This is a genomic window from Burkholderia mayonis, from assembly GCF_001523745.2.
GTDB classification, from domain to species: Bacteria; Pseudomonadota; Gammaproteobacteria; order Burkholderiales; family Burkholderiaceae; genus Burkholderia; species Burkholderia mayonis.
The window spans coordinates 288358-346028 of the sequence record NZ_CP013387.1; the positions used below are offsets into that span (position 1 = coordinate 288358).

Here is a 57671-nt window from a genome sequence, read left to right on the forward strand (position 1 = left end):
GGCTTCGTCAACCACGCGACGTTCCGCAGCTACACCGATCCGTTCGGCTGCGCCACGTGCTCGGGCAACGACGTTCCGTTCGCGCCTCGCTACGGCTTCACGCTGAACGTCGGCGGCGAAGTGCCGACGCTGGCCGGCACGGTCCGGCCGCGTGTCGCGGTGCGCTGGCTCGGCGCGCAGTACTTCGACGTCGCGAACAAATTGCGCCAGGGCGGCTATGCGCTGGTCGACGCGTCACTCGGCTGGCGTCCGCGCCGCGACGTCGAGCTTACGCTCTATGCGCAGAACCTGACGAACCGCGACTACCGCACGTATGCGTTCCGTGCGCCGACAGGCAATCTCGCGCAGGTCGGACTCGGACGCACGGTCGGCGTGACGGTTGCGTTCGATTATTGACCGTGCGCGACGCGGCCGGCCGTATGGCTCGCCGCGTCGCAAGCGATGAGCGCGGCTGCGTGCCGCGCGTAGTGTGTTTCGTCGGCGCAGGCCGCGTGCGTCGTTGCGTGTTGTCGTGGCGTGCCGTGCGTTGTCGCGCGTTCATCGCGCGCCGTCGCGCATCGCCTGCGTCGGGGTTCGTCATCGTGCGGCACTGCGCCGATCGCCGTGCGTCGTCGCATGCCGTTGCAAATCGTCGCGCGCGCACGTGGGCGCGCCGCTTCGATGCCACTTAGCTCCGCCCGCTGCCGGGCTCACGAGGAATTGCCATGTCCGAACCACCGACCGAAGCCGTCCATTCAGAGCGCCGAAGACGCGCGGATGCCCGCCCAAACCCGTGGAGCATCATGCGCCCGGTGCGGGCGCAAATCCGTTTCGCGATGGTCGTCTCGTCGCTCGCGACGCTGCTGAACGTCGCATTCCTGCTGTCGCTCGCATGGACGGTCCGGCAGCTCGTCGAGCGGCCGCATGTCTGGCCGGCGTGGCCGGTCGCAGGCGCCGTCCTGTGCCTCGTCGGCAGCTATTTTCTGCGGCTGGGCGCGTTCAGCCAATCGCACTACGCGGCATTCCGCCTCGAAAAGTTCCTGCGCAGCGATCTGGCGGATCGCCTGACGCGCGTGTCGCTCGGCACGCTGCAGCAGGTCGGTGCGGGCGCGCTGTCGAAGGTCATCCACGACGACGTGAAGGCGCTTCACATTTTCGTCGCCGACAGCACGCCGCTCTATGCGCGCGCGTTCGTCGGGCCGGCGTGCACGCTCGTCGTGCTGCTGTGGCTCGACTGGCGGCTCGCCGCCGGCGCGGCCGCGGTGATGGCGATCGGATTCGGCGTGCTGACGCTCGCGATGCGCAACGCCGTCGAGATGAGCCGGCTGTACAACGACGCGCGCGAGCGAGTGAGCGCGGCCGTCATCGAGTTCGTGCAGGCGATGCCTGTCGTGCGGACGTTCGACGCCGGCTATTCGACGTTCGGCCGTTTTCAGCACGCGCTCGACGCATATCTCGACGTGTTGACGCGCTGGTATCGGCAGGCGGGTTTCTCCGCGCGTTTCTCGTTCGCGGTGCTCAATCCGCTGCCGACGCTGCTCGTGCTGCTGTGGCTCGGCGCGTGGCTGATTGCGCGCGATGCCTCGGATTTCGGCGCGTGGATCGCCGTGCTGCTCGTCGGCACCGGGATGGCGGAAGCGATGATGCCGATGATGATGCTCAATCACATGGTCGACAAGGCGAAGCTGAGCGTCGCGCGGATTCAGCAGACGATGGCGCTGCCGACGCTGCCGATGCCCGTCGATGGGCGCGCGCCGGCCGATGCGAGCGTGACGTTCGAGAACGTCGGCTTCGGCTATGGCGCGCCCGCGGATGCGAAGCCGGGAACCGTGCCCGCCCGCCGCCATGCCGGCCATGACGATGATGGAGACAGCGACAGCGACAGCGACAACGCGCGCGTGCTGCGCAACGTGAGCTTCCACGTCCCGCAGGGCTCGACGACCGCGCTCGTCGGCCCGTCGGGCGCGGGCAAGACGACCGTCGCGCGGCTGATTCCGCGCTTCTGGGACGTCGATGCGGGGCGCGTGCTCGTCGGCGGCGTCGACGTGCGCGACATGACGGCCGACGTGCTGATGTCGCAGCTCGCGTTCGTGTTCCAGGACACGTTCCTGTTCGCCGACACGATCGCGAACAACATCCGCCTCGGCTCGCCGAACCGCACGATGGACGACGTGATCGCGGCAGCGAAGGCCGCGCAGGCGCACGACTTCATCATGTGCTTGCCGAACGGGTACGACACGCTCGCGGGCGAGCGCGGCGCATTCCTGTCGGGCGGGCAGCGGCAGCGCATCACGATCGCGCGTGCGATCCTGCAGAACCGTCCGATCCTCGTGCTCGACGAGGCGACCGCGTTTTCCGATCCGGAGAACGAGGCCGAGCTGATGCGCGCGCTGTCCGAGCTGATGCGCGGCAAGACGGTGATCATGGTCGCGCATCGCCTGTCGACGATTCGTCATGCCGATCAGATTCTCGTGTTCGATCGGGGCGCGCTCGTCGAAGCGGGCCGCCACGACGCGCTGTTGTCGATGCGAGGCGTTTACGCGCGGCTGTGGGACAGCCATGAACGCGCGCAGCGCTGGGCGCTGCGCGGCGGCGCGCAAGAGAATCGGACCGGCGTCGAACTGGAGCGCACGCGATGAAACACGAATCGACCGAAACCCGGCGTCCCGCATCGTGGCGCCTGACGTATCGACGACTGACGAGCGTCGCGGGCCCGAACGCAGGCGCGCTGCGCGCGAGCATCGTCGGCCTGTGCATCGCCGCGGCCGCGCAGGGACTCGCGCTTGCCTGCCTGTTTCCGCTGTTCGCCGCGATCGTCGACGAGCGGCCGGCCGCGTCGGCGTTCGGCTGGCTGATTGCGATGACGCTGATCGCGGCGTTCGCGACGTGCGCGCGCTGGCGCGCGCAAGGCTTCGAATACAACGGGCGAATGGCGTACACGACGCACGCGCTGCGCATGCGGATCGGCGAGCAACTGCGCCACATGCCGCTCGACCTGCTGCAGGACAAGCGCTCGGGCGAGATGAACGCGCTGCTGCTCGGCAACGTCGACGAGAACCTCAACTACACGCTCGCGATCGTCAACATGATCGCGCTCGCGACCATTACGCCTTGCGTCGTCGCGCTCGCCACGCTGTTCGTCGACTGGCGCATGGGCCTGATTCTGCTGCTCGTGTTCCCCGCGATCGTGCCGCTTTACCGCTGGCGCCGGCCGGCGCTCGGGCGCGGGATGCGCGCGCTCGCGGACGCGCACAGTCGATTGAACGCCGACATCGTCGAATTCACGCAAGGGCTGCCGGTGCTGCGCGCGGCATGCAGCGACGCGGCGAAAGCGTCGACGCTCGCCCACGGCTGCGCGAAACTGCTCGATATGCAGACGGCCGCGCATCGCAGGAGTGCGAAGCCGAATCTCATCGTCGCGAGCGTCGTCGAGCTCGGCCTGCAACTCGTCGTCGCGGCGGCCGTCACGTGGGTGGTGATGGGCACGCTCGAACTGCCGGTCGTCGCGGCTGTGATGGTGATCGTCGTGCGTTTCTCCGAGCCGATGGCGACGTTGATCGGCTATACGGCGGTCGTCGAGATGATCGAGGCCGCGCTGGAACGCATCGAGGCGCTGCTCGCGATCGAGCCGCTGCCGTCGCGGCAGCCGCCGTGCGTGCCGACCCGCTTCGAGCTGCGTTTCGACGACGTGTCGTTCCGTTACGCGCGGGCGACGGGCGACGCGCTCGGCGGCTTCAGCGCAACGCTGCCGGCGAACGGGATGACGGCGCTCGTCGGTCCGTCGGGTTCAGGCAAGTCGACGATCGCGCGCTTGCTGCTGCGTCATGCCGATCCGCAGCGCGGCTCGATCGAGATCGGCGGCGTCGACATCCGGCAGATTCCGGAAACGGCGCTGAATGCGTTGATTTCAGTCGTGTTTCAGGACGTCTATCTGTTCGACGACACGGTGCTCGCGAACATCCGCATGGCGCGGCCGGACGCGACCGACGAGGAAGTCGAAGCCGCGGCGCGCGCCGCGCAGTGCCACGAATTCATCGAACGCCTGCCACAGCGCTGGCAGACGCGGCTCGGCGAGATCGGCGGCAGGCTGTCGGGCGGCGAACGCCAGCGCATCTCGATCGCGCGCGCATTGCTGAAGGACGCGCCGATCGTGATTCTCGACGAGCCGACCGCGGCGCTCGACGTCGAAAGCGAGCTGGCGGTGCAGCGTGCGATCGATGCGCTCGTGCGGGACAAGACCGTCGTCGTGATCGCGCATCGCCTGTCGACGATCGTCGGCGCGGACCGGATTCTCGTGATCGAAGGCGGGCGGCTCGTGCAGCAGGGGCGGCACGACGAGCTGATCGCGGTCGATGGACGCTATCGAGCCATGTGGGAGGCGCAGTATCGGGCGAAGGCGGCGTTCGACGGGTTCGGCGCCGGGCCGGGCGATTGTCGCGCACCGTCGCCGGCGACGACGGATGGCGCGGTGGCGCCAAGCCGCTGACAAAGGCAAGGGCGATTGGAATGCATGCGGCTTCGTTCGGGCGAAATCGCGTGCGATCCGATTGCTGCGATTCGGCGTGACGGCGCGCGCGCCCGTGCTCGCGCTCGCGCCCGGCCGCGAGTGGCCACGTCAATCCGCGGTGTCGCCGCCCTTCGGCACTTTCGCATGCGCCTTCCTGCCCGGCGCGGGCGACCATGCGGGACGCGTCTTGCGCTCCGAATCGACGACGACGAGATAGCGGCCCGCCCAGGGCGTGATTTGCCGATGCGCGCGCAGCACCCACGGCGCTTCGCCGCCGGCGGCGCGCGCTTCGTACTCGGCGTCGAGGATGCCGTGCTGATCGATGAAGACATTCAGCGACGCCGGAATCCGCACGCATCCCTTCGAGTGGCGAATGCCGAGCAGCGGCTCGAGAAATTCCGGGTCCGTCGCATGCATCTGGAAGCGCATCTGCGACACGCCGCCCTTGCCCCAGCCACGCTCCGCGTTCGCCCAGCCGAAATCGTAGATGCGCATGTCGTGCTGCCCGTAGCCGCGGATGCCGTTGTCGTTCATCGTGCCTTCCGCGCGGAAATCCATGTTCGCCGGCGTGTGCTCGAACACGCCGAGCGGTGTCACGAAATGGTCGTACTGGCCGGGCAGCCCGGTCGCGACGGGCGACGCGCCGATCATCTGCCATGCGTTGTTCCGCGTCGTGCGGAAGTAGATGAACGCTGCCTGCACGTTCCGGGCGCGATCGACGAGCACGACGTATTCACGAGCCAGTTCGCCCAGACCGTTCGCATCGAGCATCTGCTGCAGGCGCTCGCCATACGCGCGCTGCTCGGCGAGCGGCACTTTCAGGCGTCGCGTGACTTCCTGCGCGAACGCCGTGCGCAGCGCGAGCGCGCGGCGTGTCACGTCCGCGGATTCGGCTTCGGACAGCGGCGGCACGGGTGGGACGGTGAGCGCTCGGGGCTGTGTGGCCTGCGCGCCCGATCCTTGCGCGGGCGCGGATGCGGCGGGCGTTTCGGATGTGGCCGATGCGTTCGATGCAGCCGATGCAGCCGACGCAGCCGATGCAGCCGATGCAGCCGATGCAGCCGATGCGCCGGACGATTCGGATGTCCTCGATGCGCTCGCACGAGTGTGAGGCGTCGATGAAGCGGAGGATAAAGACGAAGAAGGCGCGGCGGATGCGTCATGGACCGATTGCGCGGCCCCGGCGGGTTGCATGATGGACGCCGCGATGCTCGCGAGCGCGACGCATATGATCGCGCAGAGCGTACGAACACGTTCAAACGAGCGTTGCCGTGTGTCGCCAGGCTGATTCATCAAAGCAGTGCCCCGGGTCGTTCCAGCCAATGAGACATCGGTTCGGCGCGAGTCGGTATCGTGGGTCGCAAGCGTCGAATCATTTATCTACTTGGTTCGCATTTTCGATGCCGAAGTTCCGGCTTTTTCCCGCTCGCATTCACGAATGCGTACTGTCCACGCAATGACGCTCGATATCGTGTCGATGCTTATTTTACGTATCCCGGTGAGCGTTTTTTTTGATCGAGATCTGAATTCGAGCATTCAATGTTCAGACATGAAAGGCGGCGGCGTCTCGTTTTAGGCGCGGCCTGGCCGCGCCGCCGCCGCTCGGCGCAGCATCACATCTCCCGCACGAACCACGCCCGCTTCGCCGACACGAGCATGCCGCGATAGACGATCCACGATACGGCGAACGTCGCCGGCGCGGACAGCGATTGCACGAAGCCCGACGCCATCGTCAGCATCATCCCGGCGAATACGCCGGCGAACCACGCGGTCAGCCCGCCCGGATTGAACGCGGGCACATGCGTGTCGCGGCATTCGATGTCGCCGCCGAGCAGTTCTTCGTAGCGCGTCGACAGGATGTGCGCGAGCGCGACGCCGACCCACGCCACGATGAACACGCCCTGCCACGCGAGCGCCTGCAGCAGCTTCGAGAAGACGTCGGCCATCATCAGCGCGTAGACGACAGCGCCGACGACGAGCGCCCACACGTATTTCGGCGCGCGCAGCCCGGCGGCTTTCTGGAAGAACGCCTGCATGTTGACGGTCGCGAGATAGTAGTTCGCGGTGTTGATTCGCGATTGCGTGACCCAGACGAACAGCAGCCCCCAGACGCCCATCAGCTTGAGCAGCGCGGTGACGACCGATACTTCGGATAGCGTACCGAGCCCCGGAATCGTGCTGACGAGATAGATGCCGGCCGCGCCGTTGACGACGAACGTAACGAGATAGAACGGCATTCCGAAGTTCCAGCGGCCGTGATAGGTCGCGTCTTCCCGGCGGCCGAAGCGCGCGTAGTCGAACGTGAACATCATCAGCACCCATACGCCCATGTAGTAGACGAAGCATTTCCACCAGCCGTCGGCGGGCACGCTGCCCTTGGGGCCGAAATCGAGCCATGCGGCGTTGTAGCCGTAGCGATGCGTCGCGAGCACGACGGCTGCGAGCAGTCCGAACAGATAGAACGGCAGCAGCACGCCATTGAACTTGTCGAGCCAGTGCTGCACGCTGCCGAAGATCAGCGGCACGCTGTAGCAGACGACGATCAACGCGGCCCATTTATAGTCGAGCGACGGCATCAGGCCGTGCGCGGCGACCGCGATCACCGAGCCTTCGAACACCGCGTAGTAGATCGCGGTCGCAAAGAAGATCAGCGTCGCGAGCGCGGCGCCCGCGCTGCCGAACAGCACGCGCGAGAACAGTGCGACGGACAGGCCGGTGCGAATCGCATAGCGGCTCATCGCCGCGTTGATCAATCCGTACGAGACGACCGACAGCACCATCCCGATCAGCGCGTTGCGCGCGCCGTAGTCGAGTGCGAGCGTCGCGCCGACGACGATGTAGAACACCGCGCTGCATACCGCCCACCACGCCATTGTCAGCGGAAACGCCTGCATTCGCGCGCCGTCCGGCATCGCGACCGTCGAAAGATCCAGCTCGCCTTCGGCGGCTGCTTGAGTGGTATTGGCCATGATCCTGCTCCGTTGGCACTTGCATTCGGGAAATGCGCCGCGTCCGCCGCGACGAGCGGCGGCGACACGGCGCACGCGTCACAACGTCAAGGCATCCAAAACAAAGGATGCAGGCCCTCGCACGCGGTGCGATGCGCCGCGCGATTCGTTATCGACATCGACGGGAAGAGCGGGGCGGCGTCAGTCGCCCCGAGCGGCAACCATCAGCCGCCGTGCGGCCATAACGCGTCGCGCAGACGCGCGAGCCGGCGCTGCGCGTCTCGCCGGGCGGCGAGCGCATCGGCCATCGTCACCGCGACGAAGCGCGCGTGATGGTTCGGCTGCATCTGGCCGATCAGATCCATGTCGGCGCTGATGACCGTGCCGATCGTCGCGTAGCCGCCGCCCGACACCGCGTCGCGATGCAGGATGATCGGCTCGATGCCGGCCGGCACCTGAATCGAGCCGATCGGATAGCACGCGTCGACGATGTTCGACGGATCGGCGCCCGCGCCGAACGGCTGCTCGCGCTCGCAAAAGCGCAGCGCGCGGCCTTGCCGGTAGCGATAGCCGATGCGGTCGGCCTCCGGCGCGACGACCCACGTGTCCTCGAAGAACGTGCGCGCCGATTCGTCGGTCAGCCGGTGGTGGTAGAGGCCCGGCAGCACGCGCAATTCGACTTCGCGCGCGAGCGGCGTGCGCAGCGTGTCGGGCAATGTCGCGCCTTCGCGTCCGGCGCGCTTCGCCGCGCCGATCGGCAGCGTGTCGCCTTTCTGAAGACGCCGTCCTTCGTGTCCGCCGATCGCGCCGAGCGTGTACGTCGAGCGGCTGCCGAGCACGACCGGCACGTCGATGCCGCCCGAGACCGCGAGATACGCGCGCGCGCCTTGCTTCACGTAGTCGAACGTCAGCGTGCTGCCCGCGCGGATGCGCAGCGCGACGTTGCACGGCTGCGCGGCGCCGTCGATTCGCGGCGCCATCTCCGCGCCCGTCACAGCGATCAGCGCGTCGCGACGAAACAGCAACTGCGGGCCGAGCAGCGTGCATTCGAGCACTGCGGCGTCTTCGTCGTTGCCGACGAGCAGGTTCGCCGCGCGCAGCGAGAATTGATCGAGCGCGCCGGACGGCGGAATGCCGACGTGGTAGTAGCCCTGTCGGCCGGCGTCCTGCACTGACGTCGCGAGACCCGGCTTCACGACCTCGATCACGTTGAGCGAATCAGTTGGCATCCAGCACCTCGACGAGAGAACGGTTGTACGCGTCCGGATCGCGCAGGAACGCATCGAGCGCGAACTTCACCGGCTTCACGCGCAACGTGAACGTGCCCGCTTCGACCTCGGCGATCGCCGCGTCGTATGCGGCGCGATCGATCGGCTTGAACTTCACGATGTCGCCGGGGCGGAAGAACACCATGAAGTCGCGCAGGTAATCGAGCCGCTGCGCCGGATCGAAAATCGGCGCGGGCGTCACGCCGAACATCTGATAGCCGCCCGCGCCGCGCACCGAATAGATGCAGCCGAAGCAGCCGCCGTGGCCGACGGTGAGTTTCGGCGTATCGGTGCGCGGCCGCAGATATTTCGGCACCTGAAGCTGCCGTCCGCGCTCGACCATCTGGTACATGAACGGCAGGCCCGCGACGAAGCCGACCATCGACACGAACCACGGCGAGCCGGAATGCGCGGCGATGAATGCGTCGACGTCCCGCTTGCCGTTGATTCGCGCCGCGTATTCGAGGTCGGTCGAGTCCGGGTCCTGATGCCGTTCGCGAAAGCGCATCAGCGTCTCGTGCGTCCACGGATCGTCGTAGAGCACGGGCACTTCGACGATCCGCGTATCGAGGTTCAATTCCGCATCGCCGACGTCGGCTTCGATGTCTTTCAATAGCGCGAGCAGCGCGTCCGGCGCGATCACGTCGGGATCGTAACGAACCTGGTAGGACGCATTCGCCGGGCAAATCTCGCTCACGCCCGGCATCTTGCGGCGCTGCAGCTCGCGCGTGATCGCGGTGCCCTTGAAGAATGCGTCGAGCGACATCGATTCGCTGATCTCGACGAAGATGAATTCGTCGCCGCCGAACGTGTATCGGATCGTCATGCTGCCTCTCCCAGCCTCGGCGATGCGCCCGCGTCGGCGTTGAGCCGCGCGCGCCATGCGCTCATCCAGGCTTCCAGGTAATTCGTGTGATAGCGGCCCGCGCGGACGTCGTCGTCTTCGAGCAGCGCACGGTGCAGCGGCGCGGTCGTCTTCACGCCGCCGATGCGCAGTTCGCGCAGCGCACGTGCGAGCCGCGCCAGCGCGGCCGCACGGCTCTCGTCGTGCACGATCAGCTTCGCGAGCAGCGAATCGTAGAACGGCGGCACCGTGTAGCCCGGATAGAGCAGCGTATCGATCCGCACGCCGGGGCCGGCCGGCCATACCAGCTCGTCGATGCGGCCGGGATTCGGCCGGAAATCGTGCACCGGGTCTTCCGCGTTGATCCGGCATTCGAGCGCGGCGCCGCGCAGCACGATGTCGTCCTGCGCGAAGCGCAGCGGCTCACCGTCCGCGATGCGCAGCATCTCGCGCACGAGATCGACGCCCGTGATCGCCTCCGTCACCGGATGTTCGACCTGGATCCGCGTGTTCATTTCGATGAAGTAGAACTCGCTGCGCGATTCGTCGAACAGATATTCGAGCGTGCCCGCGCTGCGATAGCCGACCTGCCGCGCGAGACGCGTCGCCGATGCGCACAGCGCGTCGCGCAGTGCGTGCGTCAGCGAAGGCGACGGCGCCTCTTCGAGGATCTTCTGACGCCGCCGCTGCAACGAGCATTCACGTTCGAACAGATGAATCGCGTTCGTCCCGTCGCCGAGCACCTGCACTTCGATGTGCCGTGCGCGTGCGATGAAACGTTCGAGATAGACGCCGCCGTCGCCGAACGCGGCCTGCGCTTCGCGCTGCGCGAGCGGCAGCTCGGCGTCGAGCCGCGCGTCGTCGTGCGCGACGCGGATGCCGCGCCCGCCGCCGCCCGCGGCCGCCTTGATCATCACCGGGTAGCCGATGCGCTCGGCCACCGCGCGCGCTTCGTCGAGCGATGTCACGACGCCGTCGCTGCCCGGCACCGTCGGCACGTTCGCGCGCTGCGCAGTCTCGCGTGCGCGGGCCTTGTCGCCCATCGTCGCGATCACGTGCGCCGACGGACCGACGAAGATCAAGCCCGCCGCCTCGACCTGCGCGGCGAAGCCCGCGTTCTCCGACAGAAAGCCGTAGCCCGGATGAATCGCGTCGGCGTTGCACTGCCGCGCGGCGGCGAGAATCGCGGCCGGGTTCAGATAGCTCTTCGCCGCATGCGATGGGCCGATGTGCACCGCTTCGTCGGCCATCCGTGCAGCGAGGCTGTCGCGATCCGCGTCGCTGACCGCCGCGATCGCGCGCATGCCGAGTTCCTGCGCGGCGCGGATCACGCGCACCGCGATCTCGCCGCGATTCGCGACGAACACCGTCCTGATCCGCGATGGTCGGTAGAACGAATCGTGCGTCGAATTCATGTCGTTCATCGCGTTCACGCCTCGATTCGCATCAGCACTTGCCCGGCGTCGACGGGCTCGCCGTCGTCGACGAGCACCTCCGTGATGCGGCCCGCAGTCGCGGTTTCGATCTCGGTGAACTGCTTCATCACTTCGACGAGCCCGACGACCGCGCCGAGCCCGACCGTCGAGCCGACTTCGACGTAATGGTCCGCGTCGGGCGACGGACGCCGATAGAACGTCCCAGGCAGGGGACTGACGATATCGTGTAATGCCATCTTGGTACGCTCCTCAAGCCTGATCGATGCGGATTGCGGCCGCGGCGGGCGCGGCGATGCGGATGTCGTGCGCGACGAGCGCGTCGCGGGTCGCCCGGACGAGCTGCAGCGCGCCCGGCGTATCGCTGTGAATGCAGATCGAATCGAAATCGATGTCGATGTCTTCGCCGTCGACGGTCGCGACGCGGCCGTCGACGCACGCGCGCAGCACTTTGTCCGCGACCTGTCGCGGATCGAGCTTGCCGACGCGGCGCGTGAACACGATCGAGCCGCTGCGGTCGTAGTCGCGGTCCGCGTAGAACTCGCGAACGACCGGCTGGCCGAGCTCGCGCGCGATCCGGTGCGTGACCGACGCTTCCATGCAGAAAAGCAGCAGCGTCGGATCGAGTTGCTGCAGCGTCTCGACGAGGAGCCGCGACAGCGCCTCGTCGCGTGCGGCGCGCATGTAGAGCGCGCCGTGCGGCTTCACGTGCTGAACGCTCACGCCGTGAAAGCGTGCGAACTCGCGCAGCGCGCCGAGCTGATACAGGATGTCGTTGACGAGCGCTTGCGGCGCTTCGTTGACGTCGCGGCGGCCGAAGCCCACGAGATCGCGAAAGCCGGGATGCGCGCCGATGCCGACGCCCGCGTTCTTCGCGAGCTGCACGGTGCGCGCCATGATGTTGGGATCGCCCGCATGAAAACCCGTCGCGATGTTCGCCGAGCTGATGAGCGGCATGATCTCGTCGTCGACCCCGTCGCCGATCTTCCACGGACCGAAGCCTTCGCCCATGTCGGAGTTCAGGTCGACGCTGTGTTTTCGCATGCTGAATGCCTCCTTCGTCGCCGGCCCGCGCACCGGAAAGGGCGCGTCGACCGTGTTCGAAGCTAGGTTAGTCGGGCCGCGGTCGCCAAAATAGTTCTATTTTTATATGTCTCGATATCGATTTTTTCGATATCGGCCGATATGCATGGATTCGTCAGATCGTTGTGGGCCGCGTGCCGGCGGCATTTTTGGCGGATGCGCACGCGATGAAGATCGACTGATAAGATACCGCCGGCTGCGTTATCGATTTTTCAGGTGGTCGCCATGGCGTTAACCCTCAGGCAACTGAAGTATTTCGTTGCGACCGCGGAGCTCGGACAGATCTCACAGGCGGCGATCCAGTTGACGATTTCGCAATCGGCCGTCACGAGCGCGATCCGCGAACTCGAAGACAGCCTCGGCACGCAGCTCTTCATGCGCACGGCGACAGGCGTCACGCTGACCCACACGGGCCGGCGCTTCCTGAATCAGGCGTACACGATCCTGTCGTCGGTCGACGAGGCGATGCGCATCCCGAACCTCGAAAGCACGCTGACGGGCACGCTCGCGATCGCCGCGAGCTACACGGTGCTCGGCTACTTCCTGCCGCATCATCTGCTGCGTCTGAACACGCAGTATCCGCGGCTGACGATCCAGCTTCACGAGCTGAATCGCGAATCGATCGAAGAAGGCTTGATCGCCGGGCGCTACGACATGGCGGTGCTGCTGACGTCGAACGTGTCGAATCCCGAGCTCGTGCTCGAGCCCGTCATTCATTCGGCGCGCCGGCTGTGGGTCGGTGCGCATCATCCGCTGCTCAAGCGCGAGAGCGTGACGTTCGCCGACGTCGCGCCGGAACCGTTCGTGATGCTGACGGTCGACGAAGCCGCGTACACCGCGTTGCGCTACTGGAACGAGACGCCGTACCGGCCGAACGTGATCCTGCGAACGTCGTCGGTCGAGGCGGTGCGCAGCATGGTCGCGAACGGCAGCGGCGTCGCGATTCTGTCGGACATGGTCTATCGGCCGTGGTCGCTCGAAGGGCGGCGGATCGAGACGGTGCTGTTGCGCGATCCGGTGCCGCCGATGAGCGTCGGGCTCGCGTGGCGCAGGAACACCGAATTCAGTCCGGCGATGCATGCGGTGCGCGAGTATTTCCGGCACACGTTCATGGAGCCGCGCGCGGGCGGCGGCGTTTGACGCGCACGGACGCCGATCGCGAGTGCGCCGTTTTTCCGGCGACTCGGCATAATGAGGCGTCGCTTTCGACGTCGAGCCGAACCGGAGCCGTCGGCGGCCAGCGCGCACGTGCGCGGGCTGGCCGCGCCCGATCGCTCCGGTCGTTTTCTTCCATTTATCCGGAGCGTCTCTTGTATCCACCGATCGAACCCTATGCACAAGGCTTCCTCGACACCGGCGACGGCCATCGCGTGTACTGGGAGCTTTGCGGCAATCCCGACGGCAAGCCGGCCGTCTTCCTGCACGGCGGCCCGGGCGGCGGCTGCAACGCCGATCACCGCCGCCTTTTCGATCCCGCGCGCTACAACGTGCTGCTGTTCGACCAGCGCGGCTGCGGCCGCTCGACGCCGCACGCGAGCCTCGACAACAACACGACCTGGCATCTCGTCGACGACATCGAGCGGCTGCGCGAGATGGCCGGCGTCGAGCGCTGGCTCGTGTTCGGCGGCTCGTGGGGCAGCACGCTCGCGCTCGCCTATGCGGAAACGCATCCGGCGCGCGTCAGCGAGCTCGTCGTGCGCGGCATCTTCACGGTGCGCCAGTCGGAGCTGCTCTGGTATTACCAGGAAGGCGCGTCGTGGCTGTTCCCGGACCTCTGGGAAGCATTCGTCGCCCCCATTCCGCTTTCCGAGCGCTCGGACCTGATGGCCGCCTATCGCCGCCGCCTGACGGGCGACGACGAAGCCGCGAAGCTCGAAGCCGCGCGCGCGTGGAGCGTCTGGGAAGGCCGGACGATCACGCTGCTGCCGAATCCCGCGCACGAAGCGCATTTCGGCGACGCGCACTACGCGCTCGCGTTCGCCCGCATCGAAAATCACTATTTCGTTCATCAAGGTTTCATCGAAGAAGGGCAGTTGCTGCGCGACGCGCATCGTCTCGCGGACATCCCGGGCGTGATCGTGCAGGGGCGCTACGACGTCGCCACGCCCGCCCGCACCGCATGGGAGCTGGCGAAGGCGTGGCCGAGGGCGTCGTTCGAGATCGTGCCCGACGCGGGCCACGCGTACGACGAGCCGGGCATCCTGCGTGCACTGATCGCGGCGACCGATCGCTTCGCGCGAGAGTGATGATCCTGCATCGAACGCAGGCGCGCGGCGGACGTTGCCGCCGAACGAAGGAGCGGCGCGCTCGATGCGCGCCGCGTCGAAGCTTCCTTCGAAATCTCCCCCAATGTAAGCCGTAGAACAGAGACGCGTCCCGGCCGGTGACGATACTCGAAGTGAGTTCAACGAAGTGCGGCGATTCGCCGGGACCGTCGGCGAAGAGGGGGAGTCGTGAACGAGGGTTTCATGCAGGACCGCATCAATCAGGCCGTCTGGCGCAGCCGCAGCGCGCTTCGCGGATACGGGAGCGCGACCGGCTGGACCGATCCGGGCGAGGCCGCTGCGCTTGCGTGGATCGCCGAGCGCGTGCGCGCCGAGCCGATTCTCGACGTCGGCGTCGGCGGCGGACGCACCGTGCCGATGCTGAAGGCGATCAGCGCCGATTACACGGCCGTCGATTACACGCCCGAGCTCGTCGAGATCTGCCGGCGCAATCATCCGGGCACGCGCGTCTATCAGATGGATGCGCGCGACATGTCGACGTTCGCGGACGAAAGCTTCTCGCTCGTCGTGTTCAGCTACAACGGCATCGACGCCGTCGATCACGACGGCCGGATGTCGATCCTGAAGGAATTCGCGCGCGTGCTGAGGCCGGGCGGCTTCACGCTGTTCTCGACGCATAATCTCGCGGGGCCGAGCTATCGCGAAGGGCCGTCGCGGCTCGTTCGGTTGCCGCGGCGCTCGGCGAATCCGTTTTCGATCGCGCTCGACGCGGCGCGCATCACGTATTCGCTGCCGATCGGCGTGTTCAACTATTTCCGCAATTCGCGTTTCAACCGAGCGTTCGATGGTTATGCGATGCGCGTGTGCGCTGCGCACAAGTTCGGGATACTCATCATGTATACCGATTTCGCGACGCAGCAGCGGCAACTCGCCGACGCCGGCCTTCGGCTGCGCGCGGCGTTCGGCGGTTCGACCGGCAAGCCTTTGCGGTGCGAGCAGGATTTCGGCGATGAAGCGTGGTTTCACTTCGTCGCGAGCAAGCCGTGCATGTAGGGTCGGAGTGATGCGTAGGAGCGGCGCGTCGGCGAACGCCACGCCGGATTCGAGGCATCGGCGTGCGTTTCGTGCGCAAATCCAAACGCAGCGACAGCGCGTGCATGTGGGTTCGCATCGGCGTCGAGTCGCGGTTGTCGACGCACGCATCGTTAGAAGGCCGATGGAGCGGCAGCCAATGACGCTTTACCGAAATGCTTCCCGCTGACGTAGCGGCAATGCGCGGCCGTTTCGCCGCGCACGATCCGGTCAGGTTGCGCCTAACCGGCGCTTTGCCGCTCCGCTCGCTTAGCCTTCAAGCGAATGCGTCCACTGGCCGCGGATCGCGCTCGGCGGGCCGCCGCGTATCGCGCGCGCCGCGCACAGCGTCGCGCTCGGCGGCGCGGTCGCCATGCAGCTTGAACACCGCCACCGCGCCGTGCAGCGCGCGCGCCTGTTCGGCGAGCGCATGCGCGGCCGCGGACGCCTCTTCGACGAGCGCCGCGTTCTGCTGCGTCACGTTGTCCATTTGCGCGACCGCGTGGTTGACCTGCTCGATGCCGACGCTCTGCTCGTTCGACGCCGACGCGATCTCGCTGACGATGTCCGTCACCTGCCGCACCGAACCGACGATCTCGCCGATGATCCGCCCCGCGTCGCCGACGAGCGCGGAGCCCGCGCCGACGCGCTCGGTCGACTGCTCGATCAGCGTCTTGATTTCGCGCGCGGCCGTCGCGCTGCGCTGCGCGAGTGTGCGCACTTCACCCGCGACGACCGCGAAGCCGCACCCTTGCTCGCCCGCGCGCGCGGCCTCGACGGCCGCATTCAGCGCGAGGATGTTGGTCTGGAACGCGATGCCGTCGATGACCGCGATGATTTCGGCGACCTTGCTCGAGCTGTCCGCGATTCCGTGCATCGTGTCGACGACTTGGCGCATCACGTCGCCGCCGCGTATCGCGGTCGTCGACGCCGCGCCCGCGACCGCGCACGCATGCTGCGCATGCTCGGCATTGCGGCGCACGGTCGACGTGAGCTCGTCCATGCTCGCGGCCGTTTCTTCGAGCGACGCCGCCTGCTCCTCGGTGCGCGACGACAGATCGAGATTGCCCGACGCGATCTGCGCGCTCGCCGTCGCGACGCCGTCGGCGTTGTGCCGCACGTCGCGGACGACGTGCGACAGGCTCGCCTGCATGTCCTTCAGCGCGGCGAGCAGTTCGGCGATCTCGTCGTCGCCGCGCGCGTCGATCGGCGTCGACAGATCGCCTGTCGCGATCCGGCGCACGCACGCGAGCGCGTGTGCAAGCGGACGCGCCACCGTGCCGCTGAACCACACGCCGCCGCCGAGCGCGAGCGCGAACACGACGAGCGTCGCGACGATGCCGACCGTCGTCGCGCGCACGGCGTCGCTTGCGGCATCGGCCGATACGCGCGCGCTGTCGGCGGCAATGTTCTGCGCGGCCTTTTCGAGCAGCGCGGCGGGCGCACGATCGACGCCCGCGACTGCCTGATCGCCGGTGGACGGATCGAAGCCCGATGCCTTGAATGCTTCGAATCCCTTACGATAGCCTTGCCCCATTTCCGCGTGCGCCGACGCGAATTGCTCGATCAGCCTGCGGCTCTCGCTGTCGGGCAGCTTCGACTTCAATTCGGCGGCGAGCGCATCGACTGTCTGTTCGCGCTGCCGGAACGCGCTCCAGTACTTGTCGAGTTTCGCCGGATCCTTGCCGCGCAGCAGCGTGTCCTTCCACTCCTGAACTTGCAGCTTGAATGCAACGAGCGTCGCGGACACCATCCGCTCGTTCGCGACGTTTTGCTGGACCGTCGTGCCGTATGTGTCGAGCGAGCGATTGAGCGCGTGGATGCCGTAGAACGCGCCGGCGGACGTCAGGACGAGCGCTGCCGCGAAGGCAAGGGGGATTTTGCGGCGGAGCTTCATCTGACCTCGGGAATGGCTGGGGAATGCGGTGTCGCCTGCTGGCGATGGCTGGTTATCGGCGCGACCGCGCGTTCCTTAAATAAGAAGAATGGCTGCGTATCGATGTAAATCGTAAACGCCGAAAAGGGCTGGAACGTGCGTTCCGTCGCGCGATGCGCGCGCGTCGCCGCTCGCGTTTCGCGCGACGCGAACGGCGAATGGCGAGCGGAAATCAGAATGACTCAAAAGCCGGAGTGAAAGAACGCCGCCATGAAACCGCGATTCGCGAGCGTCACGCGCCGCCGCCGCGCTTCCGGTCGCCCCGAACGCCGCGCGCTTTCCCTTCGTCCGCGGCGAGCTTGCGCCACAGTGTCGTCTTGCTGATGCCGAGCATCGCGCACGCGCGATCGCGATCGCCGCCGCATGCGTCGAGCGCGGCGCGGATTTCGTCCGCCTCCGCGCGCCGGCGACGCTGCACGAGCGTTGGACCTTGCGCGGCGCGATCGTTGCCGCCCGCATCGACGTCGCCGTCACCGCCCGTTGCGAACGCATCGGCCGCGAGCACTTCGGGCGCTATCGCACGCAACGTGTCGACGCTCACGGCCACATGGCCGCGCTCGTCCGCATCGGCGAGCTCCACCGCGATCCGCTCGATCACGTTCTGCAATTCGCGCACGTTGCCGGGCCACCGATAGCGCATCAGCGCCGCGTTCGCCGCTTCGAGCGCACGCGCCGCGTCGCGTGCGTCGCGCAATCGCTCGGCGAGCCGCGGCTCGCGGCGCGCGGCTTGCGCCAACAGCGTCGCGGCGAGCGCGGGAATGTCGGCCGCGCGCTTGCGCAGCGGCGGCAGCCCGATGTTCAGGATGTTCAGCCGGTAATACAGATCCGCGCGGAACGCGCCCGCTTCGACGGCTGCGAGGAGCGGCCGGTGCGTCGCCGCGACGACGCGGATGTCGATCGGAATCGGCTCGGTCGAGCCGACGCGCACGACTTCGCGTTCCTGCAGCACGCGCAGCAGCCGGCTTTGCAGCGACGGCGGCATTTCGCCGATCTCGTCGAGGAACAGCGTGCCGCGGTGCGCGGCTTCGAAGAGCCCCGCCTTGCCGCCGCGCCGCGCGCCGGTGAACGCGCCTTCCTCGTAGCCGAACAGCTCACTTTCGAGCAGCGCTTCCGGAAACGCGCCGCAGTTCACCGCGACGAACGGATACTTGCGGCGCGCGGACAGCGCATGCAGGCTCTGCGCGATCATCTCCTTGCCGGTGCCGCTTTCGCCGAGGATCAGCACGGTCGCGTCCGATTTCGCGTAGCGCCGCGCGAGATCGCGCGCGTGCGCGATCGCGGGCGACGCGCCGACGACGTCGTCGAGCCGGTAGCGCGCGGTGAACTGCTGCGCATGCTGATGCGAGCGCAGCGTGCGGTCGAGCCGCTCGACCGCGCGCGATTCCTGGAACGTCAGCACGCTGCCCGGCGCGCCGGCGCTCGCGGCGAGCGGGCCGCGATGAACGACGTAGCGCACGCCGCGCACGGTCGCGAGCGTGTCGCCGTCGGCCGCGCGCAGCGTGCGCAGCTCGGGCGTCAGGTCGTGCAGCGCGCGGCCGACCGCGGTCGACGGCTCAATGCCGAGCGCGAGCGCGAGCCGCTCGTTGATCGCCTCGACGCGGCCCTCGCCATCGAGCGCGACGACGCCGTCGCGCAGATGCTGCAGCAGGTTGTCGAGGCGCTCGCGGCGCAGCGCTTCGCCGTGCGTCGCGTGCGCGACTTCGAGCGCGGTGTTGACGGCCGCGCGCACCGACGCGTGCGAGTAGAGGAACACCGCGCCCATCCCGACGTTCGCGGCGAGATCGGTGACGAGCCCCGGCCCGACGACGGTCTCGATGCCGCGATCGCGCATCTCGAGCACGCGCGTCTCCGCTTCCTGCGCGGTCTGGTACGACGCGAACGCGACGTCGAGCCCATACGCGGCCGCGAAGCTGCGCACCTCGGGCGGCGTCTCGCCGTAGCTGACGAGCGCGATCCGCGTCGCGTCTCGCCGCGCGCGGGCGAGCGCGTGCATCACGTCGAAGCCGGTCGGATTGACGAGTACGACAGGCACGCGCACGCGCGCCTTCAGGTAGGTGCCGTTCGAGCCGGCGGCGACGATCGCGTCGGGGCGCCCGGCGCCCGCCGTCGCGAGCGCGGTGATCGCCTCCTCGTAGCCGCGCGCGACGATCCGCAGGTCGGCGCGCTCTTCGTATTCGTCGGCGATGTCGCGAAACAACGCGCGCAGCCGGCTGATGCCGACTGCCCAGACGCGCGGCCGCACGCCGGTTTCGGGCAGGGTGCTCATGCTGAGGGCCGAAAGGCTGAACGAGCGTGGCGCTCGGACGGATGGATGACGATCCGCATTATCGCGCTTGAATTTCAAATATGGAATTTCAATTTCGATATTGCAATCATCCGATGTGAGCGCCGAGCATGGAATGCGCGCAGAATCAGCAAGTTAGCGGCCGGCGAACGCCTTGGCCCGGACCTTGCTACTCACGAGCATCTTTCAGGAGGAGTCGATGGGCAACCCACAACTGATCAGCGCCGGCGCGAAATTCCGCGCGGCGGTCGCGGCCGAGCAGCCGCTGCAGGTGGTCGGCGCGATCACCGCGTACGCCGCGAAGATGGCCGAGGCGGTCGGCTTCAAGGCGGTCTATCTGTCGGGCGGCGGCGTCGCCGCGAACTCGCTCGGCATTCCCGATCTCGGCATCAGCACGATGGACGACGTGCTCGTCGACGCGAACCGCATCACCAACGCGACGAACCTGCCGCTTCTCGTCGACATCGATACCGGCTGGGGCGGCGCGTTCAACATCGCGCGCACGATCCGCTCGTTCATCAAGGCGGGCGTCGGCGCGGTGCACCTCGAGGACCAGGTCGGCCAGAAGCGCTGCGGCCACCGTCCGGGCAAGGAATGCGTGCCGACTGGCGAGATGGTCGACCGGATCAAGGCGGCCGTCGACGCGCGCACCGACGAGACCTTCGTGATCATGGCGCGCACCGACGCCGCGGCGGCCGAGGGCATCGATGCGGCGATCGAGCGCGCGATCGCGTACGTCGAGGCGGGCGCGGACATGATCTTCCCCGAAGCGATGAAGACGCTCGATGACTACCGCCGCTTCAAGGAAGCGGTGAAGGTGCCGATCCTCGCGAACCTGACCGAGTTCGGCTCGACGCCGCTCTTCACGATCGACGAGCTGAAGGGCGCGAACGTCGACATCGCGCTGTATTGCTGCGGCGCGTATCGCGCGATGAACAAGGCCGCGCTGAATTTCTACGAGACGGTGCGCCGCGACGGCACGCAGAAGGCCGCCGTGCCGACGATGCAGACGCGCGCGGAGCTTTACGAATATCTCGGCTATTACGCATACGAAGACAAGCTGGACCAGCTTTTCAGCCAAGGCCGGAACTGAAGCACGGATACAAGGATTCAAGGATTCGAACCCAGGAGAGTGTAAGGATGAGCGAGACAAAGGAAGCAACAGCAACGAGCGCCGCGGGCGGTTTCAAGCCGAAGAAGTCGGTCGCGCTGTCGGGCGTCGCGGCGGGCAATACGGCGCTGTGCACGGTCGGCAAGACCGGTAACGATCTGCATTACCGCGGCTACGACATTCTCGATATCGCCGGCTCGAGCGAATTCGAGGAGATCGCGCATCTGCTCGTGCACGAGACGCTGCCGAACGTCACCGAGCTGGCCGCGTACAAGACGAAGCTGCGCGCGATGCGCGGACTGCCCGCGAACGTGAAGGCGGCGCTCGAATGGGTGCCGGCGTCCGCGCATCCGATGGACGTGATGCGCACGGGCGTGTCGGTGCTCGGCACCGTGCTGCCGGAAAAGGACGACCACAACCTGCCGGGCGCGCGCGACATCGCGGACCGGCTGATGGCGTCGCTCGGCTCGATGCTGCTGTACTGGTATCACTATTCGCACAACGGCAAGCGGATCGAGACCGAAACCGACGACGACTCGATCGGCGGCCATTTCCTGCATCTGCTGCACGGCAAGACGCCGTCGAAGTCGTGGGTCGACGCGATGCACACGTCGCTGATCCTGTACGCGGAGCACGAGTTCAACGCGTCGACGTTCGCGGGCCGCGTGATCGCCGGCACGGGCTCCGACATCTACTCGTCGATCACGGGCGCGATCGGCGCGCTGCGCGGGCCGAAGCACGGCGGCGCGAACGAAGTCGCGTACGAGATCCAGAACCGCTACCGGACGCCCGACGAAGCGGAAGCCGACATCCGCCGCCGCGTCGAGAACAAGGAAGTGGTGATCGGCTTCGGCCACCCGGTCTACACGATTTCCGATCCGCGCAACAAGGTGATCAAGGAAGTCGCGCGCAAGCTGTCGAAGGAAGCGGGCGACCCGAAGCTCTTCAACATCGCCGAGCGGCTCGAATCGGTGATGTGGGAGATCAAGAAGATGTTCCCGAACCTCGACTGGTTCAGCGCGGTGTCGTATCACATGATGGGCGTGCCGACCGCGATGTTCACGCCGCTCTTCGTGATCGCGCGGACGTCCGGCTGGAGCGCGCACATCATCGAGCAGCGGATCGACAACAAGATCATCCGCCCGAGCGCGAACTACACCGGCCCGGAAGACCTGAAGTTCGTGCCGATCGAGAAGCGCTGATCGGCGGCATGCGACGGCCGGGCTCGACGCCCGGCCGTTTCGCGACGATCGTTACCCAGTCTGTCCCCACGCAATGAACACTGCCAACCGCAAACCCCTGCCCGGCACGTCGCTCGATTTCTTCGACGCGCGCGCCGCCGTCGACGCGATCAGCCCGGGCGCCTACGATACCCTGCCGTACACGTCGCGCGTGCTCGCCGAGAACCTCGTGCGCCGCTGCGACCCGGCGATCCTCGCCGATTCCCTGAAACAGCTCGTCGAGCGCAAGCGCGAACGCGATTTTCCGTGGTTCCCGGCGCGCGTCGTGTGCCACGACATCCTCGGCCAGACGGCGCTCGTCGATCTCGCCGGCTTGCGCGACGCGATCGCGGAGCGGGGCGGCGATCCGGCGAAGGTGAATCCGGTCGTGCCGGTGCAACTGATCGTCGATCACTCGCTCGCCGTCGAGTGCGGCGGCTTCGATCCGGACGCGTTCAAGAAGAACCGCGCGATCGAGGATCGCCGCAACGAGGACCGCTTTCACTTCATCGAGTGGACGAAGAAGGCGTTCGAGAACGTCGACGTGATCCCGCCCGGCAACGGCATCATGCACCAGATCAATCTGGAGAAGATGTCACCCGTGATCCAGGCGCACGACGGCGTCGCGTATCCGGACACCTGCGTCGGCACCGACAGCCACACGCCGCACGTCGACGCGCTCGGCGTGATCGCGATCGGCGTCGGCGGCCTGGAGGCGGAGAACGTGATGCTCGGCCGCGCGTCGTGGATGCGTCTGCCGGACATCGTCGGCGTCGAGCTGACCGGCAAGCGTCAGCCCGGCATCACCGCGACCGACGTCGTGCTCGCGCTCACGGAATGCCTGCGCCGCGAGAAGGTGGTCGGCGCGTATCTCGAATTCCGCGGCGAGGGTGCGAAGAGCCTCACGCTCGGCGATCGTGCGACGATCTCGAACATGGCGCCCGAATACGGCGCGACGGCCGCGATGTTCTTCATCGACGAGCAGACGATCGGCTACCTGCGCCTGACCGGCCGCAGCGACGAGCAGGTGACGCTCGTCGAGACGTATGCGAAGGCGGCCGGCCTGTGGGCGGACAGCCTGACGCACGCGCAATACGAGCGCACGCTGACGTTCGATCTGTCGTCCGTCGTGCGCAACATGGCCGGCCCGTCGAACCCGCACAAGCGGCTGCCGACCGCCGAGCTCGCCGCGCGCGGCATCGCCGGCCAGTGGGAAGAAACGCCCGGCCGGATGCCGGACGGCGCGGTGATCATCGCCGCGATCACGAGCTGCACGAACACGAGCAACCCGCGCAACGTGATCGCCGCAGCGCTGCTCGCGCGCAACGCGAACGCGCGCGGCCTCGTGCGCAAGCCGTGGGTGAAGAGTTCGCTCGCGCCCGGCTCGAAGGCGGTCGAGCTCTATCTGAAGGAAGCGAACCTGCTGCCCGATCTCGAGAAGCTCGGCTTCGGCATCGTCGCGTTCGCGTGCACGACCTGCAACGGCATGTCCGGCGCGCTCGATCCGGCGATCCAGCAGGAAATCGTCGATCGCGACCTGTACGCGACCGCCGTGCTGTCCGGCAACCGCAACTTCGACGGCCGCATCCACCCGTATGCGAAGCAGGCGTTCCTCGCGTCGCCGCCGCTCGTCGTCGCGTACGCGATCGCGGGCACGATCCGCTTCGACATCGAGAAAGACGCGCTCGGCCACGACCAGGACGGCAAGCCCGTCACGCTGAAGGACATCTGGCCGACCGACGAGGAAATCGATGCGATCGTCGCGTCGAGCGTGAAGCCCGCGCAGTTCCGCGCGGTCTACGAGCCGATGTTCGCGCGCGCGGCCGACGCCGGCGAGCGCGCCGCGCCGCTGTACGACTGGCGGCCGCAGAGCACGTACATCCGCCGTCCGCCGTACTGGGAAGGCGCGCTCGCGGGCGAGCGCACGCTGCAGGGCATGCGTCCGCTCGCCGTGCTCGGCGACAACATCACGACCGATCACCTGTCGCCGTCGAACGCGATCATGGCCAACAGCGCCGCGGGCGAATATCTCGCGAAGATGGGCCTGCCCGAAGAGGACTTCAATTCGTACGCGACGCACCGGGGCGACCATCTGACCGCGCAGCGCGCGACGTTCGCGAACCCGACGCTCGTCAACGAGATGGCGGTCGTCGACGGCGCGGTGAAGAAGGGCTCGCTCGCGCGCGTCGAGCCGGACGGCTTGGTGACGCGGATGTGGGAAGCGATCGAGACCTACATGAACCGCAAGCAGCCGCTGATCGTGATCGCGGGCGCGGACTACGGCCAGGGCTCGTCGCGCGACTGGGCGGCGAAGGGCGTGCGGCTTGCGGGCGTCGAGGCGATCGTCGCCGAAGGGTTCGAGCGGATCCACCGGACGAACCTGATCGGGATGGGCGTGCTGCCGCTCGAGTTCAAGCCGGGCACGAATCGCACGACGCTCGGCATCGACGGCGCCGAGACGTTCGACGTGATCGGCGAGCGCACGCCGCGCGCGGATCTCACGCTCGTGATCCATCGGAAAAACGGCGAGCGCGTCGAGGTGCCGGTCACGTGCCGGCTCGATACGGCAGAGGAAGTGTCGATCTACGACGCGGGCGGCGTGCTGCAGCGCTTTGCGCAGGATTTCCTCGAATCGTCGCAGGCGGCATGACGGCGCGGTGACGCGTCTTTATCGGGCGATGCGGTGACGCATCGCTTCACGGGTCCGTTCGCCGCGCGGGTGATCGGACCCGGGTCACGCGCTTTGCATGGGACCTGAGTGCTTCAGCACTTACTCAGGTCGACATAAGCGCTAAAGCGCCAACTCTGGTCGATACAGGACAACATGAAGATGGCTCACATCCCTCAAATCAAGATTCCCGCGACCTACCTGCGCGGCGGCACCAGCAAGGGCGTGTTCTTCCGGCTGCAGGACTTGCCCGAGGCCGCGCAAGCACCGGGCGCCGCGCGCGACGCGCTGCTCTCGCGCGTGATCGGCAGCCCCGATCCGTACGGCAAGCAGATCGACGGGATGGGCGGCGCGACGTCGAGCACCAGCAAGACGGTGATCGTCGCGAAGAGTGCGCGGCCCGGCCACGACGTCGATTACCTGTTCGGCCAGGTGTCGATCGACAAGCCGTTCGTCGACTGGAGCGGCAATTGCGGCAACCTGTCGGCGGCGGTCGGCCCGTTCGCGATCTCGGGCGGCCTGATCGATCCGGCGCGCGTGCCGGAGAACGGCGTCGCGACCGTGCGGATCTGGCAGGCGAACATCGGCAAGACGATCGTCGCGCACGTGCCGATCGCGAACGGCGCGGTGCAGGAGACGGGCGACTTCGAGCTCGACGGCGTCACGTTCCCGGCGGCCGAAGTGCAGCTCGAATTCATGGATCCGGCCGCCGACGAGGACGGCGCGGGCGGTGCGATGTTCCCGACGGGGAACCTCGTCGACGATCTCGACGTGCCGGGCGTCGGCACGCTGAAGGCGACGATGATCAACGCGGGGATTCCAACGATCTTCGTCGAGGCCGAGGCGATCGGCTATTCCGGCACCGAGCTGCAGGACGCGATCAACGGCGACGCGAAGGCGCTCGCGATGTTCGAGACGATCCGCGCGCACGGCGCGCTGCGGATGGGGCTCATCCAGTCGCTCGACGAGATCGAGACGCGTCAGCACACGCCGAAGGTCGCGTTCGTCGCCAAGCCGGCCGATTATGTCGCGTCGAGCGGCAAGCGCGTCGCGGCCGCCGACGTCGACCTGCTCGTGCGCGCGCTGTCGATGGGCAAGCTGCATCACGCGATGATGGGCACGGCCGCCGTCGCGATCGGCACCGCGGCCGCGATTCCGGGCACGCTCGTGAATCTCGCGGCGGGCGGCGGCGCGCGCGACGCGGTGCGCTTCGGTCATCCGTCGGGCACGCTGCGCGTCGGCGCTCAGGCGAAGCAGGAAGGCGGCGAGTGGGTCGTCACGAAGGCGATCATGAGCCGCAGCGCGCGCGTGCTGATGGAAGGCTGGGTGCGCGTGCCGGGCGACGCGTTCTGACGTTTCGGCGCTTGGACAGGGCGGTGATCGGGCGTTCGGGTGTTTTATCGTGGCGACATTTCGATAATCCGGCGCTTCGGCGTTTCAACATTCCGACGCCCTGACGCTCCAGGGCTCCAAGGCCCAAAGCTCGAAGGCCCCGAAGCTCCGTGAATCTAGCCGCTCCAAAGCCTCGGCGCGCGGGCGGCCTGCTGTCCGGGCGCCGCAGTGATCTGATGTCTCCGTGATCGGGCATCCCGACGATCGCGCACGGCGGCGATCCGGGATGCCGCCATGCCGCGATGCCGATATCTGGCGCGACCGCTTTGCAATGGCGGATTCGCTGCCGCATCGCGCGACCCGCGCCGCTCACGTCTGCCGAGTCTCCCCCGCTTGCGCCGCCGCGTCATGCGGCCGATGCACGCGTTCCGCCTTCCCGCAAGCGCGGCTTGCCGGCACGCTACGCGTTCTCTTCGACGGCGCCTGTCTCGCGCCCGTCTCCGACCCGATTGATCGTGCCCTGCGCGACCGCGACGAGCCGTTCGTGATCGCCGTCGATCACGAATACGTGGCACTGGCAGGTCGCCTGATTCCGTCCCGCATAAACCAGCTTCGCGCGCGCGATCAGCGTGCCGACGACGGCCGGGCGCAGGTAATTGATCTTGTATTCGGCCGTGACGACGCGCGGCCCGAGCGCAAGCGCGCCGGCGAACGTCAGTGCGTTGTCGGCGAGATAGCTGATGACGCCGCCGTGGACGAAGCCGTACTGCTGCCTGAGCTCGTCGCGGATCGGCAGGCGCAGCGACGCCTCGTCGCCACCGATGTGCACGAGCTCGGTGCCGAGCAGCATGCTGAAGGGTTGCGCGCGCAGGGCGCCGCGCGCGTGATCCACGATGTCGGTCATCGACGTTCCTTCGCTATCGATTGAATTGATACGTTGAACAATGCGGCGCGACGCGCGCGCCGCCGATGCAATCTGGCTCTTTGCGCTCCACTCTAGGAAGGGGGCGCGCGATACGCAAGGAAATTCGTCGTGCCGGCGCACTAGCGGAGGGGTTTGTTCGCCGAATTGCGTCGAAGCTCGGTTTCGGGGGCGACGCGGATGCGCGTTCGAATTCGGCGGCGCCTGACGATGCCGCCGGCGCATCAGGCGCGGCGCGCGGGCGTCGATCGTGGGTCGAGCGGTCGCCACCGGCGCGCCGGCCGTGAGGCAATCGTGAGCCAGTCGTGAGCCAATCGTGACGGGGCATCGAGCGAACGGCGGATCGTCGCCACGCGATCGGCGAGTCGCGCGGCGGGCCGGCGGACCACTACCAGTTTTGGTAGATAGCGAAAGCGCGCAGGCGACCTAACCTTAGTACGCAGACCATTCGACGCATAGCGGAAGCGTCCCGCCGAGCCGGCGGACGCACGGAGACGACCGCGTTACCGCCGTAGAACAACGGCGCGCCGGTTCACAAGGATAACTAATGGCAAATCACGGGCGGCAAGCGGCACGGTGCGTGACACCGTGCCGCCGCATCGCGGAGAACGCGTCGTCCATCGACGAAATTCCCGATCCTGCAGATCCATGACAGCCAGACGCACATCGCCGTTGCAGGAGAGGTCACGGGGCTGTCGGCCGTCGTCCTTTTTCAGGAGGAACAACATGAATCAAGCATCCGGCCATCCGATCACGCCCTACGGCGTCGCGATCCACCAGGCGATCGCCGGCGGCGATCTCGCGCAAATGAAGACGCTGCGCAAGCAGGCACAGGCGCTGCTGAGCCAGCAGGGCAACCTGTCCACCGCGCTCGAACTGCTCGAGGTCGAGATCGCCAGGCTCGAACAGAAGAAGTAGCCGCGAGTCCGCCGCCGCCGTTCGTCGCTTCGTCATGGCGGCGTTTCAGCGTTTCGTCGTCGTTCAACCACTTGCATCAAGGAGGCTCACATGTCCGAAGATCTTCGCGTCGGTCTTTTTCCGGTTCGCTACAACGTCGGCACCGGGCTGCCCGGCGCGCCGCAGCTCGCGCTCAACCTGGTGGTCGATACGACGGAGCGCAGCGTCGTCGGCACCGCGACCATCTCGCAGGCCGTGAACCCGCCGCTCAACTTCCGCGCCGAAGTCTGGGGCACCTACGTATTCCGGCTCGGCCCGCCGCCGCGCCGCGACGGCCGCGGCGCGATCGTGCAGATTTCGCTGCAGGGCGGCCAGGTCGGCCACGACGCACCGTTCATCACGTTCTATGCCGAGCTGCTGTTGCGCGGCGACGGCAAGTCGGGCGTCGCGTCGTATCGCTACTACTCGAACGGCACCTGGCACGAAGTCGAGAACGTGCCGGTCAAGGCCGATCCGGAAGTCGTGCCGCTCGAGCCCGGACCGGTCATCCTCGAAACGGCGCGAAGCGCGTACGGACCGATGCCGATGTATGCGGCGACGATCCAGTATGCGACCGCGTCCGGCGATCTCGCGCACATGAGGACGCTCGCTTCCTATGCGCGGCAGCAACTGGAAAGCCGCGACGACATCGCGTCCGCGCTGAAGGCGCTCAAGGCGGAAATCGCCAAGCTCGAAAGCCGGCAGTGAGCGGCGCGGCCTTGCATCGACATCGTTCGTTCATCTTCGTGGAGCTAACGCCATGGCTACTACCGGTCTCTTTCCTGTCCAACTCCGTGTCTCGACGCCCAATCTCGGCGCGCCGGTGCTCTGGCTGTATCTGCTCGTGAATGCGGTCGAGAAGACCGTCTCGGGCTTCGCACGCATCACCCAGCCGATCTATCCGCCACCGCATTTCCGTGCGCGCGTCACCGGACAGTTCCATCAAGTGAGGCTGGATCCGCAGTCGCCGCCGTCGATCGCGCTGAGCATCACGGGCAGCCCGACGGGGCCCATCGCGCCGCAGGTGGTGATACTGGAATTCAACGGCCTGCTGAACGACGACTGGCAATCGGGAACGGCGAACTACCGGTACCTGGACGACGGTCGCTGGCATTTGATCGAGCACGCGATCGTGACGAAGGACAACTCGCTGATCCCGCTCGAGCCCGCGCATGAGCACGTGGTGCCGCTGTACGGCGTCGGTCTGCAGGAAGCGCGGGCGTCCGGCGACCTGAGCCGGATGAAGGCGCTCGTGCAGCAGGCGGAGCAGCAGCTTGCCGATCATGACGCGATCGCCGCCGAGCTGTCGAAGCTCGAAGCGGAAATCGCGCGTCTGGAACCGCGCGGCTGAGCCGAAACGGCCGGCGCCGCACGCGTGGGCGCGCCCGTGCGTGCGGCGCCGACTGCGCGACGAGGAGACATCGACATGAGCACAACGGACGCGCGCCCGGCCCGCTACCTGAGCGACAGCGACTACCAACGTTTCGTCCCGGTTCATGCCGTTTGGGAAATCACGCTGGCCTGCGATCTCAAATGCCTGCACTGCGGCTCGCGGGCCGGCCATCGGCGGACGAACGAGCTGAACACCGAGGAATGCCTCGAAGTCATCGAATCGCTCGCGCGGCTCGGTACGCGCGAGGTTTCGCTGATCGGCGGCGAAGCGTACTTGCGCAAGGACTGGACGCAGCTGATTCGCGCGATCCGCTCGCACGGCATGTATTGCGCGATCCAGACGGGCGGCCGCAACCTGACGCCGAAGCGCCTCGCACAAGCGATCGACGCCGGCCTGAACGGCGTCGGCGTGTCGCTCGACGGGCTCGCGCCGCTGCACGACAAGGTGCGCAACGTGCCGGGCGCGTTCGACCGGGCCGTCGACACGCTGCGGCGCGCGCACGACGCGGGCCTCGCGGTGAGCGTCAACACGCAGATCGGCGCGCAGACGATGGCGGATCTGCCCGCGCTGATGGACACGATCATCGAGCTCGGCGCGACGCATTGGCAGATCCAGCTGACGGTCGCGATGGGCAACGCGGTCGACAACGACGAACTGCTGCTGCAGCCGTATCGGCTGACCGAGCTGATGCCGCTGCTCGCGAAGCTGTATACGGATGGCCTGAGCCGTGGCCTGCTGATGAACGTCGGCAACAACATCGGCTATTACGGCCCGTATGAGCATCTGTGGCGCGGCTTCGGCGACGAACGGGTGCACTGGACGGGCTGCGCGGCCGGCCAGACCGTGATCGCGCTCGAAGCGGACGGCACCGTGAAGGGCTGCCCGTCGCTCGCGACGGTCGGCTTCTCGGGCGGCAACGTGCGCGACTTGTCGCTCGAAGACATCTGGCGCACGAGCGACGGGATCCATTTCGGCCGGCTGCGGTCGGTCGACGATCTGTGGGGCTTCTGCCGGAGCTGCTATTACGCGGACGTGTGCCGCGGCGGCTGCACGTGGACGTCGCACTCGCTGCTCGGCAAGCCGGGCAACAATCCGTACTGCCATTACCGCGTGCTCGAGTTGCAGAAGCAGGGGTTGCGCGAGCGGATCGTGAAGGTCGAGGAGGCCGGTCCCGCGTCGTTCGCGGTGGGCCGCTTCGATCTCGTGACCGAGCGCATCGCGGACGGCGAGCCGGTGTCGAGCATCGTCCGCTCGGGGCAGGTGATCGAGCTCGCGTGGAAGAACAAGGGCAAGCGATCGCCGGACGTCGGACGCGTGCCGCCGAAGCTGAAGCTCTGCCGCAACTGCGACGGCTACGTGCATGCGAGCGAGCAGACCTGTCCGCACTGCGGCGGCGATATCGACGCGTCGGCGCGGATGCACGAGCAGGAGACGAAACGCCGGCACACGTTGATGAACGATCTCGAGCGCCTGCTGGGCCTGCCGGCGTCGACGTTCGACGGCGCATGACGCGTGCAGGCGCGCCCGGTTTTGTTAGTCGGCGGGCCGCGAGCGACCGGAGAGTCCACACGCCGCGTGCGTGATCGCTCAAGTCCGCCGCCGAAATGCCGCTAAAGCCAAGGTAGTACTTTTTCTTGGCTCTAACGGAAATTCATGTTCAGCAAAATCAAGCTCGCATCCGGCCTGCTCGGCGTGCTCGTCGTGTTCTGCCTGTTTCTGATCGCGGTCGAAGGGCTCGGCTTCTGGTCGCTGTCCGAGTCGCGCCGCAACGTTGACGATCTGTCCAACGTCGCGATCAAGCAGGTCGATGCCGCCTCCTTCGCGACCCAGTACATGCTCGACGCCCGCACCAACCTGTCCCGCGCCAGCACGCGGATGGTGAAGGGCGATCCGATGCCCACCGAGATGCTCCAGCACGTGCGCGACCAGCTCGCGCTCGCCGATCGCGCATACGCCGGCTTCACGGCCGCGCCGACGATCAGCGCCGAGAACACCGATCGCGCGGCCGCGCTCACCGATCGCTACCGCAAGTACCACGCGGCGCTCGTCGATCTCGTGCGATTCCTCGAAACCAACGATATGCAGGCGTTTCTCGATCAGCCGACGCAGGAGATCCAGGACACTTATCTCGGCGAGCTGCGTACGTTCTCGGAATTCAGCAACAAGACGAGCCAGCACGCGCTCGCGATGATCGACACCGGGATGCGGTGGTTCGAGACGGTCGGCGCCGTGCTGCTCGTGCTGATGCTCGCGTGCATCGCGGGGATCTACGTCGTCGCGCGGCGCGCGGTCGTCGCGCCGCTCGCGCAGGCGGGCGTGCACTTCGAACGGATGGCGCAAGGCCGCCTCGACGGGAAGGTGACGCCGCGCGGCGTCCACGAAATCGAGCGCTTGCTGCGCGGGCTCGCCGAGATGCAGGCGAGCGTCGCGGGAACCGTGCGCACCGTGCGCAACGCGTCGAACGCGATCCACCTCGGCGCGGCGGAGATCGCGAGCGGCAACGCGGACCTGTCCGCGCGCACGTCGAGCCAGGCCGCGTCGCTCGAAGAGACGGCGGCGAGCATGGAGGAGCTGACGGCGACCGTGCGGCAGAACAGCGACGGCGCGCGCGCGGCGAGCACGCTTGCCGACGAGGCGCTGCTGGCGACGAAGAACGGCGGCGCGATCGTCGACGACGTGATCGACAAGATGCACGGGATCGCGCGCAGCTCGGGCCGGATCGCCGAGATCATCGCGGTGATCGACGGAATCGCGTTCCAGACCAACATCCTCGCGTTGAACGCGGCCGTCGAGGCGGCGCGCGCGGGCGAGGAAGGGCGCGGCTTCGCGGTCGTCGCGGGCGAAGTCCGCGCGCTTGCGCAGCGCAGCGCGCAGTCGGCGAAGGAGATCAAGGCGCTGATCGAGGAATCGGTCGCGCAGATCGACGGCGGCTCGGAGCTCGTCGAGCGTGCGGGCGAGGCGATGCGCTCGGTGTCGGCGTCGATCGAGCGGGTCGCGCAGACGATGACCGAGATCACGGCCGCGTCGATCGAGCAGAGCGCGGGGATCGAGCAGGTCAACCAGGCCGTCACGCAGATGGAGCAGTTGACGCAGCAGAACGCGGCGCTCGTCGAGGAAGTCGCGGCGGCGGCCGGGTCGCTCAACGAACAGACCGAGCAATTGCAGCAGTCGGTCTCGGTGTTCGAGCTCGGCGACGCGCGCGAACGCCGGCCGGCCGGCGGCGCAGTGCGCGGCGACGCGGCCGAGCCGCAGCTCGCGCGCGCGTAGTCTCGAATGCGCCGGGCGCGCGGCATCGGCAGAACGGGCCGCGCGTCACCCAGCGTCCCGCGCTCGCCTCGCCGTGGCCGCGCTCATGCGGCGCGCTTCGACGTTGCGCCGACGAGCAGCCGCACCGCGACGGCCGCGATGAGCGCGAATGCGCCGCTCACGCACAGCGCGACCGAAAAGCCGCTTGCAAAGCCCGCCGGCGCGAGCCGCGCGAGCGCCGCGCCGATCTGCGGCGGGTGGCCGCGCGTCGCCTGCGCGAGGTCGCCCGCGAGCAGGCTCGACACGAAGTGCGGGGCGAGCGCGCCGAGCAGGTCCGGCGCGTCCGCGACGCGCCGCACGAGCGCTGCGTGGGTTCGCGCGGCGAGCACGGCGCCGAGCACGCCGGCCGATGTCACGATCGCGGAGAAGCGCGTCGTCGTGCTGATCCCGGACGCCATCCCGGTTCGCTCCGGCGGCACGCACGCCATGATCGCCTTCCGCGTGCCGCCGTTCAGAATGCCCGCGCCGCATCAGGTGATCAGCATCCCGAGGCGTCCGTAATGCGACGCGCCCGCGAGCGCCGCGGTCGCGAAATTCCCGATACCGATCAGCGCAAGTCCGCATCCGAGCACCGTCGCGGCCGGCGGCGCGCGCGCCGACAGCGCCGCGCCGGGCGACGGTCCGACGCTCATCGCGAGCGCGAACGGCAGCATGCCGAGCCCCGCGCCGATCGCCGACATCCCGAAGCCGATCTGCAGATAGAGCGGCAGAAACGTCATCATCACCTGCGCGCACGCCGCGTGGACGAACATCGCGAGCAGCGCGCCGACGAAGCGCGGCTCGCGGAACAGCGCGGGGTCGATCATCGGCCGCCCCGTTGCCGGCGCTCGACGCCGGCGAACGCGACGAAAAGCGCCGCACTGGCCGCGAAGCGCGCGAGCGTGCCGGGCGCCGACCAGCCGTGCGACGGCGCGTCGATCAGCGCCCAGATGCCGGCCGCGAGCGCCGAGCCGAACAGCACGCTGCCCGGCGCGTCGATGCGCTTCGCGTGCGGATCGCGCGATTCGTCGATCGTCGCGCAAACGGCCGCGGCAAGCGCGATGCACACCGGCAGGTTCAGCAGGAAGATCCAGCGCCAGCCGACCCATTGCGCGATCGCGCCGCCGACGAGCGGCGCGATCGTCGTCGCGATCCCCATGCACATCCCCCAGATCGCCCATGCGCGCGCGGCCGGGCGCGCTCGTCGCGGTGCTCGCGTATCTGTCGGTCAGCGGATTCGTCGCGGTCGTGCCGCAGGCGCTCGTCGGCTGCATCGCACTGCCGGGCGTCGCATATCGGCCGATCGAAGGCAAGCCGATTCCGTCGGAAGTGGCGCTCGCGTATCGCAAGCACGAGAAGGCGCCCGCCGTGCGCGCGTTCGTGCGGTACGTGCGGTACGTGCGGCAGGTTACGCGCTTTAGAGGGCGGCCGCGCACGCATTGTGCGTCACGCGTCCGCTGGCAACGACGCGTACGCGGTCGCGAGGTGATACGGCGTCGTCGACGGCATGTCCGCGCGCGCCACGCCGCCCTGCGCGGTCTTGCATTCGTACCAGCCGCGCGGATGCAGGAACCGTTCGCTGAAGCGCGCGATCTGCCGGGCGAGCGCGTCCGGCTCGCCGCCGTGCGTCGCGAGCGCGCGCAGATATTCGGTTTGCGCCCAGATCCGCTGCGTGCCGTCGATGCACGCGCCGTGCTCGTCGGTCGCCGCGCAGACGCCGCCCGTGTCCGGATCGACGCCGTGCCGCTGCGCGAACGCATCGGCGCGTGCGAGCGCGTCGGGCAGGCCCGTCGCCGCGAGCCGTGCGCCCGCTGCGCTGACGAGATAGAACCATTCGAACTGATGCCCCGGCTCGAAGCGGTTGTCGGCGCTGCCGAGCGGCAGTTCCGCGACGCAACCGGTGCGCGCATCGACGAACGTGCGCTCGACCGCCTGCGCGGTGTGCAGCAGCGCGTCGTCGAACGCGGCGTCGCCGAACGCGCGGCTCGCCGCGAGCCAGCCTTCCGTCAGGTGCATCAGCGGATTCTGCAGCGGGCCGCCGGCCGTCGCGGCGAAGTCCACACTGCGGGCCGAGTCGAGGAGTGCGTTGCCGGGCTGCGGCGCGAAGCGCTCGCCGATCAGCGCCGCCGTGCGTTCCGCGATGTCGCGCGCGTCGCGATTGCCGAACGCCGTGAAATATTCCGCGCACGCGAACACGACGAACGCGTGCGTATACAGATCCTTCGTGCGGTCGAGCGGCGCGCCCTGCGCGTCGACGCTGTAAAACCAGCCGTCGTGGCGAAGATCGCGGAAGTGGCGGCACAATGCGGCAAAGAGCGCGTGCGCGTGGTCGGCGTCGCGCGCCTGCGAGAACACGAATAGCTGGCGCGCGCACGCCATCGCGCGGTAGCGGGTGACGGGCAGCGGCGCGTGCGTGTCCGGCGCGACGGCCTCGAACGGCAGTTGCAGCGCCTGGTTGAAGCCGGGTCCGCGCCAGAGCGGCAAGACGATATGCGCGAAATGGCGGCGCAATTGAGCGGCCTGATCGGAAACGGAGACGTGGGCGGACATGACGAATGACGACGCGGTTGGCATTGAAATGACGCGGCACCGGACGCGCGGGCCGAGCGGCAAGGATAAAGCATGCGGCCCGCCGCCGTCGAAAAAAGGAGAGTACGGATGCTGAGCAACGTCGAACTCATCATGCGGCTGATTCTCGCGGCGGCGCTCGGCAGCGTCATCGGCGTCGAGCGCGAGCGCCTGTCGTGGGCGGCGGGGCTGCGCACGCACATGCTCGTGTGCGTCGGCTCGGCGCTCATCATGATCGTGTCGGCGTTCGGCTTCGCGGACGTGCTCGGCCAGGCGCACGTCGATCTCGATCCGTCGCGGATGGCCGCGCAGGTCGTGTCGGGAATCGGCTTTCTCGGCGCGGGGTCGATCCTGCTGCGCGGCGAGATCGTCCGCGGGCTGACGACGGCGGCGAGCCTGTGGTCGGTCGCGGCCGTCGGGCTCGCGGTGGGCGGCGGGCTGTACGCGGCGGCGATCGCGGCGACGATCATCATCCTCGTCATCCTCGCCGGCATCAAGCCGCTCGAGCGCCGCTATCTGACCGTGCGCCAGCGCCGCCGTCTCGTGCTGCTGGTCGAGCGCGGCACGCTGACGTTCGATTCGGCGCACGCGGCGCTCGGCGTCGACAGTGCGCGCATCAAGCGCTTCATCGTCCAGCAGAGCGAGGACGCGGAAGACAGCGACGAAGTGACGATCGCGCTCGGCCGCGTGTCGGACGTCGAATACGAGAGCATTTGCGCTCGGCTGCGGCAATTGCCGGGCGTGAAGGGTTTTACCGAGCAGAAGAGCGGCTTGCCGGACGATTAAGCTACGGGATCGCCGGGCGGGCATGAGACAATGCCGCCTTCCCGAAATTGTTCGCCGCATTGTCCGGCGCGCGTGCGGCGCGCCGCAGCACGACCTATGACCGATTCCGCAGCATTCCCACGTACTCGTTCTTCCCGATCGTCCCTGTCCAAGCGCCGGTCGCGCGCCGCGGCGGCGGGCGGCGGCCGTGTGCAGTCGCGCGCCGCGGCCGGGCCCGGCCGCGATGCGACGGTGAGCGAAGCGTCCCGCGACGAGCACACGCTCGATCTGTTCGGCGGCAGCGCCGCGAGAGAAGCGAAGCCGACCGCCAAGGCGGAAAGCGCGCGCAGCGCGCGTGCGACGGCGCGCGGCGGCGAACTGGTGGGCGAACAGGCCGATCTGCTGAGCGGATTCGCGGAAGATTCGGCCGCGCGCGCACAAGGCGGGGCCGACGAGCGTTCTGCTGCCGACGCGGCTGGCATGCGCGCGCAAGATACGGCTTCGGTGGGTGAATCCGCGAGCGCGCCGGCGAGTTCCGTCGAGTCCGCATCGGCCGATGCGGGTTCGGGGCGGCGCGATACATCTGCCGTCCAGGCCGCCGAGCCGGCGACGGCGAAGTCCGGCGCCGACGATGCGACGGCAGCCAGTCCGACCGATTCGCGCCGTTCGTCTTCGCGTCGCGCGGAGAGCAAGAAGCAGGCGGCCCAGCGCGGCGCGCATCGAGGTTCGGCATCGCAGGGCGATGCAACGCGGGGCCAAGCGGCTCGAGGTCAAACCGCCCAGGGCGAAGCGGCGCACGACCAAACGCCCGAGAACCCGGCGCGTCAAAGTTCCGCCGACGAAGCTCGCTCGGCCGAAGCTCCAGCAGCCCAGGATACGGCGAACATCGGGCCGACGAACTCGACTCGAGCCGATCCGAATCAAGCGAATCCGGAGTCGACATCGCCGGTCGCGATTCGCGCAGCGGCCGTCCCGGAGCGCCGCGACGCTGGCGCGTCGGCCGACACGCCAGCGGAATCGCCGAAAACGCCGCACACGAGCGGCAACGCGACGCCGGGCGCGGTCTTGTCCTCGACGCCCAGCGGCACCGGCGGCGGTAACGTTACCGCCGCGCCGGCTCAGTCGACGCCATCCGCCGCGTCACCGACGTCGTTCCCGGCGTCGGCATCCCCTGCCCACGAGCGTCAGGCGGCTTCGGCGCCGTCGAATGCGCCCGCAGCGCTGGTCGAACTCGACGCCCACCTGCGTCCGCTCGCCGACCGAATCCGCGCGCTGCAATCCGAAACGGTCGATCTGCGCCGGGCGGCCGATACGGAAATGCGCCGCGTCAACCGCTTGCTGCTCGCGCTCGGGGTGGTCGTGCTGATGGCGATCGTCGCGCTGGTCGTGCAGGCGATGCAGTTGTCGCGACAGCGAGACGAATCTGCTGCACTGCAACAACGCATCGACCGGCTCGTCGCCGTGCAGGCGACCCAGGAGGCGACCGTCGCGACGCTGTCTCAGCGCCAGGACGAACTCGGTGCGCAGGTGGATCGCTTGACGAGCCGTCTCTCCAGCCCCGCGACGTCTGTCAAACGGCCGCGCAGGGGCCGCGGGCACTGAGAAAAAAGGGACGGTTGGCGGCTGCGGCGAGATGTTGCACATGTGTTGCCGAGCCGCAACGAACCGGTTCCATTCGCGCTTGAAAAGCTCGGTCCGCGAAGATATTGTTGCGACGCACTATCTGTGTTTAGGGAAAACCCTTAGAATGCGTTTTAGGTGAAAACCCTAATCCTTCGCTGACAGGAGTCGCAAATGAGCCTCATCTTCGCGCTGCTTCAAAAGATCGAAGATCTCTTCACGTCGCCGCATCTGCCGCTCGACGCAGAATATTCGTACGAAGCCCGCCACGCCGAAGCGGAGCGTGTGCGCAAGTCGCACGTCGCGCAGGTCGGCCTGATCCGTCGCTGATGCGTTCCGCCCGGTGCGGGTGCGCCGGGAGCGTCGCGGTTTCGTTCGTCTGCCGGCGAATGAGTAGCCGTATCTGACGGAACGACGGACCGCCGCTGCAAGCTCGACGAGCGCGGGCAGTTGCAACAAATTCGGAACACCGCCGACAGGCCGAGAGCCGTCGGCACCGCGCGCGATTGCGCCGGTCGGCATCGACGAGCATCGTTCGCCGCGGCCGTTGCCGATTGGATAGCGCGTTGCGCTATCGCGCGAACGGTGATCGAGCGGCCGTGCGGCGGCGACCGCCGCCAGGGCGCAAAGGCAGTGGCGGCCCGTTTTGTCGCGCGCCGCTTCGTCAGTCGCGACAAGGGTGGAGCGCCGCTTCGCCGCGATAGACGCTGATCGCCATGACGATCGAAGCCAGGCTGCACACCATGCCGGAGACGAACACGGCCGACGTACCGGCGAATTTCGCAATGACGCCGGCGAGCGGCGCCGACAGGCCGATCGCGATGTCGAAGCATGCATCGTAGAAGCCGATCGCCATGCCGAAGTCGTGCTGCGAAATGCCGCGAATCGCAACGAGCGCGAGCAGCGGATAGATCATCGACACGCCGAAGCCGCTCAGCGCGGCGCCGAGAATCGACATCGACGGACTCGTCGACTGCCAGATCAGCAACTGTCCGACTGCTTCGATCGACAGCATCCACACCGCCATCGCTGGCGAGTTGTTCCTGTCCGCGCCAGAGCCGAGCAGCAGGCGCGCGCTCACGAAGCCGACCCCGAATGCGGACAGCGCATATTCCGCGCCCGACCAGCCTTTTTCCATATACGCGATCGCGACGAAAGACGTGACCGTCACGTATCCGACGGTCGCGAGCCCGAATACCAGGCCCGGCCGCCAGATCTCCCTGATCGTCTCCAGCGCGCTGCCCTTGTGATCGGCGGGCGCGGCCAGATGCGCGTTCTGCAGCCGCATCGCGATGAACAGGCCGACTAGCGGGACGATCGCGGTCGCGAGCGCGACGATCCTGAAGCCGAACATTTCATTGAGCGCGGCGGCGAGCGCTGCTCCGGCCGAAATGCCGGCGAACATCGCGATGCCGATCCACGACAGCGCCTTGCCCGCGTTGTCCGCGCCGAATAGGCCGATCGGCCAGGTGCTGCCGCCCGTGAACAGCAGGCCTTGCGCGAAGCCCATCGCGATCCGGCCGACGACGATGAGCGCGAGGCCGAGTGCCGGAACCGACGCGAATTCGCTGCCGACGAAGTAAAACGCACCGGATGCGAAGCTGCCGAGCAGACCGATCAGCATGGCGATCTTCGGGCCTTTGCGGTCGGCGTGACGCCGGCGAAGTGTCGCGTGAGCAGCGTCGCGACGGATTCGACGCCCATCACGAGCCCGACGACCGTCATTCCGTATCCTAATTTCGCGTTGACGAAGGCGGGGACCGAGCCGAGCGGCATGCCCATCGCCATCAGGCCGAGAAAGACGACGACTGCTATCGGAACGAAGCGGCCCGCGCGGGCCGATTGCACTGCAACACGCTTGATCATCGATGTTTCTGTCAAAAAAGCGTCAAGAAAAGACTCGCGGTAAGCGATTGCTTTCTCCAAACGGACGTGTTGCGCAATGTCATTGTTTTCGATCCGGAGCTCGGCATCCGGCTCCCGACGGATTCTATTCGCGGCGCCGAATTTCTTCAGACGGTCGATGTGCTTGAGCGAATGCGGTCAGCGCGGCGGCCGATTCTTCGTTCTCGAGGCCGCCGGACGGGGGGGCGAGCGCGATGACGCGGAACCGAGCGAGAAGCGAGTCGAGCACGGAGAGCGGGACAGGACGGACGACCGGATGGCGTGCGGCGGCCGGCGAAACCGTCGTCGTCGCAATGGGCGCCAAATGATCGGAAGCGGACCGTGAGCCGGCCGCGCACGAATATGGATGCGATTCCCGGAACCGCTCGAACCGCCGAGCACGAACCTCGGCATCCGGCGATCCGCAAGCGAATTCCGATTCGCGCAACCGCGCGTCGCCCACTACACTGGGTGATATCCCGGCTGCTTCGAACAGGTGTGGCATGCTACAGATGCGTCCGATGACCCAGACGGAATTCCGCGAATACCGCGCGCACGCCGCGCGCAGCTATGCGCGCGATCTGATCGAGTCCGGCCAGAGCGAGCCGGACGAAGCCGACGAGCGCGCGCTCGCCTGCATCGACACGCTGCTGCCCGACGGGCTCCTCACCGACGATCAGGTGCTGCTGACGCTGAGCGAATCCGGCGACGGCGTCGTGCTCGGCCACCTCTGGTACGGCGTCGTCGCGGAAGGACCGCATCGGACGCTCTTCATCTACGACCTCGAAATCGAGCCCGCCTTTCGCCGCCAGGGCTGGGCGACGCGCGTGCTGCAGGCACTCGAGGACGACGCGCGGCAACTGCACGTGAGCGAGATCGGCTTGTCGGTGTTCAATCACAACGCGGCTGCGCTCGCGCTGTATCTCGAGCTGGGTTTCGTCGCTGCGACGACGACGCTCGTCAAGTCGATCGAGCCGCTTTGATCTTGCGGTCGTGCTGCCGCTGCGAGCACGGCGGTGCGTCGCGGCTGCGACAGGCGGTCTTCACATCGATGCGGATTTGCGTATCGTTGCGACGCGCACGACGAAGACACGCGGTGTCGCACGTGTTCAAGCCTGTCCGTTATTCGCGTTCATTCTGGCTCTTTGAGCCGCTTGTCGCGCTGACATCGCGATAGCGGGAGCTGTTTCGCCTTCAGCACCTTCACGATCCGCCGTTCCTGCTTGTCGGTGATCACGGTGAGGCAAGCGCATCCGTAGCCGTGCGGGCCGTTGGTTTCGACATATTGCTTGCCCGACATGTCGGGAATCAGGTCCATCCCGTCGGCCTCGGGGCCGCCCATCGTGCTGAGCGTCCATGAGCCGGTGCGGTCGGTGAGCCACCAGTTCGCGGGCGTCGGGTTCTCGAGCCAGCCGCATCGGATTTCGGCCGCGTGCGCGTGCTGGACCCCGAATGCGAGGGCGAGCGCGGCGAGCAGATGGCTTCCGCTGCGGCGTGAGGGCGAAGCCGTTGCGGTCGCTCGCGCGCGCTTTGCGTGGCGGCGGGTGAGGGATAGGGTCATGCTGCGTGATGGGCGGCGCGTTCGTCCGTCGCTGTCGTCCTGTCGATGCGGGCAGTCTAACGCAGTCGAGCACGCGGGCGTGTCGCGATTTGTCGCGCACCGTCGTCGCGCACGGCCCGCGGCCCGCGATGCACCCACGAGCCGCGGGCCGCTTGCTTCATGCGCAGCGCAGGCTGTCGCGACCTTGCTTGTTGCCGCTCAGCGCGCTTCACCCTTCCAGCGCCGCAGCAGCAACGCGTTGGTCACGACGCTCACGCTCGAAAACGCCATCGCCGCGCCCGCGATCATCGGATTCAGCCAGCCGAGCGCGGCGAGCGGAATCCCGACCAGGTTGTACGCGAACGCCCAGAACAGGTTCTGCTGGATCTTCCGATATGTGCGGCGCGAGATGTCGACCGCGTCCGCGACGAGCGCCGGGTCGCCGCGCATCAGCGTGATGCCGGCCGTGTGCATCGCGACGTCGGTGCCCGTCGCCATCGCAATGCCGACGTCAGCGGCGGCGAGCGCGGGCGCGTCGTTGATGCCGTCGCCGACCATCGCGACGACGCCGTCGCCCGCCGTCCGCTTCATCTGTGCGACGACGCGCGCCTTGTCGTCCGGCAGCACTTGCGCGTGAACCTCGTCGATGCCGAGCGTCGCGGCGACGGCCGCCGCGCTGCCGTGGTTGTCGCCCGTCACGAGCGCGCTCTTGATGCCGCGCGCCGCGAGCCGTTCGATCGCGCGCCGCGCATGCGGCTTCACGGTATCGCCGAACGCGACGAGCGCGAGCGCTTCGCGCGGCGCGTCGGCGCGCATCAGCCACGATACCGTGTTGCCTGCAGCTTCCAGCTCCGTCGCGCGGCGCGCGAGGCCGGCCGGCGCGGCGATGCCGAGCTCGTCGCGCCAGCGCGTGCTGCCGAGCGCGAGCAGGCGGCCGTCGACATGCGCCTCGACGCCGCGGCCCGCGACCGCGCGCGGCGTGCCGGCGCGCGCGGCGGCGAACGGTGAATGGCGCGCGTCGGCATCGGCGTCGAACGCAAAGACGACCGCGCGTGCGAGCGGATGCGCGCTGTCGCGCTGGACGGCGGCGGCGAGCGCGAGTGCGCCGGCGCGCGGAATGCCGATCGCGTCGAACGCGGTGACGGTCGGCTTGCCTTCCGTCAGCGTGCCGGTCTTGTCGAACGCGACGATGCGCGCGCGCTGCGCGAGCTCGAGCGCCTGCGCATCCTTGATCAGCACGCCGTGCCGCGCGGCGACGCCCGTGCCCGCCATGATCGCGGCGGGCGTCGCGAGGCCGAGCGCGCACGGGCACGCGATCACGAGCACCGCGACCGCGTTGAGGATCGCCGTCTCGACGCCCGCGCCCGCGACGAGCCAGCCGGCGAACGTGACGAACGCGATCGCGACGATCGCGGGCACGAACACGGCGCTCACGCGATCGACGAGACGCTGGATCGGCGCTTTCTCGGCCTGTGCGGATTCGACGAGGCGGATGATGCGCGCGAGCGTCGTCTCGGCGCCGATCGCGGTCGTCGCGACGGTCAGTGCGCCTTCGCCGTTGATCGAGCCGGCGGTCACGCGGTCCCCCGGCTCTTTCGGCACGGGCAGGCTTTCGCCGGTGATCAGCGATTCGTCGATGTGCGTGACGCCCGCTTCGATCCGGCCGTCGACGGGCACGCGCTCGCCCGGCAGCACGCGCACGACCGTGCCGACGCGCACCTGCGCGAGCGGGACGTCGCGCTCGACGCCGTGCTCGACGATGCGCGCGCGATCGGGGCGCAGCGCGTTGAGCGCGCGAATCGCGTCGGTGGTCTGCCGCTTCGCGCGCGCTTCGAGCCATTTGCCGAAGCGCACGAGCGTGACGATCACCGCGGACGCCTCGAAGTACAGATGCGCGGGGTGGCCGGGGTCGCGCAGCATCAGCCAGATGCTGAGGCCGTATGCGGCCGACGTGCCGAGCGCGACGAGCAGGTCCATGTTGCCGGCGCGCGCCTTGAGCGCGTGCCACGCGGCGCGGTAGAAGCGTGCGCCGAAGCCGAACTGCACGATCGACGCGAGCACGAGCTGCAGCCACGCGGGCAACGCGGCGTCGATGCCGAGCGGCGCGGCGAACATCGGCAGTGCGAGCGGAACGGCCAGCGCCGCGGATGCGATCACGAGCCGGCGTTCGCGGCGGGCTTCGGCGAGCTTGCGGTCGTCGGCGGTGGGCGGCGCGGGGAGGGCCGGGGTGGCCGGGGTGGCCGGGGTGGCCGGCGCGGTTGCGGTGGAAGCTGCGGAAGCTGCGCTTACCGGTGAGGCGCGATAGCCGGCTTGCCTCACTGCATCGACGAGACGGGCGGCTTCGAGGCTCGCGTCGGCTTCGATCGTCGCTTTTTCGGTCGCGAGGTTGACCGTCGCGCGAGCGACGCCGGGCACTTGCGACAGCGCCTTTTCCACGCGGCCGGCGCACGACGCGCAGGTCATGCCGTCGATGTCGAGTTCGAGCGTCTTCGTCGCCGCGGCGTGCATGGGCGGCGCAACAGTCGTTTCGTTTGCCGCGGGCGCCGTCCGCGACACACGCGACTGCGCCGCGACATCGAGCGCGCACGCATCGGGCGGCGGTAACGCGCCGACGCGCGCGTCGCGCACCACATCGGCCCGGTAACCGGCCTGCTTCGCGGCCGCGACGAGCGTCCGCGCATCGACGTCGCGCTCGACATCGACCGCCGCACTCGCCGTCGCGAGATCGACCTTCGCGCCCGTCACGCCGGGCACTGTCGCGAGCGCCTGCTCGACGCGTCGCGCGCAGCCGCCGCAGGTCATCCCGCCGACGGCCAGCGTGACGGTGGCCACACGCGTCACGACGGCATCGCCGTCGTCGTTTGCTTTACCGGCGCCGTCGTGCCGTGCGTCGCCATCCCGGTGCGCGGCGGGCTCCGCCGCGACCGTCGCGCGGTATCCGGCGGCGCCGAGCGCGTCGACGAGGCGGGCCGCGTCGACGGCGGGCGTCGCATCGACGGTCGCCGTGCCGGCGTCGAGATTCACGGCCGCGCCGGTCACGCCCGGCACCTCGGCGAGCGCCTTCTCGACGCGCGCCGTGCAGCCGCCGCAATGCATGCCTTCGACGAACAGCTTCGTCGTGACCGATGTGGCAGGAACGAACAGCTTTGTCATCTGCAATCCGATTCGATAAGGCGGGCGATGCCGCCGACAACTGCAAGTATCAACTTTCCCATGATGGGAAGGTCAAGCGGACGATGCAGCACCGATGCCGATCGTCGGGGCGTGGGCAGCGCGGGGCCGCCGTGGTCGCGGGCGGCCGCACAAGGCTTCGCCGGGCGTTCGGGCGGCGGTCGCAGCGCCAGGGGCATGCGCACGGCGCGGCGTTTGGTCGCGCATCGGCGGCGGTTTCTCACGAATCGCGAGACGGCGAGCGCACCGGGCGTTCGTCGCAATGCGCTGCCGTCCGTCTGCTTCTCGTGTTCGCCATCCCAAATATTGACGATCCGTCGGCACGCCGAGGCGCTCCACTCGGATCCGAATCGCCTTTTCGCGCGATCGGGCATTGTTTTTGCCGGGGCGACGAGAGTACGATACTGCCGATCCAAAAATAACGATCTGATCAAGCAACAGCCGGCCGGCACGCACGCTACGAGGAAGACCCCGCGCCCTACGGGCCGGCCGCCGATCAACACGCGCGGCCCTGCCGCGCGTTCGCCGTGCCACCGAATGATAAAAAACCGACGAGAATCCACTGTTTCTCTGCGGCGCGCTGGCGCGTCGCTTGTCGCGCTGGCGCTGCTTGCGGCCTGCACGTCGACGCCCGAGGCGATCCAGCGCAAGACGGGCTGGATGCGCAGCGAGGTCGCAGATTCCTACATCTACGCTTATCCGCTCGTGCTGATGGACGCCGCGAAGGAGGCCGCGGCGGCCGACGGCGCGCCCGTCAACACGCTGCGCCACGCGCAGGCGCTGCCCGCGCCGGGCACGGCGAATCCGCCGCTCGCGAGCGTCGACATGCTCGATTCGACCGGCTGGCTCGACGTCGCCGACGAGCCGGTCGTCGTCGTGCTGCCCGATGCGCGCGGCCGCTACCTCGATGCCCGCGCGCTCGACATGTGGACCAACGTGCTGTGGTCGACCGGCCCGTCCGCGAATCCGCGCTCGGGCCTGAGCCGGGCGCGCGGGGTCGCGTTCGTCGGCGCCGGCTGGGAAGGCCGGTTGCCCGAAGGCGTCGCGCGCGTCGACGTGCCCGCGCGCAACGTGTGGCTCGACGTGCGGATCCAGACGAGCGGCGGGCGCGACCTCACCGCCGCGAAGAAGCTGCAGCGCGCGATTCGCGTCGTGCCGCTGTCCGTCTACACGGGCGACGCGCGCGGCGTGTCGCGCGCGGTGCACGCGGGCGTGACGCCCGCCGATCCGGCGTCGGAGGCCGCCGCGCCCGTCGCGCAGGTCGCGGCGCTCGACCCGCCCGGATTCTTCTCGCGCGTCGCGCGCGCGTTGCAGGACAATCCGCCGCCCGCCGCCGACGCGCACGCGCAGGAGATCCTCGCCGACATCGGCGTGACCGCGGGCGCGCCGGTGCAATGGAAGGGCGACAAGCTGATCGGCGCCGAGAACGGCGCGGCCGAGGCGCGCGAGCGGCTCGCCGCGCTGCCGCCGAACGTGCTGACCGCGAACGGCTGGAGCTGGCTCGGCGACAGCGCAGGCAGTTACGGCCAGGATTACGCGTTGCGCGCGTACGCGGCGTCGACGCAATTCGGCGCGGCGACGCGCGACGACGAAACCGTCGCCGTCGTCAAGACCGACAGCGCGGGCCGGCCGCTGAACGGCGCGTACCGCTACGTGATCCGCTTCGCGCCGAACGCGCTGCCGCCCGCGCGGGCGTTCTGGTCGCTCGCGCCGTACACGCCGGACGGCGCGCTGCCCGACCTGGGCCGTGCGCGCCGCTCGATCGGCGAGCGCGACCGGCTGCACCGCAACCGCGACGGCTCGCTTGAGATCGTCGTGTCCGCAACGCCGCCCGGCAAGGGCTACGCGTCGAACTGGCTGCCCGCGCCGCGCGCCGACTTCGCGCTCGCACTGCGGCTCTATGCGCCGAAGCGGCAAGCCGCCGACGGCACCTGGCAGCCTCCCGCCGTCATCCGCAAGTGAACGTTCGCGCGCGCCACCCGGTCATAAGGCCGGGTGCGGCGCGCGCCGACGCCCGCATCCTCGCTGCGTCACGAAAGGCGCAGCGCCTATACTGGCGAAAGCCGGACCTTCCCGTCCCGATTTACTCGCTGCCGTTCCGACGGCGATTCAGTAATGGCATTCAATAAAGAAACCATCCAATCGACCTTGCAAAAGCTTGGCGTCGCCGCCCGGTCGCGCCGCGCGAAGCGCACTGGCATCGGCGTCGCGATCTTCCTCGCGGTGTTCGGACTGCTCGGCTTTTTCGCGGCGCCGCCGCTGATCCGACACATCGCCGAGCAGCAACTGAGCCAGCAGCTCGACCGTCCCGCGACGATCTCGCGGATCGCATTCAATCCTTACACGCTGCGGCTCGAGGCCGACGGCGTGCACGTCGGCGAGCGCGGCGGTCAGGGCGATTTCGTCGACATCGGCAAGCTCGTCGTGCGCGCGTCGTGGACGTCGCTCGCGCGTTTCGCGCCGATCGTAGACGAAGTGCGACTCGATCAGCCGCGCTTCCGCATCGTCCGCTACGACGCGCAGCGCTTCAACTTCACCGACCTGGTCGACAAATTCTCCAAGCCGTCGCCGCAGCCTTCGACGAAGCCGGCGCGCTTCTCGGTATCGAACATCCAGGTCAACGACGGCCGCATCGAGTTCGACGACCAGCTGCTGAACACGAAGCACGTCGTCGACCAATGGTCGGTCGGCATTCCGTTCATCGCGACGCTGCCGTCGAAGACCGACATCTTCGTCACGCCGAAGCTGCGCGCGCGCCTCGACGGCAGCGGAATCGCGATCGACGGCAAGACGAAGCCGTTCGCGCAGTCGCGCGAATCGTCGATCAACCTGAAGTTCGACGGTCTCGACGTGCCGCGTCTTCTGTCCTACGCGCCGACGAAGCTGCCCATCGACGTGCGCTCGGGCAAGCTGTCGAGCGATCTCAACTTGAATTTCGCGATGTCGGGCGATACGCCCGCCCTGCGCGTGTCGGGCGCCGTCGATCTGAACGACGCGCAGGTGACGGGCCCGGCGAACGAGCCGCTCTTCGCCGCGCACGCGGTGCACGTCGCGGCCGCGCAGATCGAGCCGCTGCGCAACGTGCTGCATTTCGACGACATCCGGATCGATCAGCCGGTCGTGTCGCTCGCGCGCGACAAGGCAGGCGTGCTGAACGTCATGAAGCTGGCGGGCGGGGCGGAGAGGGCGCCGGCTGCGGCAAAGACCGCCGCTTCGACGCCGGCGCTGGCCAAATCCGCTGCTGCTTCGGGCGACCCGGCCGTCGCGGCAGCGTCCGCGTCCGGAGCGGTCGAATCGCCGCCGGCCAGCGGCGCGCCGGCTGCGGCCGCGTCCAGCGCAGCCGCGACCGCCGAGAAAGAGAAGACCCAGCCGCTCGACCTGACGATCAAGCGTTTCTCGATCAACGACGGCACGCTCGACATGAACGATGCGTCGCTCGCGACGCCCGCAGCGATCTCGCTCAAGCACGTCGCGACGACGCTCGCCGATTTCACGCTGACGGGCAAGACGCCCGCGCGCTATACGCTCGCGACCGACGTCGCGAGCGGCGGCTCGCTGAAGGCCGAAGGCGCGTTCAACCTCGCGGCGCGGCAGGCGGACACGAAGCTCGTCGTCGACGCGCTCGCGCTGCCCGTCGTGCAGCCGTATCTCTCCGGCGCGACGTCCGCGCGGGTGCTCGACGGCGCGCTCAGCACGTCGGTCAACGCGAAGGCGGACTGGTCGAAGACGCCGCTCGACGCGCAGGTGAGCGACAGCGAGCTCGGCCTGAAGTCGCTGAAGATCGCGCTGCCGAACGCGAAAACGCCGGCGGTCGCGCTGCCCGACGCGCGCGTGAAGGTGACGAAGATCGACTTGGCCGCGCGCACCGCCGAGATCGCGAGCATCGATGCGACGGGCCTCGCGCTCGACGTCGCGCGTTTGCAGAACGGCAGGATCGATCTCGCGTCCCTCGCCGGCGCGCACGAAGCGGCGCCCTCGCGCGCCGCCGCACCCGCGTGGCGCTACAAGATCGACGAACTGAACGTGAAGGACGCGAAGGCGAACTTCACCGACCGCTCGACGCCGCTGCCGGTGAAGCTCGCGTTCTCGCCGCTGCAACTGAACGTCAAGCAGATCAGCGAAGACCTGTCGAAGCCGCTGCCTGTCAAGCTGACGACGACGCTGAACCGCAAGGGCTCGCTCAACGTGTCGGGCAACGTCACGGCGACGCCGCTCAAGGTCGGCCTGAAGCTGAACGGCAACCGGCTCGACGCGGCTGCGTTCGAGCCTTACTTCGGCAGCATGCTGAACGCGACGGTTGCGAGCGCGCTGCTGAACGCGAAGGGCGACCTGAATGTCGAGCAGGCGAAGCAGTCGATGAAGGCGTCGTATCGCGGCGACGCGGCGCTCGTCGACGTGCGGATGCTCGACAAGGCGACGTCCGATCCGTTCGCCGGCTGGCGCTCGCTCGCGCTCACGAACCTGAAGGCGAATTACGACAACGTGCGCGGCACCGATGTCGACGCGTCGCGCGTGACGTTTTCGAATTTCTACGGCCGCGTGCTGCTCGACGCACAAGGGCGGCTGAACTTGCGCGAGGTCGTCGCGAAGGAAAGCGGTCCCGCGCAGTCGTTGACGCGCGATGCGAGCGGCAAGGAGCCGGTGCCGCTGACGCCGCAGGCGGCGTCGCAAGCGAGGGCGGCCGCCGCGGCGTCGGTCGCGGCGCCGGCGTCGGCGCCGGTGCTCGCGTCGGCGGCCGCGGCGTCGGCTGAGAGCGCGTCGGCGTCGGCCGTATCCACGTCGGCCGCATCCACGTCGGCCGCATCCGGCGCCGCCGTCGTGCGCGCGGCCGCGCCGCCTCAGCACCCGGTGCGGCTGCATTTCGGCCAACTGCTGCTGCAAAGCGGCCGCGTCACGTACACCGACAACTTCATCAAGCCGAACTACACGGCGAACCTCGTCGCGATCAACGGTACGGTCGGCGCGTTCGGCACCGACTCGACGACGCCCGCGCCCGTCGACGTCGGCGCGAAGCTCGCGGCGAACGGCCCGATCACGATCAAGGGGACGGTGAACCCGCTGATCGAGAAGCCGGCGCTCGACTTGACCGCGACCGCGCACGACATCGAGCTGACGAACCTGACGCCGTATTCGGCGAAGTACGCGGGCTATCCGATCACGAAGGGCAAGCTGAACGTCGATCTGCACTACAAGCTCGACAACGATCAACTGAGCGCGAACAACCACATCTTCATCGATCAGTTGACGTTCGGCGACCACGTCGAGAACGACACCGCGACGAAGCTGCCGGTGCGGCTCGCGATCGCGCTGCTGAAGAACTCGCGCGGCGAGATCGACGTGAATCTTCCGGTGTCCGGATCATTGTCGAATCCGGAGTTCAGCGTCGGCGGCCTGATCTGGCGCGCGGTGCTGAACCTGATCGCGAAGGCGGTCACGTCGCCGTTCACGCTGCTCGCGCACGCGTTCGGCGGCGACGGCGAGGAGCTCGGCTACGTCGAGTTCGAGCCGGGCCTCGCGAAGCTGTCCGACGCGTCGGACAAGAAGCTCGACACGATCTCGAAGATGCTCGCGGAGAAGCCGGCGATCCGCCTCGACCTGATCGGCCGCGTCGATCCGGTCAAGGACCTGCCGGGCCTGCGCGACGCGTACGTCGACCGGCTCGTCCGGCAGCAGAAGCTGAAGGACGTGGTCGGCCAGGGCGAGAGTGTCGATCCGATGACGGTAAAGGTCGATCCCGCCGAGTACACGAAGTATCTGACGAAGGCGTACAAGGCCGCCGACTTCAAGAAGCCGCGCAACGTGATCGGCTTGACGAAGACGCTGCCCGACGACGACATGAAGCAGGCGCTCGCCGATCATGCGCCCGTCGATGATTCGAGCCTGCGCGCACTCGCACAGAGCCGCGCGCAAGCGGTCCGCCAGTATCTGGAGGGCAAGGTCGATCCGAGCCGGATGTTCATTGTCGCGCCGAAGCTCGATGCGAAGGGCATCGAGGACAAGGGGGCGACGACGCGCGTCGACTTCGGTCTGAAGTGACGCCGGGGGACGTCGCATGACGTCGGCTCGACGAAGGCGGCGCGGCTCGGTCCGCGCCGCTTTTTTTGTTCCCGTGCCCGCGCGCGGCCCTCGTGCGCGGCAGAGGCGGCGCGCCGCGTCAGCGCGCCGCGACGGCCGGGGCGCGCTTCTCGAGCTCCTTGCGCGCGGCGAGCGGAATGCGCGGATCGTCCCACGCGGCCAGCCATTCGACTTCCTTCGCGGTGAACACCTGACCGTAATTGCGCAGCGCGTATTGCAGCGAATCGATGATGTGATGACGGATGATCTCGGGCGTGCGCGCGTCGTCGAGCACGCATCGGAAGGCTTCCAGCGTGGCCATCGTGATGCTCCGGATAAGGACGATTTCCTTATCGCATGACAATAGTCCTTCGCCAACCCTGAAAAAAACGCCCGGCGGGCCGGACGTGCGGGCGTCGCGGCATGCGCCGGGCGGCAAGTCGCCGCAGTGGGCGGGCGGCGAACGCGCCGATGTGCGCGGCGCGCGATCTTGTTTAGACGAACCGGATGGTTCGGATGTCCGGACCGGCTGGAAGCGCCGGCCGCCGCCGATATGCAGGGGCGGCCGGCGCTTCCCTTGCGTCTTCAGCGGTCGAGACCAAGGCCCGGCAGCACGCGCGTGCCTTCGAGCGCGACGGCGTGCAGCAGGCGCGGCTCGAGGCCGAGCGAGCGCAGGATCGTCGGCGCGACTTGCGTCGTCACGACCGGCGCGTCGATCGTGCGGCCTTGATGGAAGCCCGCGTACGACACGACGAGGCCGAGGTGGTTGTCGTCCGGCGCGTTGCCGCCGTGCTCTTCGTCCTTCTTCTTGCTCGACGTGTAGATCACGCCCGGATTCGGCTGCACGACGATGTCCGGCGTGCGGCCGAGTGCGGGACTGCCGAAGCGCTCGGCGACGCTCGGGCCGGACAGGATGTAGGCTTGCGGGCCGTCCGCGCAGATGCCGGGCGCGTTGCAGCCGAGGTTCGCCTTCAGTTTCGCCACGACCGCGTTCAACTGACTCTGGTCGCGCAGCCAGACGAGGCCGACGTCGTCGGTCTGCACGAAGCCCGTGCCGACGAGGCCCGTGCCGTCGTTCAGGTTGCCCGACGCCGTGTTGTTCTGGCCGAAATTGCCGTTCGGATCGAGGAAGTTGTTCGCTTCGAGGAGCGCCGTCAGCGTGTCGCCGTTCTTTACGAGCTTCGTGTGATCGGTCGGCGACTGGCCGTGTTTCGCGGTCACGATCACGACGGTCGAGTCGTACAGGCCGCGCTGCTTGAGCTCGGCGACGATGCGGCCGAGCGCGCCGTCGACGTACGCGATCGCGTTCGTGACTTCCGGCCCCGGCGTGAAGCTCGCGTCGAGATAGCCGCCGCCCGATGCGACGGTCGCCTTCTGCGCGACGGAAAGCGTCTGGAAGTTCGTGCCGAACATGGTCGGCACGGGCGCGGCCGCGGCGCCCGTCGAGTTCTTGCCGTCGATCTGATTGACGATCGCCTGCACGTGATAGTTGTCGAACTTCTCGGTGTGCGTGTAGAGGTCGGTGTAGTTGGTGTTCGTCGCCGGATCGATCGAGTTGATCTCGGTGCGTGCGAGGTCGTCGACGCCCTTGCCCGACGGGCCGTTCACCCAGTCGTAGCCCCACGCGTGCTTGTCCGCCCACGCGGTGTGCGAGCCGCGGATGTGTTCCTTGACGACTTCGAACAGCGTGTTCGTCTTCACGTAGTCGTGCGGATAGACGCTCACGCACTGACCGTTCACGCGCGCGTGCGGGATCGCCTGCGGGTTGAACGCGCCGCCGCCGTCGAGATGCGTGAGCGCGCCGCCGTTCTGCGCGTCGATGCCGGTCGTTTCGTCGAACACGACGTTCCAGCCTTGCTTGCCCGAGCACGTCGTATCCGACGGTGCATACAGCGTGCGGTCGTACGACACGTCGTAGAAGAGACCTGCGCTCTTCGGCGAGCCGCCCGTCACGAGCGCGGCGAGACCCGGGAACGAGTCCGACAGGCCCGGCGTGTGCGCGTTCGTGTACGTGACGCCCGATTTCGCGAGCAGCGCGAGGTTCGGACACGTGTTCGCGCCGACGCAGCGCGCGACGTCCTGCTCGTGCAGTCCGTCGACGCTGATCAGGAGCACGTGCTTCGCGTCGACGGGACGGTGATCGTGATCCCGATCCTGCGCGGTGGCGGCCGACGCCACGCTCGCGAATGCGAGCGCGCCGGCGCCGAGCCATGCGCTGATTTCGAACTGTTTGCTGTTGCGTTTCATCGTTGACCTCGTCAGTTGAACAGTCATACCACCCACACCCGGGGCTGCAATCTGCACGCGGATTGCGAACGTGTCGTGACGTGCCGCTTTCGTTTGTCTGTCGATACGCGGGGCGGTGCGCGGTGCAAGCGCGGCGGGCGGTGCGGCGAAGTTGTGAGAATTTGTATCGCGGCGGGTCGGCGGAAGGGCGGTGGATGCGAGGGGGGGCGGGATCGGTCGTAGTGTGTTCGTCATGGCGCGCGCGAGCGCGGTGCGCCGATGCGCGCAGCAAGGCGGAACGACGGGCCGCTCAATTTGCGCGACGAGCGGGCTGCCGCGCTGTGCGGAACGGCGACCGACGCATCACATGTCGCGCGGCGCTTTCGCCACTCGCGAGCGCAAGCGCGCGCGGACGCTCAGCTCGGCTGCGAGTTCTGCAGGACGATCCGATAGCCGTCCGGGTCTTCGAAAGTCACGCCTTGGCGATCCCAGTACGGATTCTCCGAACGGTGCGGCACCGCACCGTATGCGCGCATGCGCTCGACGGCCTCGGTCCACGCGCCGCGGTCCGGCAGATAGAACACGAGCAGATGCTCGGCGGTCGGCGCGCGCGCGACCGTCACGCCGTGCTGGCGCGTGAACTCGATTTGCCACGGATAGCCGGCATGGCCGACGATCGCGCCGTCGAAACCTTCGTGATTCTCGAAGCGCGCGACGATGTCGAAGCCCAGCGCCTCCGTGTAGAAGCGGATGAGCGCATCGATGTCGTTGGTCGGGCGGGCGACACGCAGGACGGGTGGATTCATCAGGTCACTCCTGTTCTCGAAGAGTCGATGAGAGGGGTTATGCGGAGCTCCGTTTTTCAGCATAGGCCGAAAATGCGGCATGGACCCTGCATGACCTCACCCGGCGCGCCGTGCGGCGCTTGCAGTATTTACTCGGTGGTTTCGTCGAGGCCGCGCTGCAACAGTTCGGTCAACAATCCGGTCATCCCGTCGGGGCGCGACGCCGCCCGTTCGTTCAGGCGCGCGACGAGCTCGATGTTGAGCTTGCACGCGAACGGCACGAGACCTTGCGCCTGTTCGAGCTTGCGCCGCTCGCGACGATCGGGCGCCGTGTCTTCGGCGCCCTTGCCGAAGCGGGCGGACGTCGTGTGCTTCATCGCTTGCGTCAGCTTCAACGCCTTGTTCTTCTCGAGATCGGTTTTCTTCATGGCCATCGCGTTCACCTCATGCGGGAAAGGATGCGATTGTACGCATTGCGGCGCGGCGCGGATATCGATCGCGGCATTGCCGGACGCCGCGCGCGGCTCGACGGCGCTTGCCGGTGGCGTGCGCCGCCCACAATCGCTCGGCGGCCCGCGCGCGTTTGCCGATACAATGCGGCAGCAAATCGTATGACCGACCTGATCCGATCCATGGGCAATCCCTCCCGGGCCTTTCTGCTAGGCCCTCTGCTGAAGGGCGTTTCTCGCTCCTTCTATCTGACGCTGCGCGTGCTTCCCGAAGGGATGCGCGACCCGATCGGCCTCGCGTATCTGCTCGCGCGCGCGGCCGACACGATCGCGGACACGCCGCTGATCCCGCCCGCGCAGCGGCTCGAACTGCTGCTGTCGTTGCGCGCGCAGGTCAACGGCACGCCCGAACCCGACGCGCTCGCGCGGATCGCGGGCGAAGTCGCGGGGCAGCAAATGCTCTCGGATGAGAAGACGCTGCTCGAATCGCTCGGCCCCGCGCTCGCGGTGCTGTCGCAACTAAGCGCGTCCGATCGCGACGCCGTGCGCGACGTCGTGACGACGCTCACCGAAGGGATGGAATTCGATCTGCTCACGTTCCCCGACGAATCGTCGGGCCGGATCGCCGCGCTGCGCGAATGGCCGGAGCTCGATCGCTACACGTATCTCGTCGCCGGCTGCGTCGGCGAGTTCTGGACGAAGATGACGTGTGCGCATCTGCCCGGCCTGCTGACCGAGCATCCGGACACGATGGCCGAGCGCGGGATTCGTTTCGGCAAGGCGCTGCAAATGACCAACGTGCTGCGCGATTGCGGGAAGGATCTGCGGATCGGCCGCTGCTATCTGCCGCAGGCGATGCTCGGCGGGTACGGCCTGCGCGCCGACGATCTGCTGCGGCCGGACGCGTCGCGGCGCGCGCGGCCGCTGCTGCATGCGCTCGTGCGCAAGACGCTCGAACATTTCCGCGCGGGCATCGACTACACGTTCGCGATTCCGCGCCGCGCGCCGCGCTTGCGGCTCGCGTGCCTGTGGCCGATCGTGATCGGCCTGAAGACGCTCGCGCTGCTCGTATCGAATGACGCATGGCTCGACCCGGCACGCGCGTCGAAGGTGCGGCGCGGCGACGTGTATCGGATCATCGCGTATTCGTTGCCGCTCGCGATGTCGAACGGCGCGCTGCGTGCATGGCTCGATCGCCTGATCGCGGACGTCGAAGCGCGGCTCGCGGCTTGATGCGCTGCGCTTGCCCGCTTGCTCGTTTGCTCGCGCGTCGCGTCGCGTCGCGTCGCGTCGCGTGGTGGAATGGGGAACCGGAACGCGCTTTCCCATTTTTAAGGACCGTTTAATTTCAGGTCTGCTATAACGATCGCGTGGCCGGCCGGCGCGCCAGCCGGCGCGCGAACGGTGGAATATTCGACGCACCGTCGCGCGCGCCGCTTGAAATTCGGCGCCGAGCCGCCATCCATGCGCCGATCGACTACGATCATCGGCAATCCGACAAAGAGGAAATCACGATGCGTCTTCTGCTCGCCTTGCTGCTGCCCTGGCTGCAGTTCTTCACGATCGGCCGCCCGTTCGCGGGCATCATCTGCCTGATCCTGCAAATCACGCTGATCGGCTGGCTGCCCGCCGCGATCTGGTCGGTGTACGCGCTCAGCCAATACAACACCGACAGGAAGATCGAAGAGGCGCTCGGCCGGCGTTCGTAATCACGCGTCGTCGCGCGGCGCGCGCGGCACACGAAGCGGATGCGCCGCGCGGCTTTCCGATGCGTCGTCCCGTCCGCATCGGCGCTTCGATGTGGCTCTGTGAGATCGCCGTGGCGAAGAAACGTCGCCAAGCGATTTCATCGTGGCGACGCCGTTGCAATGCCGCTCGGCGCTGCGTCGTCGCACTACGGCAACGCATTGCGACAAGCGGGGCTGTCGCCGCGCCGCGCCGTGTCGTGGCTCAAGGGCGAGCCGCTTCCCGCACGACGCCGCATCGCGCGGCGTCGTCCCATCCCGATTGACTTTACTTCACGGCGAACAGCGTCGCGTACATGAACAGCTTGAACGCGTAGCCGAGCGTCACGGCTCCCGCGACGCCGCCCATCCACAGCAGTCCGAACCAGATCCAGCCCGGCAGCCGCACGCCGCGCGCAGCGGCGCGCGGCTCAGTGGTGATAGTAATGCTGGTCTTCATGACGCACCTTTCCACGGAACACCCAATAACCCAGCGTCGTGTACGCGAGGATGATCGGGAGGATGACGGCCGCGCCGATCAGCGTGAACGTCTGGCTCGAACGCGGCGCGGCGGCTTCCCACAGCGTCACGCTTTGCGGAATCGCGTACGGCCACAGGCTCACGAGCAGCCCGACGTAGCCGAGGAACACGAGTGCGAGCGCGAGCATGAACGGCACGGTGTCGTGACGGTCGCGCACTGCGCGGCGCATCAGCACCGCGCACGCGGCGACGAGGAACGGCACCGGCAGCAGGCGCCAGAAGAGTCCCGACGCGAACCAGCGCTGCGCGATGTTCGGATCCTGCAGCGGCGTCCACAGGCTCACGATCGCGATGAAGCCGAGCAGCACGACGGTGAGCGGCCACACGACGCGATGCAGGCGGCGCTGCAGATCGCCTTCCGTCTTCGCGACGAGCCAGCAGCAGCCGAGCAGCGCGTAGGTCGCGACGAGGCCGAGGCCCGTCAGCAGGCTGAACGGCGTGAGCCAGCCGAACGCGTCGCCGGCGAAGCGGCCGTTGTCGACCGGGATGCCTTGCAGGAACGCGCCGAGCGCAACGCCCTGGAAAAACGTCGCGCCCGTCGAGCCGCCGATGAACGCGAGATCCCACAGGTGCTTCGTGCGACGGGATTTCGCGCGAATCTCGAATGACACGCCGCGGAAGATCAGGCACACGAGCATGAAGACGAGCGGCAGGTAGAGCGCCGACAGCACGGTCGAATAGACGATCGGGAACACTGCGAAGAGTCCCGCGCCGCCGAGCACGAGCCACGTCTCGTTGCCGTCCCACACGGGCGCGACGGTGTTCATCATCAGATCCCGCTCCTGCTCGGCGGGGAAGAACGGAAACATGATGCCGATGCCCAGATCGAAGCCGTCGAGCACGACGTACATGAAGAGGCCGAGTGCGATGATCGCGGCCCAGACTACGGTGACATCCATTTGCTAACCTCGCTTGCTTTGGCTCGCCGGCTTCACGCGGCGTCGATCAACTGGTTCGCGGCCGACAGCGGCCGGCGGGCGGTGCGGTCGGGGCGCGCATCGTGCGCATCGTCGGGCGTGTCGCCCGGCAGCGCGGGGCCCTTCCTCATCAGCTTCAGCATGTAATAGGCGCCCGTGCCGAACACGAGGAAGTAGACGACCACGAACGTCATCAGCGATACGCTGACCTGCTGCATCGACAGCGGCGACGCCGCGTGCGCCGTGCGCATCACGCCGTAGACGACCCACGGCTGGCGGCCCACTTCGGTCGTCACCCAGCCGGTGAGCAGCGAGATGAAGCCTGTCGGACCCATCGCCAGCGCGAACCTGTGGAACCACTTCGCTTCATAGAGGCGCCCGCGCCGACGCAGCAGCCATGCGATGGCGGCGAGGCCGATCATCGCGAAGCCGAGCCCGACCATCACGCGGAAGCTCCAGAACACGATGGTCGAGTTCGGACGGTCTTCCGGCGGGAACGATTTCAGGCCGCGAATTTCGCCGTCCCAGCTATGCGTGAGGATCAGGCTGCCGAGATGCGGAATCGACACCGCGTAGCGCGTGGTTTCCGCCTTCATGTCGGGGATGCCGAACAGGTTGAGCGCGGTGCCGCCTTGCTCGGTTTCCCACAAGCCTTCGATCGCGGCGAGCTTCGCGGGCTGATGCTCGAGCGTGTTGAGGCCGTGCTGGTCGCCGATCACGGCCTGCAGCGGCGCGAGCGCGAGCAAGAGCCACAGCGACATCGAGAACATCTTCTTCACGGCCTTGTCGCGGCGGCCCTTCAGCAGGTGCCATGCGGCGGTCGCGGCGACGACGAGCGCGGCGACGATGAACGCAGCGATCGCCATGTGCGCGAGCCGGTACGGGAACGACGGATTGAAGATGATCGCGAACCAGTCAGTCGGCACGACCTGGCCGTCGACGATCTCGAAGCCCTGCGGCGTCTGCATCCAGCTGTTCGACGC

47 protein-coding genes and 3 pseudogenes (2 of these 50 only partly in view) are annotated in these 57671 nt (G+C 67.9%); 26 read left to right on the top strand and 24 right to left on the bottom strand.

Annotation, left to right across the window (positions count from 1 at the left end; genetic code table 11):
• From WS70_RS19875 to WS70_RS19890, 3 genes are all read left to right on the top strand, one after another.
• Nucleotides 1-396 carry the 3' portion of a TonB-dependent receptor gene (locus WS70_RS19875; RefSeq protein WP_082715974.1) on the top strand. The gene continues 1725 nt to the left of window position 1, outside the view, so only the last 396 of its 2121 coding nucleotides appear in the window; the start codon falls outside the window, past its left edge; the stop codon is at nt 394-396.
• A 386-nt stretch (nt 397-782) separates the two neighbouring features.
• The gene (locus tag WS70_RS19885; RefSeq protein WP_059598588.1) at nt 783-2618 is read left to right on the top strand and encodes an ABC transporter ATP-binding protein; all 1836 of its coding nucleotides are present in this window, start codon (nt 783-785) and stop codon (nt 2616-2618) included.
• Nucleotides 2615-4465 (top strand): ABC transporter ATP-binding protein, encoded by a 1851-nt coding sequence (locus tag WS70_RS19890; protein WP_059469828.1) that lies wholly within the window; start codon nt 2615-2617, stop codon nt 4463-4465. The genes WS70_RS19885 and WS70_RS19890 overlap by 4 nt, the downstream gene beginning before the upstream one ends.
• A gap of 129 nt (nt 4466-4594) precedes the next feature.
• On the opposite strand, the gene WS70_RS19895 is transcribed toward WS70_RS19890, so the two are convergent.
• The 7 genes from WS70_RS19895 to WS70_RS19930 all read right to left on the bottom strand — a co-directional run bounded on the left by WS70_RS19895 (nt 4595) and on the right by WS70_RS19930 (nt 12023).
• Complete coding sequence (locus tag WS70_RS19895; RefSeq protein WP_226382925.1) at nt 4595-5779, bottom strand: hypothetical protein; 1185 nt, start codon at nt 5777-5779, stop codon at nt 4595-4597.
• 320 nt (nt 5780-6099) lie between these two features.
• Nucleotides 6100-7455 carry a purine-cytosine permease family protein gene (locus tag WS70_RS19905; protein ID WP_059598590.1) on the bottom strand — a complete coding sequence of 452 codons (1356 nt, stop codon included), beginning with the start codon at nt 7453-7455 and terminating at the stop codon, nt 6100-6102.
• Between the two features lie 203 nt (nt 7456-7658).
• Nucleotides 7659-8663 carry a 5-oxoprolinase subunit C family protein gene (locus WS70_RS19910; protein WP_059598591.1) on the bottom strand — a complete coding sequence of 335 codons (1005 nt, stop codon included), beginning with the start codon at nt 8661-8663 and terminating at the stop codon, nt 7659-7661.
• The gene (locus WS70_RS19915) at nt 8653-9528 is read right to left on the bottom strand and encodes a 5-oxoprolinase subunit B family protein (protein WP_059469832.1); all 876 of its coding nucleotides are present in this window, start codon (nt 9526-9528) and stop codon (nt 8653-8655) included. Before WS70_RS19915 ends, WS70_RS19910 begins: the two co-directional genes overlap by 11 nt.
• Nucleotides 9525-10970: an acetyl-CoA carboxylase biotin carboxylase subunit gene (locus WS70_RS19920; protein WP_059469909.1), complete on the bottom strand. Its 1446-nt coding sequence runs from the start codon at nt 10968-10970 to the stop codon at nt 9525-9527. The genes WS70_RS19915 and WS70_RS19920 overlap by 4 nt, the downstream gene beginning before the upstream one ends.
• A 5-nt stretch (nt 10971-10975) precedes the next feature.
• Nucleotides 10976-11218 carry an acetyl-CoA carboxylase gene (locus tag WS70_RS19925; protein ID WP_059469833.1) on the bottom strand — a complete coding sequence of 81 codons (243 nt, stop codon included), beginning with the start codon at nt 11216-11218 and terminating at the stop codon, nt 10976-10978.
• 13 nt (nt 11219-11231) lie between these two features.
• Nucleotides 11232-12023, bottom strand: a complete 792-nt coding sequence (locus WS70_RS19930) for a 5-oxoprolinase subunit PxpA (protein ID WP_059598630.1) — start codon at nt 12021-12023, stop codon at nt 11232-11234.
• A gap of 264 nt (nt 12024-12287) precedes the next feature.
• Between WS70_RS19930 and WS70_RS19940 the strand changes: the two genes are divergently transcribed.
• From WS70_RS19940 to WS70_RS19950, 3 genes are all read left to right on the top strand, one after another.
• Nucleotides 12288-13202, top strand: a complete 915-nt coding sequence (locus WS70_RS19940; protein ID WP_059469834.1) for a LysR family transcriptional regulator — start codon at nt 12288-12290, stop codon at nt 13200-13202.
• A 170-nt stretch (nt 13203-13372) separates the two neighbouring features.
• On the top strand, nt 13373-14308 hold the full coding sequence (gene pip / locus WS70_RS19945) for a prolyl aminopeptidase (protein ID WP_059469835.1): 936 nt from the start codon (nt 13373-13375) through the stop codon (nt 14306-14308).
• Between the two features lie 207 nt (nt 14309-14515).
• The gene (locus WS70_RS19950; protein WP_059598592.1) at nt 14516-15340 is read left to right on the top strand and encodes a class I SAM-dependent methyltransferase; all 825 of its coding nucleotides are present in this window, start codon (nt 14516-14518) and stop codon (nt 15338-15340) included.
• Between the two features lie 295 nt (nt 15341-15635).
• On the opposite strand, the gene WS70_RS19955 is transcribed toward WS70_RS19950, so the two are convergent.
• Both WS70_RS19955 and prpR read right to left on the bottom strand, forming a co-directional pair.
• Nucleotides 15636-17255, bottom strand: a complete 1620-nt coding sequence (locus WS70_RS19955; RefSeq protein ID WP_059598593.1) for a methyl-accepting chemotaxis protein — start codon at nt 17253-17255, stop codon at nt 15636-15638.
• 271 nt (nt 17256-17526) lie between these two features.
• Nucleotides 17527-19560, bottom strand: a complete 2034-nt coding sequence (gene prpR / locus WS70_RS19960) for a propionate catabolism operon regulatory protein PrpR (RefSeq protein WP_059469838.1) — start codon at nt 19558-19560, stop codon at nt 17527-17529.
• Nucleotides 19561-19777: 217 nt separating this feature from the next.
• On the opposite strand from prpR, the gene prpB reads away from it, so the two are divergent.
• The 4 genes from prpB to prpF all read left to right on the top strand — a co-directional run bounded on the left by prpB (nt 19778) and on the right by prpF (nt 25930).
• Nucleotides 19778-20671, top strand: coding sequence for a methylisocitrate lyase (prpB, locus tag WS70_RS19965; protein ID WP_059469839.1), 894 nt, complete (start codon nt 19778-19780; stop codon nt 20669-20671).
• 47 nt (nt 20672-20718) lie between these two features.
• The gene (gene prpC / locus WS70_RS19970) at nt 20719-21891 is read left to right on the top strand and encodes a bifunctional 2-methylcitrate synthase/citrate synthase (protein ID WP_059469840.1); all 1173 of its coding nucleotides are present in this window, start codon (nt 20719-20721) and stop codon (nt 21889-21891) included.
• A gap of 73 nt (nt 21892-21964) precedes the next feature.
• Nucleotides 21965-24559 (top strand): Fe/S-dependent 2-methylisocitrate dehydratase AcnD, encoded by a 2595-nt coding sequence (acnD, locus tag WS70_RS19975; protein WP_059469841.1) that lies wholly within the window; start codon nt 21965-21967, stop codon nt 24557-24559.
• Nucleotides 24560-24739: 180 nt separating this feature from the next.
• Entirely contained in the window at nt 24740-25930 is a 1191-nt protein-coding gene (prpF, locus tag WS70_RS19980; protein WP_059598631.1) for a 2-methylaconitate cis-trans isomerase PrpF, read from the top strand.
• Between the two features lie 439 nt (nt 25931-26369).
• On the opposite strand, the gene WS70_RS19985 is transcribed toward prpF, so the two are convergent.
• Nucleotides 26370-26813, bottom strand: a complete 444-nt coding sequence (locus WS70_RS19985; RefSeq protein ID WP_059469842.1) for a PaaI family thioesterase — start codon at nt 26811-26813, stop codon at nt 26370-26372.
• A gap of 744 nt (nt 26814-27557) precedes the next feature.
• On the opposite strand from WS70_RS19985, the gene WS70_RS19995 reads away from it, so the two are divergent.
• From WS70_RS19995 to WS70_RS20015, 5 genes are all read left to right on the top strand, one after another.
• Nucleotides 27558-27749, top strand: a complete 192-nt coding sequence (locus WS70_RS19995; protein WP_059598594.1) for a DUF1843 domain-containing protein — start codon at nt 27558-27560, stop codon at nt 27747-27749.
• A gap of 90 nt (nt 27750-27839) precedes the next feature.
• On the top strand, nt 27840-28475 hold the full coding sequence (locus tag WS70_RS20000) for a DUF1842 domain-containing protein (RefSeq protein ID WP_059469843.1): 636 nt from the start codon (nt 27840-27842) through the stop codon (nt 28473-28475).
• 52 nt (nt 28476-28527) lie between these two features.
• Nucleotides 28528-29118, top strand: a complete 591-nt coding sequence (locus tag WS70_RS20005) for a DUF1842 domain-containing protein (RefSeq protein WP_059469844.1) — start codon at nt 28528-28530, stop codon at nt 29116-29118.
• A 75-nt stretch (nt 29119-29193) separates the two neighbouring features.
• Nucleotides 29194-30669 carry a GDL motif peptide-associated radical SAM/SPASM maturase gene (locus WS70_RS20010; protein WP_059598595.1) on the top strand — a complete coding sequence of 492 codons (1476 nt, stop codon included), beginning with the start codon at nt 29194-29196 and terminating at the stop codon, nt 30667-30669.
• Between the two features lie 144 nt (nt 30670-30813).
• Nucleotides 30814-32427 (top strand): methyl-accepting chemotaxis protein, encoded by a 1614-nt coding sequence (locus tag WS70_RS20015; protein WP_059469846.1) that lies wholly within the window; start codon nt 30814-30816, stop codon nt 32425-32427.
• An 83-nt stretch (nt 32428-32510) separates the two neighbouring features.
• Here the strand turns inward: WS70_RS20015 and WS70_RS20020 are convergent.
• Nucleotides 32511-33643, bottom strand: a pseudogene (locus WS70_RS20020) (MFS transporter); the annotation flags it as partial.
• Between WS70_RS20020 and WS70_RS20030 the strand changes: the two are divergent.
• Nucleotides 33631-33840, top strand: a pseudogene (locus tag WS70_RS20030) (LysR substrate-binding domain-containing protein); the annotation flags it as partial. The pseudogenes WS70_RS20020 and WS70_RS20030 overlap by 13 nt on opposite strands.
• Before the next feature lie 51 nt (nt 33841-33891).
• Here WS70_RS20030 and WS70_RS20035 read toward each other — a convergent pair.
• Entirely contained in the window at nt 33892-34995 is a 1104-nt protein-coding gene (locus WS70_RS20035) for an AGE family epimerase/isomerase (protein ID WP_059598596.1), read from the bottom strand.
• Nucleotides 34996-35103: 108 nt separating this feature from the next.
• On the opposite strand from WS70_RS20035, the gene WS70_RS20040 reads away from it, so the two are divergent.
• The 3 genes from WS70_RS20040 to WS70_RS32470 all read left to right on the top strand — a co-directional run bounded on the left by WS70_RS20040 (nt 35104) and on the right by WS70_RS32470 (nt 37728).
• Nucleotides 35104-35799, top strand: coding sequence for an MgtC/SapB family protein (locus WS70_RS20040; protein WP_059598597.1), 696 nt, complete (start codon nt 35104-35106; stop codon nt 35797-35799).
• 72 nt (nt 35800-35871) lie between these two features.
• Nucleotides 35872-37380 (top strand): hypothetical protein, encoded by a 1509-nt coding sequence (locus WS70_RS20045; protein WP_082722469.1) that lies wholly within the window; start codon nt 35872-35874, stop codon nt 37378-37380.
• A gap of 192 nt (nt 37381-37572) precedes the next feature.
• The gene (locus WS70_RS32470) at nt 37573-37728 is read left to right on the top strand and encodes a hypothetical protein (RefSeq protein ID WP_197419210.1); all 156 of its coding nucleotides are present in this window, start codon (nt 37573-37575) and stop codon (nt 37726-37728) included.
• A 334-nt stretch (nt 37729-38062) separates the two neighbouring features.
• Here the strand turns inward: WS70_RS32470 and WS70_RS20050 are convergent, their stop codons facing one another.
• The gene (locus WS70_RS20050; protein ID WP_059598599.1) at nt 38063-39022 is read right to left on the bottom strand and encodes an MFS transporter; all 960 of its coding nucleotides are present in this window, start codon (nt 39020-39022) and stop codon (nt 38063-38065) included.
• Nucleotides 39016-39324 carry a hypothetical protein gene (locus tag WS70_RS20055; protein WP_159082932.1) on the bottom strand — a complete coding sequence of 103 codons (309 nt, stop codon included), beginning with the start codon at nt 39322-39324 and terminating at the stop codon, nt 39016-39018. The genes WS70_RS20050 and WS70_RS20055 overlap by 7 nt, the downstream gene beginning before the upstream one ends.
• A gap of 461 nt (nt 39325-39785) precedes the next feature.
• On the opposite strand from WS70_RS20055, the gene WS70_RS20065 reads away from it, so the two are divergent.
• Nucleotides 39786-40265, top strand: coding sequence for a GNAT family N-acetyltransferase (locus tag WS70_RS20065; RefSeq protein ID WP_059469852.1), 480 nt, complete (start codon nt 39786-39788; stop codon nt 40263-40265).
• Between the two features lie 149 nt (nt 40266-40414).
• On the opposite strand, the gene WS70_RS20070 is transcribed toward WS70_RS20065, so the two are convergent.
• From WS70_RS20070 to WS70_RS33040, 3 genes are all read right to left on the bottom strand, one after another.
• Nucleotides 40415-40843 (bottom strand): DUF4087 domain-containing protein, encoded by a 429-nt coding sequence (locus WS70_RS20070; RefSeq protein ID WP_059469853.1) that lies wholly within the window; start codon nt 40841-40843, stop codon nt 40415-40417.
• 198 nt (nt 40844-41041) lie between these two features.
• The gene (locus WS70_RS20075; protein WP_082722470.1) at nt 41042-43975 is read right to left on the bottom strand and encodes a heavy metal translocating P-type ATPase; all 2934 of its coding nucleotides are present in this window, start codon (nt 43973-43975) and stop codon (nt 41042-41044) included.
• Complete coding sequence (locus WS70_RS33040; protein ID WP_226382926.1) at nt 43972-44427, bottom strand: hypothetical protein; 456 nt, start codon at nt 44425-44427, stop codon at nt 43972-43974. Before WS70_RS33040 ends, WS70_RS20075 begins: the two co-directional genes overlap by 4 nt.
• Nucleotides 44428-44530: 103 nt before the next feature.
• Between WS70_RS33040 and WS70_RS20085 the strand changes: the two genes are divergently transcribed.
• From WS70_RS20085 to WS70_RS20095, 3 genes and pseudogenes are all read left to right on the top strand, one after another.
• A complete protein-coding gene (locus tag WS70_RS20085) occupies nt 44531-45955 on the top strand; it encodes a DUF1254 domain-containing protein (protein WP_059598602.1) in 1425 nt (474 codons plus the stop codon).
• A pseudogene (locus WS70_RS33045) lies at nt 45952-46109 on the top strand (transcriptional regulator). Before WS70_RS20085 ends, WS70_RS33045 begins: the two are co-directional and overlap by 4 nt.
• On the top strand, nt 46109-50029 hold the full coding sequence (locus WS70_RS20095; RefSeq protein WP_059598603.1) for a DUF748 domain-containing protein: 3921 nt from the start codon (nt 46109-46111) through the stop codon (nt 50027-50029). The pseudogene WS70_RS33045 and the gene WS70_RS20095 overlap by 1 nt, the downstream one beginning before the upstream one ends.
• A gap of 118 nt (nt 50030-50147) precedes the next feature.
• Here the strand turns inward: WS70_RS20095 and WS70_RS20100 are convergent, their stop codons facing one another.
• The 4 genes from WS70_RS20100 to WS70_RS20115 form a co-directional block, all read right to left on the bottom strand.
• Nucleotides 50148-50369 carry a hypothetical protein gene (locus WS70_RS20100; RefSeq protein ID WP_059469856.1) on the bottom strand — a complete coding sequence of 74 codons (222 nt, stop codon included), beginning with the start codon at nt 50367-50369 and terminating at the stop codon, nt 50148-50150.
• A 263-nt stretch (nt 50370-50632) separates the two neighbouring features.
• Nucleotides 50633-52294 (bottom strand): alkaline phosphatase family protein, encoded by a 1662-nt coding sequence (locus WS70_RS20105; protein WP_059598604.1) that lies wholly within the window; start codon nt 52292-52294, stop codon nt 50633-50635.
• Between the two features lie 395 nt (nt 52295-52689).
• Nucleotides 52690-53079 (bottom strand): VOC family protein, encoded by a 390-nt coding sequence (locus WS70_RS20110; RefSeq protein ID WP_059469858.1) that lies wholly within the window; start codon nt 53077-53079, stop codon nt 52690-52692.
• Between the two features lie 128 nt (nt 53080-53207).
• Nucleotides 53208-53501, bottom strand: a complete 294-nt coding sequence (locus WS70_RS20115; protein WP_197419211.1) for a hypothetical protein — start codon at nt 53499-53501, stop codon at nt 53208-53210.
• On the opposite strand from WS70_RS20115, the gene WS70_RS32180 reads away from it, so the two are divergent.
• From WS70_RS32180 to WS70_RS20130, 3 genes are all read left to right on the top strand, one after another.
• Nucleotides 53485-53673, top strand: coding sequence for a hypothetical protein (locus WS70_RS32180; RefSeq protein WP_059598605.1), 189 nt, complete (start codon nt 53485-53487; stop codon nt 53671-53673). The genes WS70_RS20115 and WS70_RS32180 overlap by 17 nt on opposite strands.
• Nucleotides 53674-53690: 17 nt before the next feature.
• Nucleotides 53691-54740 (top strand): phytoene/squalene synthase family protein, encoded by a 1050-nt coding sequence (locus WS70_RS20125; protein ID WP_059598606.1) that lies wholly within the window; start codon nt 53691-53693, stop codon nt 54738-54740.
• 281 nt (nt 54741-55021) lie between these two features.
• The gene (locus WS70_RS20130; protein ID WP_059469912.1) at nt 55022-55216 is read left to right on the top strand and encodes a YqaE/Pmp3 family membrane protein; all 195 of its coding nucleotides are present in this window, start codon (nt 55022-55024) and stop codon (nt 55214-55216) included.
• 304 nt (nt 55217-55520) lie between these two features.
• Here the strand turns inward: WS70_RS20130 and WS70_RS32475 are convergent, their stop codons facing one another.
• The 3 genes in view from WS70_RS32475 to WS70_RS20145 are tightly spaced (at most 32 nt apart) and all read right to left on the bottom strand, a layout consistent with a single transcriptional unit that may run on beyond the window.
• Entirely contained in the window at nt 55521-55691 is a 171-nt protein-coding gene (locus tag WS70_RS32475; protein ID WP_197419212.1) for a hypothetical protein, read from the bottom strand.
• On the bottom strand, nt 55663-56670 hold the full coding sequence (gene cydB, locus WS70_RS20140; RefSeq protein WP_059469861.1) for a cytochrome d ubiquinol oxidase subunit II: 1008 nt from the start codon (nt 56668-56670) through the stop codon (nt 55663-55665). The genes WS70_RS32475 and cydB overlap by 29 nt, the downstream gene beginning before the upstream one ends.
• A 32-nt stretch (nt 56671-56702) precedes the next feature.
• Nucleotides 56703-57671, bottom strand: the 3' portion of a protein-coding gene (locus tag WS70_RS20145) for a cytochrome ubiquinol oxidase subunit I (protein ID WP_059598607.1). Its footprint extends 444 nt past the window's final position; only the last 969 of its 1413 coding nucleotides appear in the window; its start codon lies off the right edge, out of view; the stop codon is at nt 56703-56705.

Coding starts and splice junctions, on each gene's coding strand:
- WS70_RS19885 (WP_059598588.1), top strand. CDS start 783: ATGCGCCCGGTGCGGGCGCAAATCCGTTTCGCGATGGTCGTCTCGTCG.
- WS70_RS19890 (WP_059469828.1), top strand. CDS start 2,615: ATGAAACACGAATCGACCGAAACCCGGCGTCCCGCATCGTGGCGCCTG.
- WS70_RS19895 (WP_226382925.1), bottom strand. CDS start 5,779: ATGAATCAGCCTGGCGACACACGGCAACGCTCGTTTGAACGTGTTCGT.
- WS70_RS19905 (WP_059598590.1), bottom strand. CDS start 7,455: ATGGCCAATACCACTCAAGCAGCCGCCGAAGGCGAGCTGGATCTTTCG.
- WS70_RS19910 (WP_059598591.1), bottom strand. CDS start 8,663: ATGCCAACTGATTCGCTCAACGTGATCGAGGTCGTGAAGCCGGGTCTC.
- WS70_RS19915 (WP_059469832.1), bottom strand. CDS start 9,528: ATGACGATCCGATACACGTTCGGCGGCGACGAATTCATCTTCGTCGAG.
- WS70_RS19920 (WP_059469909.1), bottom strand. CDS start 10,970: ATGAACGACATGAATTCGACGCACGATTCGTTCTACCGACCATCGCGG.
- WS70_RS19925 (WP_059469833.1), bottom strand. CDS start 11,218: ATGGCATTACACGATATCGTCAGTCCCCTGCCTGGGACGTTCTATCGG.
- WS70_RS19930 (WP_059598630.1), bottom strand. CDS start 12,023: ATGCGAAAACACAGCGTCGACCTGAACTCCGACATGGGCGAAGGCTTC.
- WS70_RS19940 (WP_059469834.1), top strand. CDS start 12,288: ATGGCGTTAACCCTCAGGCAACTGAAGTATTTCGTTGCGACCGCGGAG.
- WS70_RS19955 (WP_059598593.1), bottom strand. CDS start 17,255: ATGAAGCTCCGCCGCAAAATCCCCCTTGCCTTCGCGGCAGCGCTCGTC.
- prpR (WP_059469838.1), bottom strand. CDS start 19,560: ATGAGCACCCTGCCCGAAACCGGCGTGCGGCCGCGCGTCTGGGCAGTC.
- prpB (WP_059469839.1), top strand. CDS start 19,778: ATGGGCAACCCACAACTGATCAGCGCCGGCGCGAAATTCCGCGCGGCG.
- prpC (WP_059469840.1), top strand. CDS start 20,719: ATGAGCGAGACAAAGGAAGCAACAGCAACGAGCGCCGCGGGCGGTTTC.
- acnD (WP_059469841.1), top strand. CDS start 21,965: ATGAACACTGCCAACCGCAAACCCCTGCCCGGCACGTCGCTCGATTTC.
- prpF (WP_059598631.1), top strand. CDS start 24,740: ATGGCTCACATCCCTCAAATCAAGATTCCCGCGACCTACCTGCGCGGC.
- WS70_RS19985 (WP_059469842.1), bottom strand. CDS start 26,813: ATGACCGACATCGTGGATCACGCGCGCGGCGCCCTGCGCGCGCAACCC.
- WS70_RS19995 (WP_059598594.1), top strand. CDS start 27,558: ATGAATCAAGCATCCGGCCATCCGATCACGCCCTACGGCGTCGCGATC.
- WS70_RS20000 (WP_059469843.1), top strand. CDS start 27,840: ATGTCCGAAGATCTTCGCGTCGGTCTTTTTCCGGTTCGCTACAACGTC.
- WS70_RS20005 (WP_059469844.1), top strand. CDS start 28,528: ATGGCTACTACCGGTCTCTTTCCTGTCCAACTCCGTGTCTCGACGCCC.
- WS70_RS20010 (WP_059598595.1), top strand. CDS start 29,194: ATGAGCACAACGGACGCGCGCCCGGCCCGCTACCTGAGCGACAGCGAC.
- WS70_RS20015 (WP_059469846.1), top strand. CDS start 30,814: ATGTTCAGCAAAATCAAGCTCGCATCCGGCCTGCTCGGCGTGCTCGTC.
- WS70_RS20035 (WP_059598596.1), bottom strand. CDS start 34,995: ATGTCCGCCCACGTCTCCGTTTCCGATCAGGCCGCTCAATTGCGCCGC.
- WS70_RS20040 (WP_059598597.1), top strand. CDS start 35,104: ATGCTGAGCAACGTCGAACTCATCATGCGGCTGATTCTCGCGGCGGCG.
- WS70_RS32470 (WP_197419210.1), top strand. CDS start 37,573: ATGAGCCTCATCTTCGCGCTGCTTCAAAAGATCGAAGATCTCTTCACG.
- WS70_RS20050 (WP_059598599.1), bottom strand. CDS start 39,022: ATGCTGATCGGTCTGCTCGGCAGCTTCGCATCCGGTGCGTTTTACTTC.
- WS70_RS20065 (WP_059469852.1), top strand. CDS start 39,786: ATGCTACAGATGCGTCCGATGACCCAGACGGAATTCCGCGAATACCGC.
- WS70_RS20070 (WP_059469853.1), bottom strand. CDS start 40,843: ATGACCCTATCCCTCACCCGCCGCCACGCAAAGCGCGCGCGAGCGACC.
- WS70_RS20075 (WP_082722470.1), bottom strand. CDS start 43,975: ATGACAAAGCTGTTCGTTCCTGCCACATCGGTCACGACGAAGCTGTTC.
- WS70_RS20085 (WP_059598602.1), top strand. CDS start 44,531: ATGATAAAAAACCGACGAGAATCCACTGTTTCTCTGCGGCGCGCTGGC.
- WS70_RS20095 (WP_059598603.1), top strand. CDS start 46,109: ATGGCATTCAATAAAGAAACCATCCAATCGACCTTGCAAAAGCTTGGC.
- WS70_RS20100 (WP_059469856.1), bottom strand. CDS start 50,369: ATGGCCACGCTGGAAGCCTTCCGATGCGTGCTCGACGACGCGCGCACG.
- WS70_RS20105 (WP_059598604.1), bottom strand. CDS start 52,294: ATGAAACGCAACAGCAAACAGTTCGAAATCAGCGCATGGCTCGGCGCC.
- WS70_RS20110 (WP_059469858.1), bottom strand. CDS start 53,079: ATGAATCCACCCGTCCTGCGTGTCGCCCGCCCGACCAACGACATCGAT.
- WS70_RS32180 (WP_059598605.1), top strand. CDS start 53,485: ATGGCCATCGCGTTCACCTCATGCGGGAAAGGATGCGATTGTACGCAT.
- WS70_RS20125 (WP_059598606.1), top strand. CDS start 53,691: ATGGGCAATCCCTCCCGGGCCTTTCTGCTAGGCCCTCTGCTGAAGGGC.
- WS70_RS20130 (WP_059469912.1), top strand. CDS start 55,022: ATGCGTCTTCTGCTCGCCTTGCTGCTGCCCTGGCTGCAGTTCTTCACG.
- WS70_RS32475 (WP_197419212.1), bottom strand. CDS start 55,691: ATGAAGACCAGCATTACTATCACCACTGAGCCGCGCGCCGCTGCGCGC.
- cydB (WP_059469861.1), bottom strand. CDS start 56,670: ATGGATGTCACCGTAGTCTGGGCCGCGATCATCGCACTCGGCCTCTTC.